Source organism: Marinobacter maroccanus, assembly GCF_002933275.1.
Classification (GTDB): Bacteria; Pseudomonadota; Gammaproteobacteria; order Pseudomonadales; family Oleiphilaceae; genus Marinobacter; species Marinobacter maroccanus.
Genome location: NZ_PSSX01000028.1, coordinates 1 through 45893, shown reverse-complemented (window position 1 = coordinate 45893; position 45893 = coordinate 1). Strand labels below are relative to the sequence as shown.

Genomic DNA, 45893 nt, shown 5'->3' with positions numbered 1-45893 from the left:
AGGCTGGCTGCTTCCTGTTTGAACTCAGGAGAAAAAGAACGTCGCTTTCTGGTCATCAGACACCTCGTTTATGGTGGCGATATTACCACCTACGTTGGTGTCCGGAATCATTGAACCACTACAATGTGCCGATCAAATAACTCTGGAGCCTGCGCGCAGAGCTCTCGGTGGAGTTTTTTACGGCGGTCAACCAGACTAAAAAAAGGTCTTAGTTTTTTCTGGCCAAGTTTTTTATCACGAACAAAATCCCGAAACTGACGCCAACTATTCATAGAAAGCCAGGTCGGTACCAGTGGTAAATAGACGACATCGGCTACCCTCAAAACCTGCTCGGTAAGACGAGACTGGCCGGGTGGGCAATCCAGCACAACGAGGCTCGTTTCCTCCGCAAGGGGGGCAAGCATGGATTTCAATGGCAATGACCGCTCGTCCTCTTCGATACGAATATCCAGGTTCCGGAAACTCTTGTGGGCTGGGATAAAATCCAGACCAGGGTATACGTTCTCCTCGATGAACTCCGCAATGGGTACTTTGCCCTCCAGAAGCTTTGAAATCTTTTTTCCTCTTCCAGGCTCACCACCTGAGAGGTAGAAACTTGCAGCACCCTGGGAATCCAGGTCCCAGAGCAACGTCGAGCATCCACTTTTACTAGCCAGATAGGCAATATTGACGGCGGAGGCGGTTTTGCCGACACCACCTTTCGGACTATAAAAAGCGATTGTTCTCATGTATTGGTGGTCCGTTTGTAGCGAGTTCAAAAAACAGGGTTTGAAGCAATGGCCTCTATTTTTGCGAAACCGCCCATCCCGCAACGCCTTTCTACCGATCATCTGCGATCGGATAGGACTTTCTGACATTCCTCGATCCCATTAGAGAAAGCCATTGATGGCGACAGCAAATCTACGTATCTGCGGGCATAACTAGATTTGCCGCAGGCTACAATTGAATGAAACTTAGGAGGATGTCTGAGCTGCATAGGAAGTTCCCATTGAGACCCCGGAAAAAATTTTTCAACTATGTAGCGAATTCGCAGAGTGGAACTCCTCAACTACTCTCTTCCTTTAAAACGCCGAAGTACAACACATCTGGCATCTTGCTGTGTTACACATTGATGACAAACGGGGGAGCTATAACGAGAAAGGGCTCCATTGCGGAGCCCTTGTCTTCCACTTGAAAATTCTGGTTCAGGAACCGACGGTGCCGCCGTCTTTCCGACGAATCACAATCGTGGCGTCACGAGGGATAGTGATACCATCGGTCTTGGCGGGGAAATTCGTCGATTTAGGATCCCCATCACCCGGGTGCTGAGTGTTGGTGAACAGGGTGCCAAAATCAGGCGTCGGCGCGAGACCGGTAATTTCATCTGAATTCACGCCCATCAATAGCCGGCGGTATTCCCCTGTGTTCGTGTCAAACACAACCAATTGGTCCTGAAGCCCGTCCGGCTGAGCACCATCGGTACCAATGAACAGTCGACCGAAGGGGTCTGCGAATGCAGCATCCGGGTCGGAGAACACGTTAGCACCGCCATCTGACGGCGCCTGATAATTTGCGAAAGAAAAATCCTGAGGGTCGACCGCTGTCTCTGGATCGCCGGGTGAGCGGGTGTTGCGCGCCAGCAAGAAGAGATTCCACGTGAAAGCCGTTGCGCTGGTATCGTTTGTCTCGATGATGTAGCCATCGGTGTTTTCAAAGATAGGATTGGCCTCGCTGATTGCGCCCTGGCCATCATCCTTACGGTCATTGTTGGTCAACGTCCAGTAGACCTGCCCATCGGTACCAATTGTGCTCCACTCCGGGCGGTCCATAGGCGTCGCACCGACTGCGTCTGCTGCAAGTCTTGCGTAGGTCAGCACCTTATCCTGGCTATCCAGACCCGCGTTTGCAATTGCCTCGTTCGCCGGCGTGAGCTCGATCCAAATACCCGTTCCCTGGCCATCATTGGCATTGCTGCCTTCATCAAAACGGGCCACGTAAAGCTTTCCATCATCAAGAGGGCTCTGGCCGGCCGCAATGGCAGCTCGCCAGGAAACGTTCGACTCATACTTGTAGCAATAGTCGCCGCGCTGGTCGTCGCCCATGTAAACCGCAATCCGACCGTCCTTAAGTTCTTTCACTGCGGCAGCCTCGTGCTTGAACCTGCCAAGGGCCGAGCGTTTCACCGGCTTCTTCGTATGGTCGAAGGGATCGATCTCGACGATCCAGCCAAAGCGATTGGATTCGTTGGCATAATTCCCATTTTTAAGATCAAAACGCGGATCGAAAAGATGCCACGAATAATTGAAGCCAAACCGGCTAAAACCATAACGAGCGTACGCCTTGTCCTGGAGTGCATCAAACCCGCCAATGCTCTCCTCGGCCGAACCAAAGTAGCCGTTGAAATTCTCTTCACAAGTCAGGAAGGTACCCCAGGGTGTAGGGCCAGAGCCACAATTATTGAGAGTGCCTTGAGGGGGATTACTGACTGCGTTCTCCAGTAGCGGACTGCCGGCGACCGGGCCCGAGAACATCACTTCAGTATTGGCAGTGATTCTGCGGCTCAAAGCACTGGGCACAACGTCCCATTTGCCACGCCAGTTCTGCGCGATAGCCACAACCGTCACGCCGTGAGCTGCCTGAGAACGTCGTACTTCCTCCAGGCTTTCTGGTTGGCCCTTGCCGAGGACGTGAAAATTAGTGCCGAATTCATGGTTCACGCACAGCATGCCAGAACGGCTATCAAGAACTTGGCGGCGAGCACGTGAAGGCAATTCCCTACCGCGCCGAGCCTCGGTTGCGAGAACTCTTGGCAGGTTCGAGGGGAAAAACCACATGCCGTCGTGACCAATTCCGACCATTTGCTCTTGCTCTTCAGAGGTCGGACGATTGACCGGATCCCCTTCATAAGGCGTAATTCCTGCTTCCGGGTTGATTGGGGTTCCCCACGGAATCAGCACCTGATATTCGTAGTCAGGAGAAATGGTGACAGTCTTGCCCCCGGCAGCCGTGGCGTCCGCGATCGTCAACGGTTTAAACGTTAATAGCGGGCCTTTGTTCTGGCCCGGGGCAAGAGACTTACCCCGCCCGTTTGCATAGACTGAGGCCGGCGCAAAAAAGCTTGTAGCCGCCAAGGCCAATGAACCTTGAAGAAGCCTGCGTCGCGACAGTTGTGAAGTAGCGACCTCAGCGAATGATGGGTTTACAGTCGGGTTGGTCGAAATGTCTTCAGAGGAATCGTCAAGTTGATGCTCAACGTCAGTCGTCGTGGTCATATCTATAATATCCCTGACAGTTAGATGGTAAGAAGACTTGCCGGGCGCCCAGTGCCAGACACTCAGGCACACGAAACCCTCGGTGCCGCCGCTCACAAATCGTCAGCGCACATCGAACTGCGGGAATCTTGACAATATGTTGTAAGTATTGCGGTCGCATGTCAGTTGAATGACCGATGGTGAAAATCTCAACTAATCTGGACGGGTTACTTCCTCGCAATGGCCCTTCAGTCAACCCGAAAATTTACCAGCAGACCAGTTTCTCGGGCCACGGAACGACCTTCTGACAAACTTAATTCAGTTCCAGTCCTGGCTCGATTTGAGCAATATAGTATTTCAGTGTTGAGACATTCGATCTTTAACATTGTTCGGTGAAGCGAGGTAACGTCATGCGGTACAGACTCAGCCCCAACGGCAATTTTGCGAAGCACCTGAGACGGCTAATGAGGTCAATCAATGACGACATCGCGCTCTCACTTCTCCGAGCGTGCCGGGATCCCGAGACTGGGGTTCATGAGGCTCGGAAAGGATGTAAGGAAATTCGGGCCATGCTGCGCCTCGTCAAGCCGCATATGGATAACGAGGATTTCAGCGACAATCAGTCGTTCTACAAAGAGGTCTCAGCCAAATTATCGGGCAACAGGGATGCGCTTGTTCGGACAAAAACCTGGAACAGCCTCTTAGCTGAGATGCCATCGTTGCAGGGGGCGCCTGCCGACACGGTTGCAGGCTTTCTATCGTCACAAACCCAGCTTGATCCACTCGCTGAAAAAGGAAGTGATTTTTTCCTGGACCTTGCACTGGAAGTCGACGCACACAACAAGGAGCCAAAAAATTGGAGCCTCCCCAAATCCCTTTCTGATCTCGTTCCAAATCTCAAAAAAATCTACCAGAAAGCCCGTAAAGCAGAAAAGAAGGCCCGTGAATCTGAAGAAATCGAGGACTTTCATGAGTTTCGGAAACGGTCCAAAGATCTCTTTTACTGCTTGAGAATCCTTCGACCGATGTTCGGAAAGGGCCTCAAATCGAAAGTGTCGCAGCTTCAGAATCTCACCGAGACCCAGGGTGATGCGAATGACTATGCGGTTTTGCGGGATTTTCTCATCGACCACCGGGAGGCTCTGGAACTTGATGAAAAGGATTTTGAACTCGTCAAAAACGCCATTCAGGCAAAACTGCACAACTTGCAGGACCGTGCACACAGCGAGGCGAAGCACCTTCTCTCTGAGTCTCCTGGAGCGTTCATAAAACTGTTATGAATTTGGGATAAGTATGACTAGAGAGCACTGAGGATCTAGTCATGTCCGCACAACCACAAGTCAAGGAACTCATTGGATACTCGTTTTTGATCGGCTTTGCCAATGACCATGTTTTTGATGCCAGAGAGCTGATCACTCTGGATGCACTAGCCGGTTCAAATGGGCGGGTAGATGAGGCTAAGATACTTGCACTGCGCGCGCTGCTGGATCGCTTGGAAGAACAAGATCTGGCGATGAGTGTTCGCTTGGAGATTGATCAGTTTCGGGAAACCAACAACATCTAGCTGTTTAGCACGTGGTCAGTGGACTTAATCAATGTGAGCTTGCCGTTAATCCATCATCATAACTATTAGGCAGTTGATTTTCATATAGTATTAGTATGAATTTCAGCCTTGCCTCATGCCAGAACCGGATTAAAATTTAGCAGTCCTCACGAACGTGACAGCCTAGTGCCTGAAATGGAGTCCCCACCCATGAACTCTGATCTTCTTGCCCTTGCACTGATGAACGACCCCAACTTCACTCTCCAGAGCATCGACGATGAAAGGACTGATACGTCTGAAGCAGACGAAACACGCGCCTCTTTCGAAATGGTTGCAGATGATGGTGAGTTGATTGGGTATATTAAAACCTGGCACGACGATGATGATTACGCCGGGTTTGTCCACTTTGATGCCGAGGGCAACATCGTAGACTGGAAGACCTTTGCAAAAGGGATGCACCACAACGGTACAAAGTGATAAAAATGTCATAAAAACCAGGCATTATCTTCCCGCTGTTGATTAACATCATCGTGTGATTTACCAGTGGATCTTCATTACCGGGAACCTAGTGTCCCGGTCTTTTGTTTGGTATCCGTATCACGAAATACGACCAAGACGACCATAAGGGCCAAGGCATGGATTCTTTGAACAGCCTCAAGTCCAGGTTTCTCTCCTCCACAGCGGGTCTACGATTCCGTCCGAGTGTCGAAATTGAGCGTGGCCACTGTTCGCTATACGTGCACCTCTCCCCATTTTCTCTTGCTCCATCCGGCCATATTCTTGATTCAACGATATTCCAGCTCCTCTTCAATGCGGCTTCTCTCAGCGCCAACACGTTAGTTCCTGATGGCGAAGTGAGCTGTATCGAATTCCAGCTACCACCCGCTCCTCCGTCATGCTTTTCAACCGCTGTAGCCGTCGCCGATGTTGTTCAGTCTGATCCTCGTCAGATATTTGTTACAGCGCGCCTCTACGGAGATCTGGACTTTGAGATCGCATACGCCGTTGGCAAATTTCAAACCCTTGAGATACCTCACTCGCAGGATATGTTGAATTCAGACCAAGTCAGTCCGGAGGCCTCTACCTCAGCGCTCGACATCGTTCGCCCGTTGAATTCATGAAACTGTATTGCGTCCGCAATATTTACGTAATGAGATTGTCACTCTCTGCCCTCACACTTCCCGCTCTCTCGAAGATCAGAAGTCGATCTTTTTGTCCGGCTCCTGGACGGGGGCCGGTTTTTTTCCTTCCCCGCTAATACTTTTCACGGTCCCGAAACAAAGGATTGTTTGGATAGTGCCGTCTAAAGGAAAAACCAGTTGGCACCCTATCTGGGTGATGTGCTCAGGATGAGCCCTCTGAAGCAGATCTATCTGCGCGTCGTTTCAACGAGGGCAACTATGTCAATCATGGAAAACGCGATCGAAGGCGTGGAAGCTCGTGTCCTTTGGTCCTGCAAGCAAAGGTGTGTGGAACTCCTGGAGCTGGGCATCAGAGAAGTGAGTGGCTTCTTCAGGCCCTTCCGTTACGAAGTTCATATTGAGGGTGAGAGCTCTCTGTTCCGCAGCACAAGTGAGCATGCCGCGAGGCACTATCTGACAATGTTGTTGGGGAAAGGGTTGGGCGAGCTTGAGCATCCGATCAACTGAGCTACAGTAAAGGGACGGCCATCCCCTTTTATCGGTCGTCGAGAAGAATGCCCAGCCTTTAATTCAACCGACACATCGTGTCGGTTTTTTATTTGGTCGAAAAATAGCCAGCTGTTGCAAAAGTGAAATATATCTCTGGGATTCTGAAAGTGAGAACGGACTAAACCGCTGTTCTTGACTCCAAGCGTTGCTCATCTGATTGCCGGGCCTCAGACGCCCGGCTTTTTTGTGGGCTTTCGGGGATAACCCACGCAATCACGCCCTTGTCGCGTGGATCGTATGGTCAGGGTCTCTGAATTTGGAAAGTACCTTTTCACTTATTGCACGGCGAGCAGCAGCTTTCATGGCGGAGGCACCAATACAAAGTTTCCAAAATGCGTCTTCTTGAGAAATTCCTGTTGTGCAGTCGCTATGTCTTTCAGCTCGAACGTTTTTGCGACCAGGGGACGTATCTCACCCTTTTCAATGTAGTCGATAAGGTTTGAAAAGATTGGTTCGTCCCAGGCTGTGCAACCAATCAGCGTCAAGTCCTTGAGATAAAAATCGCGCATATCGATGGTCGTGATAGGCCCCGCAATCGCGCCAGACGACGCATATCGGCCACCACGAGCCATCAGCTTCAACAGCTTGCCAACCTGCTCACCGGCGACATTGTCGATAACAACATTCACTGAAGAGTCCTGAATTTCAGTAGACAAGTCCATGCCTCGGGCGATGACCTCGTCGGCCCCCAGGCCCCTGACAGCGTCCAGCTTACTTTCGCCGGCTACGGCGATAACATAGGCACCCCGGCGCTTGGCCAGCTGGACAACCGCTGATCCGACCCCGCCCGACGCTCCGGTAACCAGCAGGCGGTCAGCGCTATCAACGCCCGCTCGATGCAACATGTTTTCCGCCGTTCCATAAGCACATGGGATTGTCGCGAGCTCCACGTCGCTCCAGTTGCTCTGGATCTCAAATACCTCGCTGGCCGGCACGGTCACGTATTGAGCGAATGCTCCGTCGAAGTCCGACGCCATCCAGAGATTATCCAGAGAATCAAAACCATTAACACGCATACAGGCCCTGACAAGAACTCGCTTCCCAATATCAGGCGCTTTCGTACCCTGCCCCAAGGCAACGACTTCACCACAGCAGTCCGTCCCCTGGATAAACGGAAACGGTGTTGATTCGTTCCAGCCGCCATCCTCAATCTGTGGCTCATCGTTCGTTTCAGATAATTGCTCGGTGCCACCTTGAACCGATGAGGAATACCAGCCAATCCGTGTATTGATCTCTGTGTTATTAACTCCGGCCGCCAAGACCCTTAGCAAAACCTCGCCTGGCCCCGGCACAGGAATTGGGACATCGCAGTAGTCGAGTTTTTCATAGCCACCGTTGCCCGTGGTCACGACCGCTTTCATCGTCGGTTGGTCGCCACGAACGTTGAAACGCTCCGGATCAAATGGTCGCAGGTAAGTTAAGTCAGGCATGCGGTCCTCCAAAATAATGTGGAAATATCGTGACCGGAGCAGCCTCGTTCACAAGCCGCGTGAAACATTTAGCCAACGTTATGAATCGGTCTATCACCAAAAGCGAACCCCAACGCCAGTGCACAACGGCCGAGTCTTGCACCACTCTGGCGGATCCTTTAAGCACCGAGCTTTTCACGGATGTTTTGCTTAAGGCAAATATCCGCTTTTGTTTAGCTGAGTTCAGAGGATGCCTAGGTCGCAAAGCGAATATTCGGATTAGGTGAACAGAACCGGACCTAAGCTGCCGCCTTAGCGGCAGGCTGCGAGCTAGTTATGCCTCGGACTCAAAGCCAGTGAGTCATCTACTGCTTATCTATCGTTCAGATTTTCGAAAATAATATCTTCGGAGTCGATAGGTAAGCTGTAAGTGAGACCATCGTAGCCAAGTGTGACACCGGCAGAGCGGACGTCGCTGACCCCTCGCATAAACACCTTCTCAGCTATTTTGTTGGGTGGTGTCGGAACCAAATGGTAAAGAACAAGTTCTTTGACGTTGGCCGCGTTGGCGACTTCTGCTGCCTCCACAGGAGACGTGTGATAATCCCGAATATCGAACAAGATCCTTTCTATTCGGCTATTACCCATACTGCCCGCTCTGAACTCCATCTGCTTAACAATATGTTTGGCTAGAGCTTCGTGAACCAGAAGATCAGCATCTTCTGAATATTTGATAACAGTGTCCGATTTCGTCGTGTCACCACTGATGACGACCGAGCGCCCCTTGTAATCGAATCGGTAGCCGACAGCGGGGGTTATTGGCGCATGGTTGACAGAAAACATGGTGACCTTCAGCTCACCATCATCCAGAACAATGGCTGAATCCCCCTCAAGAGGCACTTCCTCAGGTGTCATCTTCCCTATGGCCGGGTCAAGCAGATCAGCCCCATGGTGAGCGGTTCGATAGGTACTGTCGAGCCCGTAGGATTGCTCAAATCCGTCAACAACCTTTTTCACCCCTTCCGGGCCAAATACCTTGAGAGGTTCAGGCCGCCCCTGAGCCCAGGTCATCATGTTGAATTCGCCCAGATCACCAACATGGTCTGAATGGAAATGGGTCAGGAATACGCCACCGACAAGCTCCGAGGGAATTGCCCACAGACCTAGATTATTGGTACTGCGGTTACCGGTATCCACCACGTAAAACTTGCCGCCTGCGATTACCATGACGCAGGCGGCTGCCCGCCCCTCAACCGGCATTGGAGCCGCACTGCCACAAATAACGACTCGCAACGCATCATCATTGAAGAGGTCGAGGGGGTTATTCATTAAGCGCTCGGTAACGGCTCTGTCCAACAACTTGTCCTGGACAGCCGGTGTGTTTATAAGCAAAACGCCCACCAAGAGCACAGCCACGAGAATACCCAGTATTTTGATAACCCTTGTCACGCTGCTGTTTCCTTTGATTGGCTGGGGCCGGGGCCCTGCTCGTTACACGCCTAAGATCCGTGCCAGTCGCACCAAAATAGCGAAGTGCAAAGGAGCCACGTATCGCAATCGGGGCTTTCGGGCTTCGGTGGCGGAGACAATTTTTCTGACGACCGACGCGGTCGATTTGGATTCAAGCAGGCGCATCTGCTTGTTGGTATCCGTTTTCATCTTAGCTATCTGTTGCCTGGAGAACAGCGAATCTTTCGCCATCCACTCGAAACGACTGTCAGAGAGCGTCTGATTAAAACCCGTGTGATAAGGGCCCGGCTCAACGACGGGCACATGAATGCCCTTGTCCAGAACCTTCATTTCTTCCCGTAGCCCAGCGGCGGCGGCTGAAAGGGAAAACTTGGTCATCGAATAGGGCATCATGAAGGGCGCGGGGACGCGCCCTACGATGGAACTGATAAAAATGATTGTTCCGCCGTTACGCCTGACCATGTTTTGCAGGGCAATCTGAGTCAGCTCCAGAGACGCAAACAGATTGACCTCGAACAGCTGTCGCACTCTGTCGATATCGATTTCCGCCAGTGATCCTGACTGGCCCTGCCCTGCGTTGTTGATCAGCACATCAATCTCAAGATCCGCAATCTGGGCCCGGTCGTCAGCGCAGGTGATATCGAGCTTGAACACATGTGCGGACTCGCCCAGTTCTTTTTTCAGGCCGGCGACTTCTGCCTGGTAATGTGTCGTGGCATAAACAGTGTGTCCCCTCGCAAGCAGGGATTTGGCAGTGTCTTTGCCAATGCCGGTACCCGCACCGGTAATCAGCACAGTTTTCGTTTTCATCGAATTCACCTTGCGATGTTGCTTCGAGCCATCATTGCCACGCACATTAACTGCTTAACGAAATTGACATGAAAAACCAAAACAAGAACTCTACCGCCAAACGATTATCTCGATGCTCTTCAGGTAGCAGCTGAGCGGAACGGCTCCGTTCAGTGGTCACTTGTCCAGCGGTTCACGAAAGCCGGGTTAAGTCTCGGATTTTTTGGGCTACCAACCACAACCGGTCTTGGCCCCAGGCACTCAAAACTTCATTTCCATTAGCGTCCAAAAGTCGATAGCTAGGAACCCCCCAGCTTCCAAATTCGTACATGCTTAGACGGTTATTTTCGAGAGGAGCTTTCCATGAATCGTCATCAAGATGTAATTTGCCCTCTGCCCAATTTAGCCCGGCCTTTTCGACCACTATCTGAAGGCCCTTGGAGGAATTTGTGTTAACGCCGCTAGCAAACGCTGCTTTCAGAAAGGCTGCTAAAAATTCATTTCCCTTACCCTGCTCTTCTGCCCACATGTACAGGCTGTACCCGCGCATTACGGGCTTCCCAATTGGGTCATAGAAATTACCGTAGTCGACGCCCAGACTCCTGGCTTCTCTTGCCGCATCGATTGCAATGTAGACTTTCTTTTCTCGCGGGGCTGGCACTCCCCGCATAACCATTGGTAAAACCGGTCGAACCTCCAGGCTTACGCCTGAGTCTTTCGCAAGCTTGATTGTTGGATCCCAAGAAACGGCTGTATACGGACTGCGGAGGGAAACGAAATATTCCAAGGTCAGTTTATGAGCCCCTTTTCCGAATTCCGATAGTATTCGGGGTCGCGGAGCAATCGGGCTTTGCTGGCTGGACTGGTCTGCGCCTAATGACGCCAGTCTCTCTTCCAAGTGATACAAGCGGTCTACGCCCCAATACCATTCACCCTCGTAATAGAACATGGCGGAGCCATAGTGTTTCAGTGCAGCTCGGCGTTCTTTGCCTGTGGTGAGCTTGGCATCCGTGTCTTGTTTGGAAGCAGCACCATACTTTCTCACTAAGGCCATTAATGCTTGCTTATCGTTGCGCCAGAGGTGCGCGCTTGCTTCCGAGCCAATTGAGCAAAACTGTTCAACGTTGAAGTTCGCCATTAGGGCATTGGCGATAGATAAAAGACTCTGTTCAGGCAGTGATTCTGAACGACAAAACTCCAGGCCGTAATACGGAGCAATGTCACTGGCATCCCTTTTCGACATCTCGCGCCACAAATCTGGCTCCGGAAAATTATCGTCACTGGGTGCAGGGACAAGATGAACAGCCAGCTCAATGTCATAGCGCTCTTTCAGTTTTGCCAACAGCTGAATGGCAAGATGGGAATACCCGTCATCGACTTGGTGAAAATATTCAACAACATGGGGTCGACGCTCTTTTTGTCGCTTGATCTCTCTTTTTCCCGAAGCGCTGAAAGGCGAGATTCACTGCTGATATGGTTCATTACCTTGGATAAAAACCAGCGCCCGAGAGCGGTAGGCGTGCTGCTTGACGGCCCTTTTTGTTGTGTGATCTCAGTCATGTGACGTCATTTTCCCGTTTGCAATGTCTTTGACGACTCTAAAGCCGACGTGGGCAGTACTGAAGTTCTTTTCCAGACTCTCTCGTGCGGTCGCGCGATAACGACGACAATAATTGCTGCCACACAAAAACGAGCCTCCTTTGATAGTGATTTGAGGTGTTGCCCGACCAAAAGGACTATTTGTCCATTCCCAAACGTTACCTATCATGTCGTGAACACCGATTAAGTTTGCCTCATAACAGCCGGCGGGCGCTGTTCCCGTGTACCCGTCTTCTTCGGTATTGATTAACGGGAAAACGCCATTCCAGATGTTGGCGCGAGGATGGCCTTCAGGCCCTCGAATCCCGGATTCCGGGTTCAGCGAATCGAAGAGCCCAAGACTGGCCGCATACTCCCATTCAACTTCACTTGGGATACGACCACCGACCCACTTCGCATAGGCATGCGCATCATTCAGCGTTACGTGCACGACCGGGTGACGGCCTCTCCCGACCAGATTACTGCCAGCACCCTCGGGAGATCTCCAGGTGGTGTTTCGGTCCAGCTCCCACCAGGATGAGGCAATCATAGGCTAGGAGTGTCTACTGCACCGGGGTAAGTCCATTCAGTATTCTCACTGCATCACAGCTTTCAAAAGGATGAGCCTCAAATTGAAATTACCCATACCCCAGTCACGCCCAGAACCATTGCAGACGACACCATCTTAGGTTTGGTCCGAATTGGCCAAGTCCGGGTCCTGGCACCTCAAAGTGAACGGCTGTGATTAGCTTGCAGGCTCTGGAGGAAAACCCTGACTCGAATGTTCGCTTTTGTTTAAAAGCTTGGATTTATACTGGTGCCCCTGCCACTCCTTGCCTATGAGTGAACCTACCTCGGTTCACACTCCCCTCACTGGCTCATCTCGTCGCGGTAAAAAGGTCCACTTTCCAATGAAAGCGTGGCCAGAACCCCGACGTATGTCGCCATAATGTGGCAGCTGAGCTAGACTAGAACGTCAAGAACACACTCAGACTTGCAGCATAGACGACTACTGTCACAGGAATAACAAAAACTGACTCACGGTCGTTTTCCACCTGGCCGCAGATCGAACCGTCACAAGCCATGGCACATATTTGTCACATATACGTCACATGGAATTTCTGCCAGCCCGAACGCAAAAAAGGCAGACCAGTAACTAACTGATCTGCCTTTCTTAAATATGGTAGCGGGGGCTGGATTCGAACCAACGACCTTCGGGTTATGAGCCCGACGAGCTACCAGACTGCTCCACCCCGCATCAAAACTGGTTGTTTACCGGGCTGCCCCGATCAACGTGCGCGTATATTAAGGATTGGACGCACCACTGTCAATCGATATCTTCAAAAAGGTCGCCTCTATACTGGAGTTGCTCAGGCTCTTTAGTCACATCCTCTCGATAGAAACCCACCTGCTCAATCACCTCCTGAACCGGGCGGAAGGAGCGACGGTGCTCAGGGGTTGCACCCAGCCGGCGCAAGGCTTCCAGATGGATGGGCGTTGGGTATCCCTTATGCTGCGCCAGGCCGAATCCGGGGAAGCGCGCTTCGAGCGCTTCCATCTCTCTGTCACGGGTTACTTTGGCAATAATAGAGGCGGCGCTGATGGCTTCTACACGGCTGTCGCCTTTGATGACCGGCTCTGATGGCCAGTGCCACCTGGGGCAGCGATTACCATCCACCAGAACGTATTCAGGCACAATGGCCAACCCCGCAACCGCGCGCTCCATGGCCAGCATTGTGGCCTGATAGATATTCAGCTCGTCGATCTCATAGGCCTCGCAGCGACCGATGCTCCAGGCCTTGGCATGCTCAAGAATCTGCTCATAGAGGGCGCTACGGCGTTTTTCTGTCAGCTTCTTCGAGTCAGCAAGGCCCGCGATCGGCCGATCTGGATCCAGAATCACCGCAGCGGTCACGACAGCCCCGATCAGCGGGCCTCGACCGACCTCGTCCACACCAGCCAGGAGAGAACCGGTGTAGCGACATTCGAAGGGTGGCAACGGAGTCTTTGGCATCAGTGGGCACCCTGCTCCATCAGGTCTGATATCGCCTGGGCAGCTTTTTCATCGGCACCCTGCTTCAGAGTAAGATGCAAGTCGGTAAAGGCTTCTCTGAGCCTCTCACGCTCCTCAGTATTCTCGAGGCGCTCAAGCACCGCTGCCCCCAGACTTTCCGGAGTGGCATCGTCCTGGAGCAGTTCAGGCACCAGCTGGCGCTTGGCGAGCAGATTGGGCAACGCTACGTGAGGAACCTTCACCAGCTTGGACAGGAGCGCATAGCTGAATCCACTCAGGCGGTAACCTACAACCATCGGCTTTTTCAGCAGCATGGCTTCCAGGGTTGCCGTTCCGGAAGCCAGCAGCACCACATCGGAGGCGGCCATCACGTCTCTGGACCGGCCTCGCACAATAGTAACCGGCAGCTTCACATCAAGCGCATCAACCAGATCGCGCACCTGCTTCTCACGTTCCCGGTTTACACAGGGAATCACCAGCTGAAGATCCGGACGTCTTTCCTGGATCCAGCGAGATGCCTCCAGAAACAGAGTGCCCAGCCTGTCCACTTCCCCTGCCCGACTGCCTGGCAGAACCGCCAGCACCGACGCATCAGGATCTATACCCAGCGACTCCCGCATCTTGAGGGTATCAGGCTCCAGGGGAATACGATCCGCCAGGGGGTGACCCACAAATGCCACAGGCACCTGATGCTCCTCATAGAATCTGGCTTCGAACGGGAACAGGGTCAGCATGAGGTTGACGGACTTGGCGATCTTGAAGATCCGCTTCTGCCGCCAGGCCCACACCGACGGACTGACATAATGGACAGAAAGAATGCCGGCCTCGCGGCAGCGCCGCTCGATTGCGAGAGTGAAATCCGGGGAATCGATTCCTATGACCACATCCGGAGGGGTGGTGAAGAAATAGTCCAGCAATCGAGCCCTGATACTGAAAAGCTCGCGGATTCGCCCGAGGACTTCCACCAGCCCCATGACCGACAGGCGCTCCATCTGCACCAGGGAATGAAAACCCTCCGCGACCATCTCTTCACCGCCAATTCCAACGAAACGGGCATGAGGATAGCGTTGACGGAGCGAACGGATCAGACCGGCACCCAGGATATCCCCCGATGCCTCGCCGGCAATAATTCCAAATGTGATTTTGCGTTGGCTGATGGTCGCGTGAGAAAGATCTGTCACCGACAGGCTCCTGCCGGGTTAGCGGATGATGCCGCGGTGTGCTCCACGCAGGGAGTCGATGAGAGGCCGTATCTCCGCCACATCGGAATAAGACTTCTCGAGCTCTTCGACGGCCTGCTCGGTCGTGAGTCCCTGGCGGTAGATGACCTTGTAGGCCCGGCGCAAGGCTAGCAGAACGTCCTTACTGAAACCACGGCGCTTGAGGCCTTCGACGTTCATGCCGTGTGGCTCGGCTGACTGACCACTGGCCATCACATAGGCCGGGATGTCCTTGAGTACGATGCTGCCACCGGCCGCCATACTGTGCGGACCAATATGGCAGAATTGATGCACCATGGTACCGCCACCGAGGATGGCAAAATCACCGACCGAAACATGGCCCGCCAGGGTCGCACAATTGGCCAGGATAGTGTTATCCCCCACGATACAGTCATGGGCGACATGCACGTAGGCCATCAAAAGATTACCGCTGCCAATTCGGGTTTCACCACGATCCTGGACTGTGCCGCGGTGGATGGTGCAATTCTCGCGAATCACATTATCGTCACCAATCACCAGTGTGGTGGGCTCGCCCGCGTATTTCTTGTCCTGGCACTCTTCACCGATACTGGAGAACTGGAAAATGCGGTTGTTTCGGCCGATGACCGTAGGCCCCTTAACAACCACATGGGACAGAATCTCGGTACCATCGCCGATTTCCACATCCGGACCAATATAACTCCAGGGCCCAACCGTGACGTTGTCCCCGAGCCTGGCTGACGGGTCTACAATCGCCTGAGGATGGACACCCGACCAGTCATTTGTCGCCATCAAACTTCTCTCTCAGCGGTCAGAATCTCTGCCACGCAAACGACTTCTCCGTCGACCAGGGCGCGACACTCGAATTTGTAAATACCCCGTTTACCGGAGATAAGTTCCGACTCCATGCACAGTTGATCCCCTGGCAATACCGGGCGTTTGAACCGGGCCTTGCTCGAACCGGCGAGGTATTGTACCACGCCGTCAGAAGGTTTCCGGCCCACTGTCACAAAACCAAGGATGCCTGACAGCTGGGCCATGGCCTCAATGATTAATACGCCCGGCATGATCGGATTATTGGGGAAGTGGCCCTGGAAGAACGACTCGTTAAACGAAATATTCTTGTAGCCCTTGATCGATTTTCCTTTTTCGACCTCCGTTACCCGATCCACCAGCAAAAACGGGTATCGGTGCGGCAGGTATTCCAGAATTTCGTCGATGTTCATCATGTTGATCGGCCTCAGCCCTCTAATTTCTTTTCCAGTTCTTTTACCCGTCGCGCCAGAGCATCCAGCTGCCGGAAGCGCACAGCATTTTTGCGCCACTGGCGGTTGGTATCGGCACTGGTGCCTGATGAATAAACCCCTGGCTCCCGGATATCACCGGTTACCAGTGTCATGCCAGTGAGATGGACCTGATCGGCGATCTCCAGGTGGCCAGCCACGCCGGAGGCGCCACCGAAAACACAGTGCCGGCCAATGCGCGTGCTGCCGGCAATGCCAACCATCGCAGCCATGGCGCTGTGATCGCCGATACATACGTTATGGGCAATCTGGATGAGGTTATCGAGCTTCACCCCGTTGCCAATCACGGTATCGTCCAATGCCCCTCGATCGATGGTGGTGTTGGCACCCACTTCCACATCATTCCCGAGAACAACCCGCCCGAGCTGTGCGATACGGTGCCATACGCCCTTTTCATTTGCGAAACCGAATCCGTCGGAGCCTATGACGGCACCGCTGAGTATGTGGCAACGTTCGCCAATCACCACGTCGTGGGCCAGAGTCACCCGGGGTCGGATCAGGGTTCGGGCTCCGATTCTGGCGCGGGCACCAATAATCGAGCCGGCTCCGACAACAACCTTCTCACCAATGTCTGCACCGGCCTCCACCACCACGTTAGGACCGATACTGGCATCCTCAGCGATTGTAGCGGAGGGGTCTACTACTGCAGTTGCGTGAACGCCGGGCGAAGCAACGGGTGCGGGATCAAACCAATGACTCAGTTGAGCATATCCGAGATATGGGTTATCCAGTAACAGGACGTTGGTAGGAGCATCTTTCGCCCCGGCAGGCGAGGCAATAACGGCCGAAGCACGTGTATCCGCAAGGTATTTGCCATAGGACGGATTCGCCAGGAAGCTGATCTGTCCTGGACCAGCCGCCTGCAACGTCGCCAGCCCCGATACCTTTACATCAGGATCACCCCGTAGCTCCGCACCCAGGGCATTGGCAATATCCCCAAGGCGATAGGACCTTTCTGTCATTGCGAACTCCCAAGCAACGATCAGGGCACCGGGGTGCCCGTCACAGATTAACGGTTCAGTTTTTCGAGAAGCTGAGAGGTCAGATTCATTTCCGGCTTTACATAAACAACCGCTTCGCTTGGCAGGATCAGATCGAGGTTATTTTCCTCAAGAAGCTCCTTGACCGCTGCGTCCACCTCGGGGCGGGCCTGCTCAAGAAACGCCTGCTTCCGCTGATTCACAGTAGAATCCAGCCGTTGCTTCAGGAAGTTGAATTCCTTCACCTTTTCCTGGAACTCGCCGGCCAGCTTGTTGCGCTCACTCTCGTTCATCATGGCACCGTCTTTTTCCAGGCGCTCCTGAAGTTTTCGCGCTTCTTCCTGCGCTTCACGCACCCGGGCTTCGTCGCCTGCAAAATCTTTCTGAAGCGATTCGCTGAAGGTTTTGGCATCGTCAGACGAGAAAAGTGCCTGGCGCAGATCGACGACACCGATCCGGGTTTCGGCCATCGCCGGAAATGAAAACGCCATGATCACTGCAGCGAACATCAACACAAATCGGGACATTGGTTTTCTCCTGGTTTTCATCCGTAGATTATTATTATCCATTCTTTAGAAGGTCTGGCCCAGTGAGAACTGGAACACTTGGGTATCGTCGCCAGCCTTGTCGTTCAGAGGGTAAGCGAGGCTGAATGCCAATGGACCAACTGCCGTTATCCATTGGAAGCCAACACCGGCTGCCATCCTGATTTCGCTCAATTCCGGATCAAAACCGCGTGCCGTGTCAAATACCTGGCCGGCATCCAGGAAGAATGCCGTCCTCATCGAGCGGGTATCGCCGGCAAATGGCGTCGGGAAAATCAGCTCAAAGCCACCCTCGGTCAGCAGGTTGCCCCCGAACGGATCAGGATCCGACAGGTCGTTGACATTATTGGTCGCTCTTAGGCCCAGGGAATTGGCTTCGTAACCACGAACCGAGCCATAGCCGCCGGTATAGAAATGTTCGTAGAACGGCATCTGGGAACGATCGCCGTAGCCATCCCCATAACCAATCTCGGACCGTGCCCGGAAGACCCAGCGATTGTTGTCAGTCACAGGGTAGTAGAAATCGGTTTTATGAGTGGCTTTGTAAAAGGTCAGGTCACTACCCGGTACCGCCACATCCAGCGACAGCGAGTGGCTGTAACCATCAGTCGGCAGCACGCCACGGTTCAGGGTACTGCGGCGCCAGCTTCCGAAAAGGAAGAAGTTGGTGAACGAGTCACCCTCCTCATCAATAAAGTCACTCACCTCCTGTGAGGTGAACAGGCCTTCCTTCAGGTTTGACTGGGTCACACCAGCACCGAAGTTCAGGCGGGTAATACTGTCCGTAGGATAGCCAAAGGTAACGCGGCCACCGTACTCGTCGAGAAGGAATGAGGAAATATCTTCCTCTTCATAGTCAGTCTCCCGGGCGAATAAGCTGAACCCGCGGCTCACTCCATCAACTGTATAGTAGGGGTCCAGGTAGGAGATGTTGGCACTCTTGATGGCATCACTGACATTCACGCCAAACGACACCCGCTTACCGGTACCAAAGAAGTTATTCTCGGAGACATTGGCACCGAGAATCACCCCGGAATCCTGGGAAAAGCCAATAGAGGCGGAAAGACTACCCGTTGGCTGCTCCTCAACGGAGTAATTAACATCCACCAGGTCATCGGTGCCGGGCACCGGAACGGTATCCACATTGACTGTCTGGAAGAAGCCAAGACGCTCAAGCTTGGTCTTGGAAAACTCGATGCGGTCAGAAGACGCAACGCCACCCTCCATCTGCGTCATTTCCTGGCGCAGCACATCATCACGGGTAGAAACGTTGCCGTCGAAATTGATTCTGCGCACGTAAGCCCGCTTACCAGGCTCCACAAAGAAAGTGACTGCGGCCGTGTTGTTTTCGCCAGGTTCGGGAACGGCGTTGACGTTGGCAAAGGCATAGCCCTCCCGGCCAAGCCGGAATGCCAGGGATTCAGAAATGGCTGTCATGCGGGACCGCGAGAATACATCGCCTTCCTCGACCGGAATGAGCGAGCGCAACTCCTCTTCACCTACAATGAGCTCACCACGAAGGTTAATCTCGGAAATGGTGTACTGGGGACCTTCATTCAGGGCAATCGCGATGAAGACTTTTTGCTTGTCCGGCGAAATAGAGACCTGACTGGATTCCACATTGAAATCAAGGTAGCCCCGATCGAGATAGAATGAACGCAGCGACTCCAGATCACCACTCAGACGCTCTCTGGCGTACTTGTCTGCATTGGTTATTGAATTCCACCAGCTCGTGGTCTGCAGCTCAAACAGTTCCTGCAGCTCCTCGTCGCTGAAATCCTGGTTGCCAATAAGGTTGATGTGGTGAATCGCGGCGACAGAACCTTCGTTAATATCCAGACGGATCGCAACCCGGTTTCTGGGCAGTTCTTCAGCCGTCGCCTTTACCCGGGCATTGTAGCGCCCCTGAGCAATGTATGAGCGCAGAATTTCCAGCTCCAGACGTTCAAGGGTCGCGCGTCGGAATACCTGGCCTTCCTGAAGCCCGGCACCTGCCAGGGCATCCATCAACATCTCGGTTTCGATGTTCTTGTTGCCCTCAATCTCGATGTCACTGATGGAGGGGCGTTCGCGAACTGTCAGGATAAGTACGCCGGCATCCCGGCTGGCCTCAATATCAGTAAAAAGCCCGGTCCGGAACAGCGATTTGATCGCTTCAGCCAGCTCGGTCTCGTCCACCTGCTCACCAATGTTGACAGGGAACGCGGAAAAAACAGTACCCGCAGATACCCTCTGCAGGCCTTCCACCTCAATATCCGCAACAGTGAACTGATCAGCAAGTGCTGGCTTCAGGCCGGACACGGCTACAGCGAGGCCAACGGCTACACCTAGAAGAGAACGTCTCATTCAAATATTTCGCCTGGTTAATGCGCGTAAGGAGCTCGCAATTCTCACAACCGCATCAGGTCGTTGTAAAGAGCAAACACCATTAATGTGAGGATCATTGCCATACCAATTCGTAATCCAAACGCCTGAGCCTGCTCGGAAAGCGGCTTTCCGCGGAGGGCTTCGATGGTGTAGTAAACGATATGACCACCATCAAGCACCGGCACAGGCAGAAGGTTCAGAATGCCCAGACTCACGCTCAGATAGGCAAGAAAACGCACGAAGTCTTCGAACCCGGAGCTGACACTGGCTTCAGCAACCCGGGCAATGGTAATCGGACCACTGAGATTGGTAGGTGACAAAAGGCCGGTGACCATCTTCTTGATGGCCACCAGTGTTAAACGGGTATCTGCCCAGGTTTCGCTGAGAGCGACCGGAACCGCGGCAAACGGGCCGTAGCTGACATCACGCAGGACCTCTTCCGGCCATGAGATCGCTTCCACACCGGCGCCGACAAAACCGATCGACTCACCAGTTTCCTGGGTTCTCGCTTCCGGTGTCACGCTGACGGATTGTTCGTTGCCATTACGCTCCACAGTTACCTGAAGCGTCTGCTCCGGAGCATTGCGAATAAACTCGACCAGCTCAAACCAGCTGCTGATCGCTTCTCCATTCACGCCGACGATTCGATCCCCGGGCTGCAGCCCGGCGGCCTGCGCACGGCCACCATCGGAAATCTGCCCCAATACAGGGGGCACAGCGGGGCGCCATGGCGTGATGCCGAACTCGGCTAACGGATTGGGGGTATCATCACTCAGGCCCCAACCAGCAAGCTCACCGCTGACGGTGCCGCAGGCGCCATCCTGTGACACCTCCATGGAGATCAGACCACGCTCGCCGGTCCGCTCCAGAATACGCATATTCACATCACGCCAGGAACTGACACGATGGCCATCCACAGCGTGAATCTCCATGCCTTCCTGGAGCCCTACCCGCTCGGCCACACTCTCATCAGCAATCTGCCCGACAATCGGGGCAACGTGGGTAACGCCCACCACGCTCAACAGCCAGTAGGCAAAAATCGCGAAAATGAAATTGGCCACGGGACCGGCCGCGGCAATGGCAATACGCTGGCCGGGAGACTTCGAGGTAAAGGCCTGGTCTCTCAGTTCCTCAGGAACTGGCCCTTCCCGCTCATCCAGCATTTTTACATAGCCGCCCAATGGAATGGCGGCTACCGCAAACTCGGTTCCGTGCTTGTCGTACCAGGAAAACATCGGTTTCCCGAAACCCACAGAGAAACGAAGCACTTTAACGCCACAGCGCCGGGCAACCCAGAAATGACCGTATTCGTGAAGGGTCACCAGGATGCCCAGGGTAAGCGCGAGTGCGAGGACGGTTTCAATTATCTGCATAGCGTTCCTGATTGAATGGCTTCAGCCGGGCAGCATTCTGCTGCGACTATCAGACAGTTAACAGACCTATCTGTTCCCGTGCACGGCTCCGTGCTTCTTGATCCTTGGCAAAGATAACGTCAAAGCTGTCGGCTGGCTCAACGGCAGTCGCCGCGAGCGTTCGCTCTATGATAACGGGGATATCCGAAAAACACAGGGTACCGTCCAGAAAAGCGGCAACGGCCACTTCATTGGCGGCATTCAGAACGGCTGGCGCAGTGCCACCTGCCTCAAAGGCTTCCGCAGCCAAACGTAGACAGGGAAAGCGCACCAGATCCGGGCGCTCGAAGTGAAAGCGGCCGATAGCGAACAGGTCCAGCGGTGCAACACCGGCATCAATGCGCTCCGGCCAGGCCAGACCATTGGCAATCGGCGTTCTCATATCCGGACTGCCAAGCTGGGCCAATACGGAGCCGTCCGCATACTCAACCATGGAGTGAATGATGCTCTCGGGGTGAACATGCACCTCAACCTTCTGGGGTGCTGTATTGAACAGCCAGCAGGCCTCAATCAGCTCCAGGCCCTTGTTCATCAGGGTCGCGGAGTCAACAGAAATCTTCTGCCCCATGGACCAGTTGGGGTGAGCGCAGGCCTGGGCGGGCGTTACCGAGCGAAGGTCCTCGGCAGAGTGCTCGCGGAAGGGGCCACCGGAGGCCGTCAGCAGTATCCGGGTGATACCGGCTCCGGCAGGATCCCGAATCTTGTCCGCCGGCATGCACTGGAAAATCGCGTTATGCTCGGAGTCGATCGGCAGAAGTTCCGCCCCGGCCTCGGCTACGGCATCCATAAACAGTTTGCCGGACATTACCAGGGCTTCTTTATTGGCAAGCAATACCCGCTTCCCCGCCCTTACCGCCGAGAGCGTCGGCGATAACCCCGCTGCCCCGACGATGGCTGCCATTACGGTATCAACGGCAGGAGCCGAGGCTACCTGGCATAGACCATCCAGGCCAGCAAGCACCTCGGTATCCGGCAGGTCTGCCAACAGCTCAGACAGAACAGCGGCAGCTTCAGGATCAGCCATAACGGCCACTCTGGGACGAAATTCCCGGCACAGCACTGCGAGCTCTTCAGCACGGGTACCAGCCGTTAGCGCATAGACCGAAAACCGTTCCGGGTGGCGTCGAACAACATCCAGGGTGCTAAGACCGATGGAACCTGTGGCTCCGAGAACACTGATAGAGCGGGTTACCATAATCACCAGTGCCCGGTTGTCAGCCAACCAAGTTGGGTAATGATCAACGCAAATACCGGAATGGCCGCTGTCAGGCTGTCGATCCGATCCATAATCCCGCCATGACCGGGAAGCAACTGGCTACTGTCCTTGATGCCACGGTGCCGCTTGAGCATACTTTCCAGCAGATCACCCAACACAGAAACCAGGCCGGTAGCGAGACTGGCCAAGATCAAGAGCAGTGTCTGGCCCGGGCCTGCCGAAGCGAGGAAGCTGATCACAAGGGCAAAAGCTCCCACGGCTACCAGACCACCCCAGACACCCGCCCAGGACTTGCCAGGACTGACCCGGGGCGCCAGCTTCGCTTTACCGAACGCCCGACCGGCGAAGTAAGCGCCAATATCGGCGACCCAGACCACACAGAACACATAAAGAATGAGCAACAGGTTATTGCTGCTGTCCCCGAACTGAAAGCCACCGGTGCGCAAATGATTCAGACCCACCCAGGCGGGCACCAGCACGAACAGCCCCATCACGGCTCTTGCGGGCAGACTGCCCCATTTCTCAGAGCCGACGGGATAACTGCGCACCAGAAGAAAACAGACGCACCACCAGAATAGGGACAGCCAGAGCACTGCCACAAACGGGACGTTCAACAGACCGTAAAGAATTAGCGCGGTAGCCAGAGCGTAGCCAACCCTGCCAGCAGGATTGCCAATACCGGACATGTTCGCCCACTCCCAGGCACCCACGGTGATGATAGCCCCGGTGAAGAGCGCAAACCCCAGCGGCGGGAGAAAGAAGATCCCGCCAATGGCGATCGGGGCAAGGATCAGTGCGGTGATAATTCGGGTTTTTAACACGGTTGACGTCGCTATCGTTCGTTATTGTTGTAGAGCCTTGGCCGCTATCTGATCATCGGTCTGGCCAAAACGACGCTGTCGACCGGCATAGGCCTGCAGGGCCTTGACCATTTCTTCCTGCTGAAAATCAGGCCAGTACACCGGAGAAAAGTAAAGCTCTGTGTAAGCCAGGTGCCACAGCATGAAGTTGCTGATTCTCTGCTCACCGGCGGTACGAATCATCAGATCCGGCATTGGCAAGTCACCAATACTGAGGTGCTGCTGAATCAGGTCATCGGTAATATCAGACGGCGCCAACTGCCCGCTGCGAACCTGTTCCGCGACCTTGCGCGTGGCCTGAGTGATATCCCAGTGACCGCCGTAATTTGCTGCAATCACCAGCGTCATTCGGGAATTGTTACGGGTAAGCTCTTCAGCCGCTTCCATATGTTCGCGAAGCACAGAACTGAATGCAGACCGGTCACCAATAATGCGCAGCCGGATGTCGTTTCGATGAAGCTTTCGCACCTCCCTTTCCAGCGCGAACAGGAACAGCTTCATCAGGGCCGACACCTCGTCCTTGGGGCGACGCCAGTTTTCACTGGAAAAGGCAAACAGGGTGAGGACTTCCACACCTTCGCGGGCACAGGTCTCCACAACTGCCCTGACCGCATCCACACCGGCCTTGTGGCCAGCCACTCCCTTGAGACGACGAGCCTTGGCCCATCGGTTGTTCCCGTCCATGATGATAGCCACATGCCGGGGTCGGCTATCTGCCGACACCGGAATCTCTGCGGATACATTTCCCGTCATGAAATCCCCTGTGCGGCCGGAGCGCGTCAGTGCTTCGGCCTTTCAATTCGCTTGCAAGTGGGCCCGGGCGGTTAAACCGCCATCAGGTCCTCTTCTTTGGCCTTGAGCATCTTCTCGACTTCAGCGATGTAGCGGTCGGTCAGCTTCTGGATATCGTCTTCGCCCTTGCGCTCGTCGTCTTCGGTGATTTCCTTTTCCTTCAACAGATCCTTGATCATGCTGTTGGCGTCGCGACGCGCATTGCGGATGGAAACACGACCGTGCTCGGCATCGGCTTTCGCCTGCTTGACCATTTCCTTACGGGTTTCTTCGGTCAGCATGGGCATCGGGATGCGAATGATGTCGCCGCTGGTGGCCGGGTTCAGGCCCAGGTCTGATGCCATAATGGCTTTCTCAATGGTCGGCATCAGGTTTTTCTCCCAGGGGGAGACCGTCAGCGTGCGGTTATCCTCGACGTTGACGCTTGCCACCTGCTTCAGCGGTGTCTCCTGGCCGTAGTAGTTCACCATGACACTATCCAGGATAGAGGGGTGGGCACGGCCGGTGCGAATTTTGTTGAACGCAGAGTTCAGAGACTCCAGGCTCTTTTTCATTTTCTTTTCGGCTTCTGCTTTGATGTCGTTGATCACTTCAGCATCCTCAATTCGTTCGTCATGTCATCTGTAATCTGGCCCCAATACCCTATGGGGCCGGGACAGCGATTCATTCAATCAGTGTACCTTCTTTCTCGCCGGTTACGATGCGAGTCAGCGCGCCTGCGCGGTTCATATCGAATACCCGCAACGGCATGCCATGATCCCGAGCGAGACAGATGGCTGTCAGGTCCATCACGCCCAACTTCTTGTCCAGCACCTCATCATAGGTGAGGTAATCGTATTTCTCTGCACTGCTATCCAGGTGTGGATCCGCTGAGTATACGCCATCCACCTTGGTGGCTTTGAGCACGGCATCAGCTTCGATCTCAATACCACGCAAGCAGGCAGCGGAATCGGTCGTGAAGAAGGGGTTGCCGGTACCGGCACAGAAGATCACGACATCGCCGTCCTTGAGATCCCGCACCGCGCGACGGCGATCGTAGTGCTCCACGATTCCACTCATCGGGATTGCAGACATCACGCGGGTCCGGATATTCGAGCGTTCAAGGGCATCACGCATTGCCAGACCGTTCATTACGGTGGCCAGCATACCCATATGATCACCCGTCACCCGGTCCATGCCGGCAGCATTCAGAGCTGCTCCGCGGAACAGGTTCCCGCCGCCAATGACCAGGCCAACCTGTACGCCAATACCAATCAGCGCACCGATTTCCAGTGCCATGCGGTCGAGAACTTTGGGATCAATACCGAAATCGTGCTCCCCCATCAGGGCCTCGCCGCTGAGTTTGAGCAGAACACGCTTGTATCTGGGCTGGGTTTTCGATGATGTCGGCATGATGATCCCCTTGTCGTCTGTTGGCTGCTATCCGGCGTGATACCCGTTGCAGGCTTGTATCTGACATACTCCTCACAAAAAAGGGGTATCTCAGATACAAGCCCGCCACGAGAGCCGGGAATTCCCGGCTAACGTGGCAGACTCAGGTGATGCAGTGGCTAAATGCCGGCTGCATCAAACGAAGGATCAGGCCTTGCCTGTGCCGGCTGCAGCAGCAACCTCGGCAGCAAAGTCCACTTCTTCCTTCTCAATGCCTTCACCCACTTCCAGGCGAACAAAACCAACTAGCTCGCCACCGTTGGACTTGATCAATTCGCCAACGGTCTGGTCCGGGTTCTTTACGAAAGGCTGCTCAACAAGGCTGTTTTCCTTGAGGAACTTCTTGATGCGGCCACCCATCATCTTCTCGACGATCTCGGCTGGCTTGCCTTCCATGTCCGGCTGAGCCTTGATCACTTCCTTCTCTTTCTCGAGCTCTTCTGCCGGCATATCTTCCGGCTTGCCGACGCGCGGATTAACGGCAGCGGCGTGCATCGCGATGTCACGTGCGACTTCAGAATCGCCAGCAGTCAGGGCGACAACCGAAGCAATCTTGTTGTTGCTGTGGACATAGCCACCAACAACCGGACCTTCAACCTTGACAATACGACGAACAGTGATGTTCTCGCCGATCTTCTGAACCAGCGCTTCACGCTTGGCTTCCAGATCGCCTTCCATCAGCTTGGCTACGTCAGTCTCGCCTTTTTCGAAGGCGACGCTCAGCACATCGTTGGCAAAGTTCAGGAAGTTGTCATCGCGAGCGACGAAGTCAGTCTCGGAGTTCACTTCCAGAATGTAGGCAACGGTGTTGTCGTCAGAAATCTTGATCAGAGAAGCGCCTTCAGCGGCGGTACGGCCGGCTTTCTTGGCAGCCTTCAGACCGGAAGACTTGCGCAGCTCTTCGATTGCAGCGTCAACACTGCCTTCTGCTTCAACGAGTGCTTTCTTGCACTCCATCATGCCAAGGCCGGTACGCTCACGCAGCTCTTTGACCATTGCAGCGGTAATTGCAGCCATGTTCAATCCTCTCAACTGTTCCGAATTCGGTGGGGAGGTGTGCCCCAGGCAACCCGGGGCACACCTTACATCTCAAACGTGAAGGTAAAGCGTCACTCAGCGGCTGGAGCAGCGCCTTCAGCGTCTTCGCTGACTTCAACAAACTCGTCAGCGCCGGCACCAGCAGACTGGGCTGCTTCCATGCAGGTGTCAGCAACGGCTTTCACGTAAATCTGGATAGCGCGAATGGCGTCATCGTTACCCGGGATCACGTAATCAACGCCGTCCGGATCACTGTTGGTGTCCACAACGCCGATGACAGGAATGCCCAGCTTGTTGGCTTCCTTGATAGCAATACGCTCGTGGTCAACGTCGATCACGAACATGGCGTCCGGCAGGCCGCCCATGTCCTTGATACCACCGATGGAGCGCTCAAGGCGGTCCATTTCACGGGTGCGATCCAGCGCTTCTTTCTTGGTCAGCTTGTCGAAAGTACCGTCCTGGCTCTGGGTTTCCAGATCACGGTAGCGACGGATAGACTGACGGATGGTCTTGTAGTTGGTCAGCATGCCACCGAGCCAACGGTGGTTAACGAACGGCTGACCAGCACGCTCGGCTTCTTCCTTGATGATCTTGGCCGCGGCACGCTTGGTACCGACGAACAGGATCTTGTTCTTGTTCTCTGCCAGCTGCTGAACGAACTTCAGCGCGTCGTTCATGGCAGGAACAGTCTGCTCAAGGTTGATGATATGAATCTTGTTACGGGCGCCGAAGATAAACTTCGACATTTTCGGGTTCCAGTAGCGGGTCTGGTGACCGAAGTGAGCACCTGCCTTGAGCAGGTCACGCATATTTACCTGAGCCATGATAGTTACCTTTTTAGCTTCGGGTTAGTCCTCCACGTATCCGATTACCCCAACCTGGCTCCTTGAAAAGCAGAAGCAGGCACCCTGGGATAACGTGCCGACACGTGTGTGAATTTGCCGGATTCGTTTCCGGCGGGCGCGTTTATACCATATCCGAGCCGGTGAACGCCATTATTTTTGACGACCAGCTTCCTTGTACCCGGACGGCAGGCCCCTTAAAATGCCGGTTTGATACAAATCAACGGGAAGCCCAATGCAGGTATCGATCAAGACTCCGGAAGAAATCGAAAAGATGCGCGTCGCTGGCCGTTTGGCGGCCGAAGTGCTCGAGATGATTGGCGACTACGTCAAACCGGGCGTTTCCACCGAAGAACTCGACCGGATTTGCCACGACTATATTGTCAACGAGCAGAAGTGCATTCCGGCACCGCTCAATTACAAAGGGTTTCCGAAGTCTATCTGCACCTCGGTCAACCACGTTATCTGTCACGGGATACCGTCTGAGAAGAAAATACTCAAGGATGGGGACATCCTTAATATCGATGTCACCGTAATAAAGGATGGCTACCACGGCGACACCAGCAAAATGTGGATTGTCGGCAAACCGAAACCAGGCACAGAGCGACTGATCCAGATCACACAGGAGTGCCTCTATAAAGGTATCGACCTGGTGAAGCCGGGGACCCGCCTTGGCGATATCGGCCACGCCATTCAGCAGCATGCCGAAAAACATCGTTATTCCGTGGTTCGCGACTATTGCGGCCATGGCATCGGCGCTGTGTTTCACGAGGAGCCGCAGGTGATGCATTACGGCAAACCCGGTACTGGTCTGGAGCTTCAGGAAGGCATGACCTTTACCATTGAGCCGATGATCAACCAGGGTAAGTATCAGACCAAACTTCTGCCAGATGGCTGGACAGTGGTTACCAAGGACCACAAGCTCTCTGCACAATGGGAGCACACCATCCTTGTGACTGCGGACGGCCATGAGGTTCTTACCAAGCGAAAGGAAGAGTCCTTCTAAGTGGACCAAAGCGAGCTGGAATCCCGCATCAGTAACGACCCCTCTCCGGTCAAGGCGGCCCGGGAGCTATTGGAGGGGAGGTATAACGCCGATGCCGAGGCCTTCCGGCAGGGTGCCGATGTTCGCGCCCTTGTCCATTCCCGGGCCGACACCGTCGATACCGTTCTCAGACTTATCTGGAACCGTTATCCCTTTTCCGACTCGCCGGACATTGCCCTGATAGCCGTTGGCGGTTACGGGCGCGGTGAGCTTCACCCCCACTCCGACATTGACCTGCTCATTCTTACCCGCAGTGGCATTGAAGACAGCTGGCACGAAGACCTTGGCGCCTTCGTTACCCTTCTATGGGATCTCCGACTGGATATCGGGCACAGCGTTCGCAGCATTGAAGAGAGCAAAGCGGCGGCCCGTGAAGACATCACCATACTGACTAACCTGCTGGAAACCCGCACCATTGCCGGCCCGGATGAGCTGCGGTCAGACCTGAGCGAGCAGGTTTATTCCGACGATGTCAGCACCGATCGCGACTACTTTATTGCCAAACGCGAAGAGCAGCAGCAACGGCACCAGAAATACGGCGATACCGAATACAACCTTGAGCCCAACGTCAAAGGCTCCCCAGGGGCCCTGCGCGACATCCAGACCATTGGCTGGATCACCAAACGTCATTTCGGACTGCAGAACATTGCAGACCTGACCCGATTCAGCATTCTCACCGAGGAAGAACACCAGATTCTTTTCCAGGGTGAGACTTTCCTGTGGCAGCTGCGCTATGGCTTGCAGCTGTTGGCCGACCGGAATGAAAATCGCCTGTTGTTTGACCACCAGCGAGCCCTGGCCCAGATGCTCGGCTACAAGGACGAAGGCAAGCGGCTCGGCGTTGAACTGATGATGCAGTCCTACTATCGGACCGTCCTGGCCCTCGCCGAGCTGGCAGACGTAATTCTGCAATATTATGACGAGGCTATTCTCGGCAGCGCGTCCGAAGACGCCATCCAGCCAATCAACAAACGCTTCCAGATTCGCAACTACTATATAGAGGCGGTTAACAACCAGGTCTTTGCCTACGCACCCTACGCCATTATGGAAATCTTTGTGCTGATGGCCCAGCACCCGGAGATCAAGGGCATCCGGGCGACCACTATCCGGTCTCTGCGGGCTCACCGGCACCTGATTGATGATGCCTTCCGGTCTGATCTCGCGGTAACCACGCTTTTCATGGAGCTGCTCAGAACGCCCCATGCGCTGGATCAGACGCTGTCTGCCATGAAAAAGTACAATGTGCTGGGCCGCTATCTTCCGGAATTCGGCCAGATAATTGGCCAGATGCAGCACGATCTTTTCCACATCTATACCGTGGATGCCCACACCATGCGGGTCATCCGCAACATGGTAAGGCTCAGCGGCGCCGACGCCAGAACTGAATACCCCCTCGCCTCACGCCTGATCCATCGGCTACCAAAACTGGAAACCCTCTATATTGCTGGCATATACCACGATGTCGCCAAAGGCCGGGGCGGTGACCATTCGGAACTGGGCGCGATAGACGCCGAGGCTTTCTGCCATAGGCACCACCTGAGTGAGCGGGACACCCAACTGATTTCATGGCTCGTGGAAAACCACCTGCTGATGTCCATGACCGCACAGCGCAAGGACATTTCAGACCCGGACATCATTCATGCATTTGCCAGGGCGGTACCGAGCCAGGCGCATCTCGACTACCTCTACGTGCTGACCGTATGCGACATCAGCGCCACCAACCCCAAACTCTGGAACACCTGGCGCGCATCGCTGTTGCGCCAACTGTATATTGAAGCCAAACGGGCCCTGCGCCGGGGCACGGAAACTCCCATCGACCGGCAGGAATGGGTTCGCGCTACCCAGTCGGAAGCGCGGGAGATCCTGCACGCCCAGAACATGACCGATGAGCAGATCGACCCCATCTGGGACACCGTGGACGAAGACTATTTCCTCCAGGACTCTACCGTTGATATTGCCTGGCAGACCGCTGCCATTATCCGCCATGGCGACAACCCCGACCCACTGGTGCTTATTCGCGACACCCGGGGCGGCCCAACGGACGGCTACTCCCAGATCATTATCTACATGAAGGACCGGGTGGCGCTGTTTGCGGCAACTACCGCTGTCCTTGAGCAGCTGAACCTGAACATCGTGGACGCCCGGATCAGTTCCAGCGAAGGTCCCTACTCCATCAGTTCGTACGTGGTACTGGATGAAAAGGGCCAGCCACTGGGCATCGACCCCGCGCGCAAGGAACGAGTGCGTTTACGGCTGATCGAAGAGCTGGATGATCCGGAGGACTACCCAGACATCATCCACCGGCGCACACCGCGGCAACTGAAGCATTTCGCCTTCCCGACGGAAGTCACTTTCTCTAATGACACCATCAATCAGCGCACTGTGATGGAAGTGATCACGCCCGACCGCCCCGGGCTGCTGGCGCGAGTCGGCCAGGTATTGCTGGAGCATCGGGTCCGGCTGAGCAACGCCAAGATCGCTACCCTGGGCGAACGCGTAGAGGACGTTTTCTTCGTGACCGACGAGCACGGCGAACCCATCCGGGACCCGGCCGTGTGCCAGGCCCTACAGCAAGATCTCTGTAAAATGCTGGACGACATTCAATGAATCCGAATCTGGACAGACTCCACCCCTACCCTTTTGAAAAGCTCGCCAAACTGAAGGCCGGCATCAGCGCACCGGACCACCTTCGGCCGATTTCGCTCGGGATTGGGGAGCCAAAGCACCCCTCGCCGGAATTCGTCAAACAGGTCATTGCGAACAATCTGGACAAGCTTGCCAATTACCCGACGACCCGTGGCACGGACGAACTGCGCGAAACCATCAGCCAGTGGGCAACCCGCCGATTCGACCTGACACCCGGCAGCCTCAGCCCGGCCAGTAATATCGTGCCGGTGAACGGAACACGCGAAGCGATTTTTTCCCTGGTTCAGGCGGTGGTGGATGCCAGCAAGCCTGCCACGGTGGTCAGCCCCAACCCGTTCTACCAGGTTTATGAAGGTGCCGCCTTCCTGGCTGGAGCCACCCCGGTATACCTTCCCTGCGACGGCTCCAACGGCTTCATTCCCGATTTTGATTCGGTGCCGGAATCCATCTGGCAGGAGTGTCAGGTACTGTTCCTATGCTCACCAGGCAATCCCAGCGGAGCGGTTATCCCCCGGGAAACTCTGGCCAGGGTGATTGCCCTCGCCGACAAGTACGACTTTGTCGTTGCCTCTGACGAATGCTACTCCGAGCTGTATCCGGACGAGAGCAACCCACCTGAGGGTCTGCTGCAAACCTGCGCTGCCATAGGCCGTGATGACTACGCCCGCTGCGTGGTGTTCCACAGCCTGTCCAAACGCAGCAACCTGCCCGGATTGAGGTCAGGTTTCGTTGCCGGTGACGCCAGCATTCTTCAAGGCTACCTCAAGTACCGCACCTACCACGGTTGCGCCATGCCCATCCACAACCAGCTGGCCAGCATTGCCGCCTGGAAAGATGAGGACCACGTGCGCGAAAACCGCGCGGCTTACCGGGCCAAGTTTGAGGCCGTCGTGCCCATCCTGCGGGAAGCGATGGACGTCGACTTCCCCGATGCCGGCTTCTACCTCTGGCCGGAAACCCCGATGGACGACGAGACCTTTGCCCGGGAACTCTCCGCCCAGCAAAACGTTCACGTTCTACCAGGGCGTTATCTGTCCAGAACGGTCGATGGTCATAATCCCGGAGAAAACAGGGTAAGGATGGCTCTCGTTGCGCCATTGGAAGAGTGCGTTGAGGCGGCAAACCGCATTGTTGAATTTGTTAAGGCGAATCGGGCATGAAGGTTTACGGAATTAAAAACTGTGACACGGTGAAGAAAGCCCGGAAGTGGCTGGATGAAAACGGTGTTGATTACCAGTTCCACGATTTCAAGAAGGACGGCCTCGACGACGAGCTGCTGTCCGGCTGGGAAAAAGCGTTAGGCTGGGAAGCCCTCGTCAACCGCCGTGGCACCACCTGGCGCAAACTTCCCGAAGAGGTTCGTGATACCATTAGCGCCCAGAGCGCCCATTCAATCATGCTGGAAAATCCATCCATCATTAAGCGCCCTGTCGTAGAACGCGGCGATGAAGTGCGCGTGGGTTTCAATGCAGACGAATGGACTGCATGGCTGACCTGAACCTCAGGTAAACCAGATTCAAACTTTAATTCCGGGGTCCGAAAGCGCGTGCTTTTGACCCCACATTCAAAACAGGAGCAACCATCAGATGAGCTTTGCATTCGGTATCGGTATCGGCACCCAGAACAACCAGGGCGAATGGCTGGAAGTCTTTTACCAGCAGCCGGTCATGACACCCGATAACACCCTGATGGACGTCATCTCCAACGCCCTGGATTACAAGGGTGGCAACCAGGCGATCAGTGCCACTCCCGAGCAACTCAGCCAACTCGCCAACGCCCTGCGCCAGATCGGCCAGACCGACCAGGCGGCACTGGCGGACAAAGCAGCCACGAGCAAACGCCCGGTCGTAGTTACCGTACTCGAAACAGATGACACAGCGTCCAGCACTCCCGAGGTTTACCTCAAGCTTCACCTGATTTCCCATCGCATGGCGAAACCCCACGGTCTGAAGCTGGACGGTATTTTTGGTTTGCTGCCGAACCTGGCCTGGACCAACGAAGGCGCGATCGATCTGAACGAGCTCTCCGACCGCCAGCTCCAGGCCCGCCTGGAAGGCCGCACGCTGGAAGTGAAATCCGTGGATAAATTCCCGCAGATGACCGATTACGTGGTACCGAAAGGTGTTCGTATTGCCGACACCGCGCGGGTTCGTCTTGGCGCCTATGTGGGTGAAGGCACCACGGTCATGCACGAAGGCTTCATCAATTTCAACGCCGGCACCGAAGGCACCAGCATGATTGAAGGCCGTATTTCTGCTGGCGTCATGGTTGGCAAGGGCTCCGACCTGGGCGGCGGCTGTTCCACCATGGGCACCCTGTCCGGTGGTGGCAACATCATCATTGCCGTTGGCGAGAACTGCCTCATCGGTGCCAATGCCGGTATCGGCATCCCCCTGGGCGATCGCTGCAAGGTTGAAGCCGGCTTGTACATCACAGCCGGCACCAAAGTTGCGCTGCTCGATGACAACAATGAACTGGTAGAGGTTATCAAGGCTCGCGACCTGGCTAATCAGACAGACCTGCTGTTCCGTCGTAACAGCCAGACCGGCGCCGTGGAGTGCAAAACCAACAAGACCGCCATCGAGCTGAATGAAGAGCTGCATGCAAACAACTGATTCCCCGACCCTCGAACTCGCGATCGACCTGATCCGCCGGCAGTCCGTTACACCGGACGACGCCGGCTGCCAGGAACTGATGATGTCGCGGCTGGCCCCCCTGGGCTTTACCGGCGAGAACCTGCGGTTTGGCGATACCGATAACCTCTGGGCCCGAAAGGGCTCCGAAGGGCCGGTGCTGGCCTTCGCCGGCCATACAGACGTAGTGCCAACCGGGCCGGAGAAAAACTGGGCTCACCCTCCCTTTGATCCAGTAATCAAGGACGGGTATCTCCTTGGCCGAGGCGCGGCAGACATGAAAGGCAGCCTGGCGGCTTTCGTAACCGCATGCGAGCGCTTCGTTGCCAAATATCCTGACCACCGGGGTTCCATTGCCCTGCTGATCACCAGCGACGAAGAAGGGCCAGCCCAGCACGGCACGGTCAAAGTGGTGGAAACCCTCGAGGCCAGGAATGAGAAGATCGACTGGTGCTTGATTGGCGAGCCCTCCAGCACCCATGAGGTGGGCGATGTCATCAAGAACGGCCGCCGAGGCTCGCTGCATGGTTACCTGACGGTGCATGGCGTTCAGGGCCATGTTGCCTATCCTCATCTGGCGGAGAACCCGGTTCACTCCGTGGCTCCGGCCCTGGATGCGCTGGCAAAGGAATTCTGGGATAACGGCAACGACTTCTTCCCGCCGACCACTTTCCAGATCACCAAAATGGAAGCGGGCACCGGCAGTAACATTATCCCCGGCGAATGCCTGGTGCACTTCAACTTCCGCTACTGCACGGAGAACACGGCAGAAAGTCTGGAGGAACGGGTAGTAGCCATCCTGGACCGCCACAACCTGAAGTACGACCTGCAGTGGCACCTGAGTGGACGCCCCTTCCTGACCGACAAGGGCGCCCTCGTGTCCGCCAGCCAGGAGGCCATACGTGCGGTAACGGGCCGGGAAACCGAGCTCTCAACCTCTGGAGGTACTTCGGATGGCCGGTTCATTGCCCCAACCGGCGCACAGGTAGTCGAGCTTGGCCCTATCAACGCTACCATTCACAAAGTGGATGAATGTGTGAAAGCCGAGGATCTCAACACCCTGTCGGACATCTACGAACAGATTCTGATCGAACTTCTGGCATAGAGGTCGAAAACGGAATCCCCAAAAAAAGGGTCAGATGAAACCTTCATCTGACCCTTTTTCATTGCGCCATCTTCAGTAATGAGGAGGAGGTGTTTCGTCCTGCTCCGACTTGATATTGGACGGGGAAACATCCTTGAGCTGTTTATGCAGCAACCGTTTGGCCTCCCACAATTCCCGGATGTCCATCTCCTGCTTGGCTACCTGCTCACTCAGGGTATTGATAACGTCGTCCTGAAAGGCCAGCCGGGTCTCCAGCTCGTCCAGTCGGGTTTCCAGATCGTTCTGGCTCATGGGGTATTGGCACTCCCTGGGTGGATCTATCAAGAATGTGATCAATGACACTGCTTACCCCGTTGCTTGGTCAGCGCTCGGGATAATCTGGTATCATGCCGCTTTTGCCCGCCAGCGCTCCCGTTTTCCGGGGAACTGGCGGTTTTCACCGGCCGGATGTGCGATTTTACCCGATATCCGGTTTTTATCGTTAGCGTTACAAGAATGGAGAAATTTCAGTCAATGCGTAATCCATCCAAAGCGATCCTTTTTGCTCTCCTGATCGCCATCCCCGCGCCTTTGGTGCTTGCCCTGTTGCTGTCGTTTACACCCGAGCCACTTCGCCTGATCGCTGCAGGCCAACTTGTAGAGGCACTGGGTAGCAATCGAGGTATCGCCGCGTACATTATCACACTGATCGTTTTCGGCATTGCGGGCTTCCTGGCCATTGCGTTATCAGTCAAGAAACCGGCCGAACAGCGCAGCACCTCCCGGCCGAATAACCGTGCCCCCAGCCAGAACCAAGATGAAGATGATGACGACTTTGACGAAAGCAGCCCTGAGGGTAATGAGGAAGGCACCGTCAAGTGGTTCAATGTCAAGAAAGGCTTTGGCTTCATTGTTCGCGACAGTGGCGATGAGGTTTTCGTGCACTTCCGCGCGATCCGCGGCCGCGGCCGTCGGGTACTGCGCCAGGGTCAACTGGTTCGCTTCAACGTTGTGGAGGCAGACAAAGGTCTTCAGGCCGACAACGTGTCCATCCTGAGCGAGTAATCGCTCACTGAGACCGAAGAGGCAGCCCTTGGGCTGCCTCTTTCAGTTTCAGTTCCAGACGACCTGTTGCTCGCCCCGATGGTCCAGGCGCCACCATTTTTCATCCTCTACCGGCTCGCCCTCTTTCCAGTCTCCCGGACTGCAGCGAATCTCGGTATCCATGGCACGCCAGGCGCTGCGCGCGCAGTCCAGATCTCTGTTCCAGGGTACCCTGGGGCCTTCAATAACCAATGAGGTAAAACGCTTTCCGAAAGCTCCGGGATAAAGCGATATCCGCAGCCTTTCGCCCTCGTAGCGAGCCACGCCCTTGATTACTCTCGTTACCTCACCGTCATCCAGTTCCAGTTCGTCCAGGTGGTTGGCAAGCCACCCCGAAACCGCACCTGGCTCCAGATCACGAATGTATATTTCCAGATCCTGCACCCGCTGAATCTCCGTCCTGCTGATTACAATGAAGCACATAGTGAACCGGCCCGGGCCGCGCTGCAACCTGGCGCTCCAGTTCCCGCCGCAAATCTTCTGCACACAGCTGACGCAATGTGCCTGCCGCCTTACGCTCATGCCAGGCCACTTCTGCTGCAACACGATGGAGCTGGATTTCGCCAAGCGACGCCTCGATATCATCGAGCGGCTCCTTCCGCGCCAGCGCCACCAGGGACTGACGCCTCAAGGTGTCTGCCTGCCCTGCCAGGGCCACCGCCTCGGTCGGCCCTCTTCGCGCAAAGAGATTGAGCCTGGCAGCAGCCCGTTCCAGCCACTGAAGCATTCCTCCTGGCGTGCTCACGCAACGACTTCGGCGAGAGGCGGCAAACCGGATCACAGAGCGAGAAATCTGGACATTCCACTGCTTCTCGATAGCCGCCTGATGCGCGGTCAAAATAGCCTGGCGCTGAACCACGCTTGAAACCGGCATATCAAAGATGTCCAGGGTTCGGCCAAGACGATGCTGAATTGAGGCGGCTGCACGGCTTTCAATGGGCTCATCAGGACCCAGCAGAAGAATTGGACCAGCCCATTGCAGTACCAGCGCTGACGCCAGTCCATCAGGAAGATCCATCAGCTCAATCAGGTCTGCAGGCGAGATATTGTCCAGTACCAGTACCGGCCAGCGTGGCCTGGCCTCGCTCTGACCGCCCTCCGAAGAGAGCTCCGGAACAACCGGAAGATCACTGGCCATGATCTCCGCTTCACGCCTGAGATCCAACTCGACGTAATCCTGCTCCAGTACCGGAAGCAGCGATTGCAGCCAGGCAGTCTTGCCCGCTCCACGCTCGCCACGCACCCAGATCATGGCTGACGGCGACGCCGCCAGGCTGATCGCGACATCCTCGGCCAGCTCAACCCATGCGGAATCAGTCACTACCACGGGCGCCCTCTGGAAGTTATCCATCGGCGCCGGATCCCGCTCCTCGGAAGGATCGGGCCAGCGTGGGACCAACTCAAAAACCGCCACATAGGCTTTTTCCTGCAGCCGCTCCGCGTGGCGAACTAGCGCCTCCAGCAGTTGCGACCAACCAAGCCATGGCGAATCGCTGGTTTCCCGGGCCGCCGCGAACCAATACATCAGTTGGGAAGACAGTTGTCCTTCGCCACCCACTTCCGTCACGATCGGTTGTTCGCACTGAATGGTGCGGGTGAGTTCATCCATATCCACGCCGCAGCCGCGCAGAAAGCGGGCTATAGCAGGCGCGGAGTCCAGCAGGGCAAGCAGGTAGTCTTCAACGGTAATCACCGAGCCACCGCGGCGTTCAACACTTTCCCGGGCTCGTAATAAAGCGGTCTGGCACTGGGGATCCAGGCATCCTTGCCAATCGTCCATCAAACTTCTCCATGTTATGAATGCATCATCCTGATGCGAAAGCGCTGTTGCAGATTCTTATTATACCACGCCCGAGCCCCTGGCGGCGCCCCGCCTGCGGGCTTACCAGGTGCCAGTGTTTTCCATGCTGGCCCAGGGTTCCTTCGGTGGCAACGCCTCACCTTTCTGTAAAAGCTCGATCGAGATGTTATCCGGCGTGCGGATAAAGGCCATATGGCCATCACGGGGCGGACGGTTAATCGTTACCCCATTGGCTTTAAGGTGCTCACAAAGGGCATAAATATCATCCACCCTGTAGGCAAGATGGCCGAAATTACGCCCGCCGGTATACTCTTCCGGATCCCAGTTGTAAGTAAGCTCGATCATCGGCGCCCGGTCTTCACGGGCACGGGCTTCGTCGTCGGGCGCAGCCAGAAACACCAGGGTGAATCGCCCTTTGTCGCTACTCTTGCGACTGATCTCAACCATCCCCAGCAGATCGCAAAAGAAATGCAGCGTCTCATCCAGGTTGCTCACCCGGATCATGGTGTGAAGATATTGCATGAAGCCTCCTCCAGAACTGTATTGATCATCGTGCCTTGCGGACAGTTTACGGTATTCTGGCCATATGGATTCAAAAACAACCCCCTACTCAACTCCAGAGCTGACCACGCCGGCGATCAGGCACCTTGCCTGGCTGTGCCGGGCGCCCCAACTGCTGCAGTCACCACTGACATTTGAGCCGTGCCGTTATCTCCCTGACGGTATTACAGAACAACTTCAGGCCTGGGATCATAACCCGGAAATGGCACCTGCGCTGCTCAGAGAGGCACCCCAGAAGCGGCTCGGATTCTATTTCGAGCGGCTTTACCGGGTATTACTGGAAGACCTTCTGGGCTGGGATGTTCTGCTGCAGAATAGACAAATCCAGTCCCACGGTCGAACCATCGGCGAGCTGGATTTCGTGGTGCATAATCGGTCGGAAGATCGAATCGAGCACCATGAAATTGCCATCAAATACTACCTGGGGGTTCCGGAGCAAAGTGGGAGAACGCTGTGGTATGGCCCGAATGCCAAAGACCGGCTCGATCTGAAAACAGACCGGATGTTACGCATGCAAAGCCAGCGAACCGCGCTGCCCGAGGCCCGGGCATTGCTGGCGGACGCTGGAATCGCAGAGCCTGTTATTCCCCGGATTTTCATGCCGGGATACCTGTTTTACCCGGCAGAGACTCAGATTATCGCTCCTGAGTCCGTGCCAGCCAGTCACCTGCGCGGCCAGTGGCGCTATCTCTCACAGATTGAACCATCGGACCTTCCCGGCTGGGTGGTATTGAACAAACCCCACTGGATCGGCCCGTGGCGTCAAAGCGAGCCACCGGCACCCGATGCAGTGACTGGTGCGTTGAACACAATAGAACGCTACAACATTCCGCTCCTGTTTGCGAAACTCGACCGGGACTCCATGAGCGGCCTCTGGCAGGAAACCAACCGCTTTTTCATAGTGCCGGACAGCTGGCCAAAGTGACATATCAGGTATCAATCATGTCGGCTGCCCACTGAGGCAAGACCTCCTGACAGGTACGCCACTGCCCCGCCTCCCAGACCGCAATGCGCACGTAGGGTTGGTCGAGACTGGAGTTATCAACGAGGTGCAGTTCGTCCGCCAGCCCGATACATTCGCGAAGATTGGCCAGGGTCCTTGGAATTCTGGACTCAACCTTGGCCTCGGGCACATGATGGCCGCCGGATTTTACCCGGGAAGCCACCCGAGCCTTGTTCAACGCAGCGAATTCGAGGTGGAAATAAAACAGCCGAATGCGAAACCCGGCAGCCTTGGCAGCCCCGACAAAATCCACCTTGGAGGAATGAGAAAAGACAGTTTCGAAACAGAAACTATGGCGCTCCTCAAGCAGTCGGAACCGTTCCCGTTCAGCAATCAGCGCCGCCTCATAACTGTGTTTCTCGGGCGCGTCCGGCCACACACTGCGGGCGATGTTATCGGCATTAACCAGAGGAATCTTCCGGCGAGCCAGGAACCGCTCATAGAAGGTGGTCTTGCCGGCACCGTTACCGCCAACCAGCAGCCAGAGTTCAGGCTGCGTTGTCACGGTCACTCAGTGCTTCAAAACGCCCGTTGCGAAACTGACCGACTTCCCGGGTGCCATCCGGATAAATAGCTTCCAGATAGCCGGGCTTGTCTCCAGACGCCTGGTACACCGTGCGACCTCTGGCAATCGAGCGCCCCAGATCACCGCTTTCCCGGGCCTGATCTACTTCAGCCCAGAGGTCATCACTGGAAACAGACTCAGCCACCACCGGTTCAACCCGCACCTGGCGGATACCCTGCAGAATGGCAATCAGATCTTCAGCACTCACGTCCCCTGCAACGGCACGGCCTATCTCGGCCCAATACTCAATCTGCTTGGGTGTCGAGCGCCGATGAACTGCGCCTTCAGCGGCGGCGTGGCGGACCAGAGTGTCGTCGAGACGGACAGCGGTTGTCATGGTGGTCTCCTGAGGTATTGCTTAACGCTTGTAACAGGTTACCACACGCGTTGCATTATGCAACAATTGAGGTTTTGTTCATGAACCCGGCTTTAGATTGGCCACGCACCAGGCGGTCGCAGCTTCCGATACTCCTCCATCGAGATCTTGCCCAATTGCGGCGTAAGCTTGCAGGTTCGGCTTCCCCAAGGAAACCTGCTCTGGCGCTGGTGGACCTCTGTCCAGCCTTCCCCGTCCTTCCAGGATTCAAGATCCAGGTCCCGCCAATACCTCGGGTTCCGCCCGGTCTTTCTGTCATGCTCAGCCGTTACCGGGTCCAGATGACGGAAGGGCTCTAGTCGCGGCGTATCCGGCAGTGGCTGGGTCACATCCATATAGCGTTGCAACATATCCCACAACGCCAACACTTCTGACTTTTCCGACTCAATGGTACTGAAGCCTGTTTTGTTAAAGGTTTTCTGGGTGTAACGGTGCACCAGCATCAGCCGGTAAAAGATACCGCCGTGCTGGACAACACGTTCCACATAAGCATCAAACTCCACGAAAGGCGCCTCGAAAAAACGCCCCCGACCCAGAGCAATACGAATCTGACCATCAACGCGGTTGAATTCGCTACAGCCGTCTTCAAGGGTGTCGTCCAGTTTTTTGTTGATGGCCTTTTCAAAGGGTTTGAGGATGAGGGCTATTCCGGTACTCATTATCCAGTTTGTTGTGGAAGGTATTATCCATAGGGCAAACAGCATCCAAGCGGGACCAAGCACTAATGCCAGCAAAGCAACGGAAATTCCTGAAAGCTCCAAAGCTTCCGAAAACTCAATAATGCCCAGTCCGATGAGAGCAAGTCCTCCAACGAATACTGTCAGAACCCAGGTAGCAGGCAACGCCATAATTAAAAACCTAAGCCCCAACTTTCCATTCACAAAACGAATTTTTTGGTGATTCCACCACCAGTCCTTATTCTCAAATTCCGGATCGGTTTTGTCCTGGTCCTGAAGAATCTCTACATCCTGAACTGCGCCGTGATAGGGAATGCCCCATGCATAACTGCCTATGGGCTGAAGCTCTTCACCGATCCGCGTGCGTTTGTTTGGGCTCTCGGGCAGCGGCTGAATAGCAACAGTTCTGAAGGCTGTGGCCGCATACTCAGTCTTCATCTGCGCGTTTCTCATGCACTAACCTCGGTAAAATACCAATAGGGTGATTTGGGCTGAGCGTATGGGCTCATCACTGTCCTCTCTTTGGATGGGGGATCATTATGCAGGGACGCATCAAATGGTTCGTAGTCCTCATTCACCGGCGCAGGAAATACAATCGGCCCCAGTTCAGTATCCAGAGTGGCCTGAAATCCAACTCTCACTCTCGTCGTCACCGATTCTTGGTAAAATATGCTGCGGTATTCACTACTCTGCAACTCTCGTTTGACCAAGAACCGCACAGCTGACAGATGAGGCAATGATTGCCGGGCGGTAATTTTGGTCAACGGTGTCGTTTTTACTAACTGGGTACTGCTTACCGGCGCCATCGATCCTGGAGCAACCATGCTTGTATTCGAAGACTGGTAAGCCAGTTCCTGAACAACCAGATTAAACGGCCGTGTGGGTAAATCTGATCGACACTCGTACCCACGGTGAAGTTGTAAGCGACTTGCGAGGGGGGATTGTAATGTGATGACGTAGTCATCCGGTTCCGGAGGATAGTTTGGGTGGGATAGCGCAGGGTCCGGGTCAATGTCAGCATATCTCTGAGCCGTGACCTGAATCGGCGATAAAGCGGAAAGAAGTATGCTGTAATAGGCCTTATCATCCAGGGTGGATAGAGAATTGTCCGGATAGGTACCCCATGGGCCACGCTTCAATAATTTTTCGAATGAATCATCTTTAACTGTTCCCGCGTATAGCCCACCCCCAACCACCATGGACATACCAAGAATAGCCCACCCCCAACCCGGGATCGCAAGAAAAGCACCCATTAACGGCTGGGCCAGAAAAATCAAACCACCGGTCACTGCTATTGCGTGCCCCGTTGCGGCATCGAAATCTTTGTTGGTTAGACTGATGCGCATTTCCCAAGAGCTCAAAGCAACACTAATGGATCCCGCGACGAAGCCTACCAAGCCTACAGTCCGAACTAATGTTGAAGCATTCAGACTTCTTAACCTATTACCAACTACAAACACGTTTTTCATATCAAACAAGGGACGAGTCGCGAATCTGTAAATCCCTGTTTTTTGCACACTATGTTGCCCTAATACTGCTGACAGCTTAAGCGATGCCGCCAGCAGGTCCGTCAGAGCGCCCATTGTTTTCGATATTGGCAAGAATGCAGAGCTCTTATCTCGCGAACTTGCAGCTTCAATAATGCTGGACGCCTCCAAAAATACATTAAACGCCGCCAAAACCACCAACCCACGGGAAACCACAGGACCATCCACAACTTTGCCGACCCGCTTCGCAAAATCCACTTTTATCAACCCCAGTTTTCGGGCCTCGGGATGATCGGCCGGGGCGAAGAACACCAGAGTCCCGCCAGCAACCTTGTTTACTGCTTCCTCAACCGCTGCAGCAGCACGGGTCGGACTGCTTGAGGCCACCAAATCATCCGATTCGTCGAACAAATCTGCATAGAGGTAGTCATTTTTTCGAGTCAAAATCCCTTCAGAACGATCAAAATCCGTTAACCCCCGGTTAAGGCCGTTACCAAACATGCCAACGATTGATCCTCTGCTGACAGCACCGGCCCGATCCATCACTTCGATTCCTCTCAGATCAGGACTGGTCAGGACAATATTGGAAGATGCAGCCTGCATGATTCGCTGAATCTCAACCTGCTGAACCGCACCCTCTTCAATGAGACGTTTACAGACGGTGAGCAGTGCAGAGCTCCATTCCCCCAGGGCCCCGGAAACCAACCCGCCAACCTTTCCTGCATCGGAGAGATCACGGGCTATGCCGACTTCACTTTCCTGACGCTCTTTGACCTGTTTCTCCAAATAAATCAATGACTGGATGTTGAGTCGATTTTGCAACTCTCCATCAATCTCAGTTTGATCCTGAGTAAGCTGTTCCAATCGGTGAAAGAGTGATATTGCATCGTCGGCGGTTTCTTCGGTGGATCCCGACTCCGGCGCCCAGTCCGTCAGAAAACTGCCATTTAGTATCCATTGTCGCAATCCGGTTAATGCATCGCTTCGACTCTGAACACCGTGTGCGTTCAAAACACCCGGAATCTGCTGCAGAACATTCAGTTTGTCCGCAATCAGCAAGTAAGCCTCGGAGATCGCAACATCGCTGCATTCACGATAGTCCTCAAAGAATGGATCAAGTTTTCTCCCCCGCATTGACTCCAGAAGTTCGTCAACATGACCTTCGATAACCCGAACCGCATGGTCTTTTTCCGAGGCTTGCAGTACGTCATCCAGCTTTTGCCGGTTAATAGCCTCGGCGTACTTCGCAAGAGCGCCAGGATTTACGTTTGGTGAAGGATCGAACACGGCCTGCCGGATCAGCATTGCTGAGTGGGCCATCGGATTCTTCTTGATCGACACATCCACGGCATCGAGATAATGCAGTGCCATCTGCAACTGAGCCAATGAGTGGCGCAATCTGAAGAGAGGATCGGGCAATGCTATACAGGCCAACCCTTTTTGACCTCTAAGACCAGCGAGAACGTCTTGGCCGGGCTCGCATTCAATATTTACTTCGATCGGTTCATCGGCGCCTTCATGATTACTCTCTAACCGTTTGGCGAGTTTCGCGCACAGCTCTGTATCCAAGGGTCGCTCAAAGCCCGGTGAGAAATCCCGTGGATTCTCCAACATCAGCTCGATTCCAAGATCCCGTTCCCGGAGTTCTGGCAGGTCTTCGACGCGAGATGCCGGGAACCCTGACTGAAAACTCAGGGAATCTACGGTTATCACTGCCCAGGCATGGCCAATCCCTGTCGTTCGGGCGGCCAGGGCTTGCTCATCGCTTTCAAGCTTCTCGACATAGCCCCAATCCCACTGGATTTCGCTATAGGCCATACGAAACTCGTGCATGACGGCCTGCCCCTGAAGAAACACTGGAACAAGAAGGTCATCCAGCCATTCACCCACAGCAGAGCGCTCAACTCGAAATTGACTCTCGGGGGATTGCAGGTCGGTCTTAATGGCACCCAAATCGACATCACTCAGTTTGGAGTCAGAACCGATTTCCAGTTCCCGCCAGATCCTGCCGCGACTAAACACATAGAGATAACCTGGCCGAAGCAGGGCAACCGCCTTGCCCTGATTGACCGGTGCGCCATGCCCAGCCGAAACGGGAAGGGCACTCTCAATCTCCGCCAGGGGCTTCACCCTGAGCAAAGTATTTTCCTGGTAGTCCTCTCGCTCGTTATTCGCTCGTGCTTTTTTCAACAACGGGACTGTAATCTGCCCACCGTTTCGCTTCGGAATGTTGAGCACGAGATCCCTGGGCTCCGATTCATCATATTGAGCTTTTCGGAGGATTGACCGTGGCCTGGATTCGTCTGAAAACGTCACGCCATCAGTCATGCCTTTTCCTCCTCCGAAGAGTCCTTGACTGCCTCAACCGTATCCCGATGCAGATTCCCGCCAATCACATCAACGATGAGCTTCCGATCAGAGCCAGGCAGCCGCCCTGCTTTCAGCGCATCAGGTTTTGCAGGCTTGCGCTGATCGACTGTCGCCAGTTCAGTGGACTGGGGTTTGGCCATTCCTTCTTTATCTAACAAGGCAGGCAGCTTTGGAGCGAGCACCCCTTGTCCACTTCCGCTTCCCGGCGAACCACCGGAATTGATCTTGATGCCAGGCCCGGATAGCGTCACGCCGCTTGGGTCCAGTTTCAAAAAACTGCCACCCGCCGAAATGGTGATTTCAGCGCCGGCATCCAGCACCACTTTGGTTCCCGCCTTGTGGTGTACTTCAGTGCCCGCTTCGCTAAATGTTCCCTGGGAGGATTTCTGGTGGAATGTGCCGCCTATGTTCTGGCTGCAATCGCCTCCGATGGATTCCCGCTGCTCGCCATCGACCGTGCGATGCTCGTTGCCTTTCACGTGACTGAAATCGTTGTTTTCGACTGTGCGGTGACTGTCGTTACGAATCACCTCCGTGCGGTTGTTCTCGGTGAGCAGATCCAGGTCTTTCTGGGCATGGACGTAGATCTGTTCCTGATCGGCCTCATCTTCAAACCGCAGTTCGTTACTGCCCTCGCCCTTGTGGGTTTTGGTTTTGAGGGTCGTGCGGGTTTTGTGCTCAGGCAGACCATAGGGCGGTGTATTGGTTATGTGATGGGTTCGCCCGGTGATGATGGGCTGGTCCGGGTCGCCGTCCAGGAAGGAGACAATCACTTCGTGGCCGATTCGTGGCAAGGCCATGAAGCCATATTGGCCGCCGGCCCAGCCCTGA

43 protein-coding genes, 1 tRNA gene and 1 pseudogene are annotated in these 45893 nt (G+C 54.8%); 12 read left to right on the top strand and 33 right to left on the bottom strand.

The window, feature by feature from the left end; genetic code table 11:
* Positions 1-137: 137 nt before the first annotated feature.
* Both KEHDKFFH_RS19575 and KEHDKFFH_RS19570 read right to left on the bottom strand, forming a co-directional pair.
* A pseudogene (locus KEHDKFFH_RS19575) lies at positions 138-728 on the bottom strand (ParA family protein); the annotation flags it as partial.
* A 456-nt stretch (positions 729-1184) separates the two neighbouring features.
* Positions 1185-3251: a PhoX family protein gene (locus tag KEHDKFFH_RS19570; protein WP_104323451.1), complete on the bottom strand. Its 2067-nt coding sequence runs from the start codon at positions 3249-3251 to the stop codon at positions 1185-1187.
* Between the two features lie 389 nt (positions 3252-3640).
* Here KEHDKFFH_RS19570 and KEHDKFFH_RS19565 point away from each other — a divergent pair, with 389 nt between their 5' ends.
* The 4 genes from KEHDKFFH_RS19565 (at position 3641) to KEHDKFFH_RS19545 (ending at position 6422) form a co-directional block, all read left to right on the top strand.
* On the top strand, positions 3641-4510 hold the full coding sequence (locus KEHDKFFH_RS19565) for a CHAD domain-containing protein (RefSeq protein ID WP_104323450.1): 870 nt from the start codon (positions 3641-3643) through the stop codon (positions 4508-4510).
* Between the two features lie 41 nt (positions 4511-4551).
* Positions 4552-4794, top strand: a complete 243-nt coding sequence (locus KEHDKFFH_RS19560) for a hypothetical protein (RefSeq protein ID WP_104323449.1) — start codon at positions 4552-4554, stop codon at positions 4792-4794.
* 189 nt (positions 4795-4983) lie between these two features.
* Entirely contained in the window at positions 4984-5250 is a 267-nt protein-coding gene (locus KEHDKFFH_RS19555) for a hypothetical protein (protein WP_104323448.1), read from the top strand.
* Between the two features lie 923 nt (positions 5251-6173).
* Complete coding sequence (locus KEHDKFFH_RS19545) at positions 6174-6422, top strand: hypothetical protein (protein WP_241956571.1); 249 nt, start codon at positions 6174-6176, stop codon at positions 6420-6422.
* A gap of 341 nt (positions 6423-6763) precedes the next feature.
* Here KEHDKFFH_RS19545 and KEHDKFFH_RS19540 read toward each other — a convergent pair whose 3' ends face one another.
* From KEHDKFFH_RS19540 to rpsB, 22 genes are all read right to left on the bottom strand, one after another.
* Complete coding sequence (locus tag KEHDKFFH_RS19540; protein ID WP_241956570.1) at positions 6764-7894, bottom strand: alcohol dehydrogenase family protein; 1131 nt, start codon at positions 7892-7894, stop codon at positions 6764-6766.
* A 351-nt stretch (positions 7895-8245) separates the two neighbouring features.
* Positions 8246-9322: an MBL fold metallo-hydrolase gene (locus KEHDKFFH_RS19535; protein WP_104323445.1), complete on the bottom strand. Its 1077-nt coding sequence runs from the start codon at positions 9320-9322 to the stop codon at positions 8246-8248.
* A gap of 42 nt (positions 9323-9364) precedes the next feature.
* Positions 9365-10153, bottom strand: a complete 789-nt coding sequence (locus KEHDKFFH_RS19530) for an SDR family NAD(P)-dependent oxidoreductase (RefSeq protein ID WP_104323444.1) — start codon at positions 10151-10153, stop codon at positions 9365-9367.
* A gap of 172 nt (positions 10154-10325) precedes the next feature.
* Positions 10326-11474, bottom strand: a complete 1149-nt coding sequence (locus KEHDKFFH_RS19525) for a DsbA family protein (protein ID WP_198412835.1) — start codon at positions 11472-11474, stop codon at positions 10326-10328.
* Complete coding sequence (locus KEHDKFFH_RS20305) at positions 11462-11692, bottom strand: hypothetical protein (RefSeq protein WP_198412826.1); 231 nt, start codon at positions 11690-11692, stop codon at positions 11462-11464. The genes KEHDKFFH_RS19525 and KEHDKFFH_RS20305 overlap by 13 nt, the downstream gene beginning before the upstream one ends.
* Positions 11685-12260 carry an SUMF1/EgtB/PvdO family nonheme iron enzyme gene (locus KEHDKFFH_RS19520; protein WP_104323443.1) on the bottom strand — a complete coding sequence of 192 codons (576 nt, stop codon included), beginning with the start codon at positions 12258-12260 and terminating at the stop codon, positions 11685-11687. The genes KEHDKFFH_RS20305 and KEHDKFFH_RS19520 overlap by 8 nt, the downstream gene beginning before the upstream one ends.
* A gap of 631 nt (positions 12261-12891) precedes the next feature.
* Positions 12892-12968 (bottom strand) — tRNA-Met (locus tag KEHDKFFH_RS19515).
* A 69-nt stretch (positions 12969-13037) separates the two neighbouring features.
* Entirely contained in the window at positions 13038-13724 is a 687-nt protein-coding gene (rnhB, locus tag KEHDKFFH_RS19510) for a ribonuclease HII (RefSeq protein WP_064227428.1), read from the bottom strand.
* Positions 13724-14905 carry a lipid-A-disaccharide synthase gene (gene lpxB / locus KEHDKFFH_RS19505; protein ID WP_064227427.1) on the bottom strand — a complete coding sequence of 394 codons (1182 nt, stop codon included), beginning with the start codon at positions 14903-14905 and terminating at the stop codon, positions 13724-13726. Before lpxB ends, rnhB begins: the two co-directional genes overlap by 1 nt.
* An 18-nt stretch (positions 14906-14923) precedes the next feature.
* Positions 14924-15715, bottom strand: coding sequence for an acyl-ACP--UDP-N-acetylglucosamine O-acyltransferase (lpxA, locus tag KEHDKFFH_RS19500; protein WP_104323442.1), 792 nt, complete (start codon positions 15713-15715; stop codon positions 14924-14926).
* Positions 15715-16152: a 3-hydroxyacyl-ACP dehydratase FabZ gene (gene fabZ, locus KEHDKFFH_RS19495; RefSeq protein ID WP_008170365.1), complete on the bottom strand. Its 438-nt coding sequence runs from the start codon at positions 16150-16152 to the stop codon at positions 15715-15717. Before fabZ ends, lpxA begins: the two co-directional genes overlap by 1 nt.
* An 11-nt stretch (positions 16153-16163) precedes the next feature.
* Positions 16164-17189 carry a UDP-3-O-(3-hydroxymyristoyl)glucosamine N-acyltransferase gene (lpxD, locus tag KEHDKFFH_RS19490; protein WP_064227425.1) on the bottom strand — a complete coding sequence of 342 codons (1026 nt, stop codon included), beginning with the start codon at positions 17187-17189 and terminating at the stop codon, positions 16164-16166.
* Between the two features lie 47 nt (positions 17190-17236).
* Positions 17237-17734 (bottom strand): OmpH/Skp family outer membrane protein, encoded by a 498-nt coding sequence (locus KEHDKFFH_RS19485; RefSeq protein ID WP_064227424.1) that lies wholly within the window; start codon positions 17732-17734, stop codon positions 17237-17239.
* A 45-nt stretch (positions 17735-17779) separates the two neighbouring features.
* Complete coding sequence (gene bamA, locus KEHDKFFH_RS19480) at positions 17780-20098, bottom strand: outer membrane protein assembly factor BamA (RefSeq protein ID WP_104323441.1); 2319 nt, start codon at positions 20096-20098, stop codon at positions 17780-17782.
* Positions 20099-20142: 44 nt separating this feature from the next.
* Positions 20143-21492, bottom strand: a complete 1350-nt coding sequence (rseP, locus tag KEHDKFFH_RS19475; protein ID WP_104323440.1) for an RIP metalloprotease RseP — start codon at positions 21490-21492, stop codon at positions 20143-20145.
* A gap of 49 nt (positions 21493-21541) precedes the next feature.
* The gene (gene ispC, locus KEHDKFFH_RS19470) at positions 21542-22726 is read right to left on the bottom strand and encodes a 1-deoxy-D-xylulose-5-phosphate reductoisomerase (RefSeq protein ID WP_104323439.1); all 1185 of its coding nucleotides are present in this window, start codon (positions 22724-22726) and stop codon (positions 21542-21544) included.
* 2 nt (positions 22727-22728) lie between these two features.
* Positions 22729-23568, bottom strand: coding sequence for a phosphatidate cytidylyltransferase (locus tag KEHDKFFH_RS19465; RefSeq protein ID WP_104323438.1), 840 nt, complete (start codon positions 23566-23568; stop codon positions 22729-22731).
* 21 nt (positions 23569-23589) lie between these two features.
* Positions 23590-24360: a polyprenyl diphosphate synthase gene (gene uppS / locus KEHDKFFH_RS19460; protein WP_104323437.1), complete on the bottom strand. Its 771-nt coding sequence runs from the start codon at positions 24358-24360 to the stop codon at positions 23590-23592.
* A gap of 71 nt (positions 24361-24431) precedes the next feature.
* Entirely contained in the window at positions 24432-24989 is a 558-nt protein-coding gene (gene frr, locus KEHDKFFH_RS19455) for a ribosome recycling factor (protein WP_008170376.1), read from the bottom strand.
* Between the two features lie 73 nt (positions 24990-25062).
* On the bottom strand, positions 25063-25791 hold the full coding sequence (gene pyrH / locus KEHDKFFH_RS19450; protein ID WP_008170379.1) for a UMP kinase: 729 nt from the start codon (positions 25789-25791) through the stop codon (positions 25063-25065).
* Positions 25792-25977: 186 nt separating this feature from the next.
* Positions 25978-26847, bottom strand: a complete 870-nt coding sequence (gene tsf, locus KEHDKFFH_RS19445; RefSeq protein WP_104323436.1) for a translation elongation factor Ts — start codon at positions 26845-26847, stop codon at positions 25978-25980.
* 92 nt (positions 26848-26939) lie between these two features.
* Positions 26940-27692: a 30S ribosomal protein S2 gene (gene rpsB, locus KEHDKFFH_RS19440; RefSeq protein WP_008170383.1), complete on the bottom strand. Its 753-nt coding sequence runs from the start codon at positions 27690-27692 to the stop codon at positions 26940-26942.
* Between the two features lie 253 nt (positions 27693-27945).
* Here rpsB and map point away from each other — a divergent pair, with 253 nt between their 5' ends.
* From map to dapE, 6 genes are all read left to right on the top strand, one after another.
* Positions 27946-28716: a type I methionyl aminopeptidase gene (gene map, locus KEHDKFFH_RS19435; protein WP_104323435.1), complete on the top strand. Its 771-nt coding sequence runs from the start codon at positions 27946-27948 to the stop codon at positions 28714-28716.
* On the top strand, positions 28717-31362 hold the full coding sequence (locus KEHDKFFH_RS19430) for a [protein-PII] uridylyltransferase (RefSeq protein WP_104323434.1): 2646 nt from the start codon (positions 28717-28719) through the stop codon (positions 31360-31362).
* Positions 31359-32561 (top strand): succinyldiaminopimelate transaminase, encoded by a 1203-nt coding sequence (dapC, locus tag KEHDKFFH_RS19425; protein WP_104323433.1) that lies wholly within the window; start codon positions 31359-31361, stop codon positions 32559-32561. Before KEHDKFFH_RS19430 ends, dapC begins: the two co-directional genes overlap by 4 nt.
* The gene (locus KEHDKFFH_RS19420) at positions 32558-32899 is read left to right on the top strand and encodes an ArsC family reductase (RefSeq protein ID WP_104323432.1); all 342 of its coding nucleotides are present in this window, start codon (positions 32558-32560) and stop codon (positions 32897-32899) included. The genes dapC and KEHDKFFH_RS19420 overlap by 4 nt, the downstream gene beginning before the upstream one ends.
* An 88-nt stretch (positions 32900-32987) precedes the next feature.
* Complete coding sequence (gene dapD / locus KEHDKFFH_RS19415) at positions 32988-34016, top strand: 2,3,4,5-tetrahydropyridine-2,6-dicarboxylate N-succinyltransferase (protein WP_104323431.1); 1029 nt, start codon at positions 32988-32990, stop codon at positions 34014-34016.
* Positions 34003-35139, top strand: coding sequence for a succinyl-diaminopimelate desuccinylase (gene dapE / locus KEHDKFFH_RS19410; RefSeq protein ID WP_104323430.1), 1137 nt, complete (start codon positions 34003-34005; stop codon positions 35137-35139). The genes dapD and dapE overlap by 14 nt, the downstream gene beginning before the upstream one ends.
* Positions 35140-35211: 72 nt before the next feature.
* On the opposite strand, the gene KEHDKFFH_RS19405 is transcribed toward dapE, so the two are convergent.
* Positions 35212-35430, bottom strand: a complete 219-nt coding sequence (locus KEHDKFFH_RS19405; protein ID WP_008170396.1) for a SlyX family protein — start codon at positions 35428-35430, stop codon at positions 35212-35214.
* 222 nt (positions 35431-35652) lie between these two features.
* Between KEHDKFFH_RS19405 and KEHDKFFH_RS20510 the strand changes: the two genes are divergently transcribed.
* Positions 35653-36183: a cold-shock protein gene (locus KEHDKFFH_RS20510; protein ID WP_104323429.1), complete on the top strand. Its 531-nt coding sequence runs from the start codon at positions 35653-35655 to the stop codon at positions 36181-36183.
* A 48-nt stretch (positions 36184-36231) separates the two neighbouring features.
* Here the strand turns inward: KEHDKFFH_RS20510 and KEHDKFFH_RS19395 are convergent, their stop codons facing one another.
* From KEHDKFFH_RS19395 to KEHDKFFH_RS19385, 3 genes are all read right to left on the bottom strand, one after another.
* Positions 36232-36606 carry a hypothetical protein gene (locus tag KEHDKFFH_RS19395; protein WP_104323428.1) on the bottom strand — a complete coding sequence of 125 codons (375 nt, stop codon included), beginning with the start codon at positions 36604-36606 and terminating at the stop codon, positions 36232-36234.
* Positions 36578-38002, bottom strand: a complete 1425-nt coding sequence (locus tag KEHDKFFH_RS19390; RefSeq protein ID WP_104323427.1) for a hypothetical protein — start codon at positions 38000-38002, stop codon at positions 36578-36580. The genes KEHDKFFH_RS19395 and KEHDKFFH_RS19390 overlap by 29 nt, the downstream gene beginning before the upstream one ends.
* A 102-nt stretch (positions 38003-38104) precedes the next feature.
* Positions 38105-38545, bottom strand: a complete 441-nt coding sequence (locus KEHDKFFH_RS19385) for a VOC family protein (protein WP_064227406.1) — start codon at positions 38543-38545, stop codon at positions 38105-38107.
* A gap of 64 nt (positions 38546-38609) precedes the next feature.
* On the opposite strand from KEHDKFFH_RS19385, the gene KEHDKFFH_RS19380 reads away from it, so the two are divergent.
* Positions 38610-39509, top strand: coding sequence for a DUF1853 family protein (locus KEHDKFFH_RS19380; RefSeq protein WP_104323426.1), 900 nt, complete (start codon positions 38610-38612; stop codon positions 39507-39509).
* 4 nt (positions 39510-39513) lie between these two features.
* On the opposite strand, the gene KEHDKFFH_RS19375 is transcribed toward KEHDKFFH_RS19380, so the two are convergent.
* The 5 genes from KEHDKFFH_RS19375 to KEHDKFFH_RS19355 all read right to left on the bottom strand — a co-directional run.
* The gene (locus tag KEHDKFFH_RS19375; RefSeq protein WP_104323425.1) at positions 39514-40092 is read right to left on the bottom strand and encodes an ATPase; all 579 of its coding nucleotides are present in this window, start codon (positions 40090-40092) and stop codon (positions 39514-39516) included.
* Positions 40076-40489 (bottom strand): TA system antitoxin ParD family protein, encoded by a 414-nt coding sequence (locus KEHDKFFH_RS19370; protein WP_104323424.1) that lies wholly within the window; start codon positions 40487-40489, stop codon positions 40076-40078. Before KEHDKFFH_RS19370 ends, KEHDKFFH_RS19375 begins: the two co-directional genes overlap by 17 nt.
* 92 nt (positions 40490-40581) lie before the next feature.
* Positions 40582-41658, bottom strand: a complete 1077-nt coding sequence (locus tag KEHDKFFH_RS19365) for a hypothetical protein (protein WP_104323423.1) — start codon at positions 41656-41658, stop codon at positions 40582-40584.
* Positions 41655-45020, bottom strand: a complete 3366-nt coding sequence (locus KEHDKFFH_RS19360; RefSeq protein WP_104323422.1) for a hypothetical protein — start codon at positions 45018-45020, stop codon at positions 41655-41657. Before KEHDKFFH_RS19360 ends, KEHDKFFH_RS19365 begins: the two co-directional genes overlap by 4 nt.
* Positions 45017-45893, bottom strand: an 877-nt coding sequence (locus KEHDKFFH_RS19355) for a type VI secretion system Vgr family protein (RefSeq protein WP_241956569.1), incomplete at its 5' end; no start/stop codon positions are given. The genes KEHDKFFH_RS19360 and KEHDKFFH_RS19355, both read right to left, overlap by 4 nt.

Excerpts from the sequence above, each read along its gene's own strand:
- KEHDKFFH_RS19570 (WP_104323451.1), bottom strand. The coding sequence starts at position 3,251 with ATGACCACGACGACTGACGTTGAGCATCAACTTGACGATTCCTCTGAA.
- KEHDKFFH_RS19565 (WP_104323450.1), top strand. The coding sequence starts at position 3,641 with ATGCGGTACAGACTCAGCCCCAACGGCAATTTTGCGAAGCACCTGAGA.
- KEHDKFFH_RS19560 (WP_104323449.1), top strand. The coding sequence starts at position 4,552 with ATGTCCGCACAACCACAAGTCAAGGAACTCATTGGATACTCGTTTTTG.
- KEHDKFFH_RS19555 (WP_104323448.1), top strand. The coding sequence starts at position 4,984 with ATGAACTCTGATCTTCTTGCCCTTGCACTGATGAACGACCCCAACTTC.
- KEHDKFFH_RS19545 (WP_241956571.1), top strand. The coding sequence starts at position 6,174 with ATGTCAATCATGGAAAACGCGATCGAAGGCGTGGAAGCTCGTGTCCTT.
- KEHDKFFH_RS19540 (WP_241956570.1), bottom strand. The coding sequence starts at position 7,894 with ATGCCTGACTTAACTTACCTGCGACCATTTGATCCGGAGCGTTTCAAC.
- KEHDKFFH_RS19530 (WP_104323444.1), bottom strand. The coding sequence starts at position 10,153 with ATGAAAACGAAAACTGTGCTGATTACCGGTGCGGGTACCGGCATTGGC.
- KEHDKFFH_RS20305 (WP_198412826.1), bottom strand. The coding sequence starts at position 11,692 with ATGACTGAGATCACACAACAAAAAGGGCCGTCAAGCAGCACGCCTACC.
- KEHDKFFH_RS19520 (WP_104323443.1), bottom strand. The coding sequence starts at position 12,260 with ATGATTGCCTCATCCTGGTGGGAGCTGGACCGAAACACCACCTGGAGA.
- rnhB (WP_064227428.1), bottom strand. The coding sequence starts at position 13,724 with ATGCCAAAGACTCCGTTGCCACCCTTCGAATGTCGCTACACCGGTTCT.
- lpxA (WP_104323442.1), bottom strand. The coding sequence starts at position 15,715 with ATGGCGACAAATGACTGGTCGGGTGTCCATCCTCAGGCGATTGTAGAC.
- fabZ (WP_008170365.1), bottom strand. The coding sequence starts at position 16,152 with ATGATGAACATCGACGAAATTCTGGAATACCTGCCGCACCGATACCCG.
- lpxD (WP_064227425.1), bottom strand. The coding sequence starts at position 17,189 with ATGACAGAAAGGTCCTATCGCCTTGGGGATATTGCCAATGCCCTGGGT.
- KEHDKFFH_RS19485 (WP_064227424.1), bottom strand. The coding sequence starts at position 17,734 with ATGTCCCGATTTGTGTTGATGTTCGCTGCAGTGATCATGGCGTTTTCA.
- bamA (WP_104323441.1), bottom strand. The coding sequence starts at position 20,098 with ATGAGACGTTCTCTTCTAGGTGTAGCCGTTGGCCTCGCTGTAGCCGTG.
- rseP (WP_104323440.1), bottom strand. The coding sequence starts at position 21,492 with ATGCAGATAATTGAAACCGTCCTCGCACTCGCGCTTACCCTGGGCATC.
- ispC (WP_104323439.1), bottom strand. The coding sequence starts at position 22,726 with ATGGTAACCCGCTCTATCAGTGTTCTCGGAGCCACAGGTTCCATCGGT.
- uppS (WP_104323437.1), bottom strand. The coding sequence starts at position 24,360 with ATGACGGGAAATGTATCCGCAGAGATTCCGGTGTCGGCAGATAGCCGA.
- pyrH (WP_008170379.1), bottom strand. The coding sequence starts at position 25,791 with ATGCCGACATCATCGAAAACCCAGCCCAGATACAAGCGTGTTCTGCTC.
- tsf (WP_104323436.1), bottom strand. The coding sequence starts at position 26,847 with ATGGCTGCAATTACCGCTGCAATGGTCAAAGAGCTGCGTGAGCGTACC.
- rpsB (WP_008170383.1), bottom strand. The coding sequence starts at position 27,692 with ATGGCTCAGGTAAATATGCGTGACCTGCTCAAGGCAGGTGCTCACTTC.
- map (WP_104323435.1), top strand. The coding sequence starts at position 27,946 with ATGCAGGTATCGATCAAGACTCCGGAAGAAATCGAAAAGATGCGCGTC.
- dapC (WP_104323433.1), top strand. The coding sequence starts at position 31,359 with ATGAATCCGAATCTGGACAGACTCCACCCCTACCCTTTTGAAAAGCTC.
- KEHDKFFH_RS19420 (WP_104323432.1), top strand. The coding sequence starts at position 32,558 with ATGAAGGTTTACGGAATTAAAAACTGTGACACGGTGAAGAAAGCCCGG.
- dapD (WP_104323431.1), top strand. The coding sequence starts at position 32,988 with ATGAGCTTTGCATTCGGTATCGGTATCGGCACCCAGAACAACCAGGGC.
- dapE (WP_104323430.1), top strand. The coding sequence starts at position 34,003 with ATGCAAACAACTGATTCCCCGACCCTCGAACTCGCGATCGACCTGATC.
- KEHDKFFH_RS19405 (WP_008170396.1), bottom strand. The coding sequence starts at position 35,430 with ATGAGCCAGAACGATCTGGAAACCCGACTGGACGAGCTGGAGACCCGG.
- KEHDKFFH_RS20510 (WP_104323429.1), top strand. The coding sequence starts at position 35,653 with ATGCGTAATCCATCCAAAGCGATCCTTTTTGCTCTCCTGATCGCCATC.
- KEHDKFFH_RS19390 (WP_104323427.1), bottom strand. The coding sequence starts at position 38,002 with ATGGACGATTGGCAAGGATGCCTGGATCCCCAGTGCCAGACCGCTTTA.
- KEHDKFFH_RS19385 (WP_064227406.1), bottom strand. The coding sequence starts at position 38,545 with ATGCAATATCTTCACACCATGATCCGGGTGAGCAACCTGGATGAGACG.
- KEHDKFFH_RS19380 (WP_104323426.1), top strand. The coding sequence starts at position 38,610 with ATGGATTCAAAAACAACCCCCTACTCAACTCCAGAGCTGACCACGCCG.
- KEHDKFFH_RS19370 (WP_104323424.1), bottom strand. The coding sequence starts at position 40,489 with ATGACAACCGCTGTCCGTCTCGACGACACTCTGGTCCGCCACGCCGCC.
- KEHDKFFH_RS19365 (WP_104323423.1), bottom strand. The coding sequence starts at position 41,658 with ATGAGAAACGCGCAGATGAAGACTGAGTATGCGGCCACAGCCTTCAGA.
- KEHDKFFH_RS19360 (WP_104323422.1), bottom strand. The coding sequence starts at position 45,020 with ATGACTGATGGCGTGACGTTTTCAGACGAATCCAGGCCACGGTCAATC.